Source organism: Aeromonas sp. S12(2024), from assembly GCF_041402305.1.
GTDB lineage: Bacteria > Pseudomonadota > Gammaproteobacteria > Enterobacterales > Aeromonadaceae > Aeromonas > Aeromonas veronii.
This window is the reverse complement of sequence record NZ_JBGLRB010000021.1, coordinates 57672-98816: the sequence shown is the minus strand read 5'-3', so window position 1 is coordinate 98816 and position 41145 is coordinate 57672. Positions and strand designations below refer to the sequence as shown.

The following is a 41145-nucleotide window of genomic DNA, read 5'->3' as shown; positions in this document are numbered from 1 at the left end:
TGCGATAAACAAACTGAACAGGCTTGGTCTGCCAGTCAGAAAGCCCCGAGTGTAACGGTCACCTGGGGCTGGGGAAGTCATGACTTTTTAGCTGATTTGGGAAACAACGCCGCTATGACCCACCAATTCCGTCACGATGTGCTCAGCCACATCGGCCTGTTGCAGCTCATCGATAAAGGTATGCCGCAGCCCGTAAATGGTGGGGCGGCCTTTGCCGATGATACCTGCCTCATTGAGATGACGCTGAAAGCGACACACGAGGTTATGTGACCAATCGTCATCCTTGCCTGACAGTTTGTCATCGAACAGGAACGTCTGCCCTTGGTGGCGACGATGGGACACATGGTCCAGGAATTGGTGCGCAATCAGCGCATGGTGCTGTGGAATTGTGCGATAGGCGTTGCTGATCTTGAGGGCTTGACCGACTTCACCGGCCTCCATCACCAGACACCAGATACCGTCTACCTGTTTGATGTTTTGGGTTTTGAGCTGACAAGCCTCGGAGGGCCGCAGTCCGCCATACAGACACAGCAGCGGCACCCACCAATCCTGGATTTTCAGTCTTTTGCCCTTTTGACCTGGTTTGCTGCGCAGGCTTGCAAACAGTTGGGCAGTTGAGGGCGCTGCCAGCGGATGCGCTCCTCATCGGCTCGTCGCGTGACGGGTTTCTTACCGGCGGTGAGTACGTCGAACGGGTTGCGCGCGCAATATTCCAAGGCCACACACCAGCGGAAGAACTGTTTGAGTGCGGCTAAGAATCCCCTTTGGTTTTGAAACTGAGCTCAGATTTGCGCAATAGGGCATTACGGTACGTCTGTGCCAATATCAGCAGGGTTAGCTGCGATAAGTGCGCGAGTGCGAGCTGCCACAGCCAGGTTTCGGTCTACAGCGAGCTGCCTATCTTTGGTGCAAAGGGAAGTACGGATAGCGAAGTGCAAGCCAGGGTCACGTAATGACTTAGGCAGCGGGAGACGAGTGTAGTAGGTGCCGGAGGCATTTTTACTCAGATACATGATTGTTCCACCCAGTTGATCCAGGAAAAAATCACGTAAGCTTAGAAGTGAAAAACCCGTTGAAATTCAACGGGTTATATTTGGCGGTGAGGGAGGGATTCGAACCCTCGATACGTTGCCGTATACACACTTTCCAGGCGTGCTCCTTCAGCCACTCGGACACCTCACCAAATTTCGGTCTGTGGTTTAACGTGTTCAGCCAACACGGTGTTCGCTGCGCTGTTGCGCTGGAACGGGGCGTAATTTAGGGGAAAGCCCCGCCCGCGTCAACGGCTTTTTTCACCTGGCGAACCGTTCGAACACTTAATGCACAGATTCCGGTGCAACCTGGATTTCCGGCAGGTTGAGGAAGCCGGAACGTTCGCATTCGGCAACCAGTTCGTGGGTGGCAGCGATGGTGCTTTGCACGAACAGCAGGAACTGCTCGACGCTGAGTCCGGCCTTGGTAAAGACGGTGTGGCCGACCACCAGCCGCGGCAGGTTGTCATCGATGATATCGAGGAACACCTTGAGGGAGGGGTACTGCATATTGAGTCGGCCCAGTTCGGCAACCAGCGGCAGCATTGCGGAGGGGCGCACTTCCAGCTCGGAGGAGAACAGCAGGCCTTCCTCTTCCACGAAGATCCGGCTCTCCTGAATACCATCGACCGACTGCAAAGAGACAATGTGGATACCGTGACACTGGTCGCAGACATAGTGCTCGATACGAGCCTGTTGCAACCAACGCATTATCATTTCGGAGCTGGGGATATTCATCATTTCCACGACAAGATTGGGATCAAGGGGCGCAGTCTAAACCAATTTGCTATCAACAAAAAGCACGCCAACCCGATAACCCTGCGGCTCGCTTCTTTTTGGCAAGCGCTATGCATATACTCAGCCAAATCCACGATGACGCTTGCCCCACAGGGGGCCCCATGACTATCCAAGAAAAGTATCGCCTTCATCTGAAATCACTCTCGGATGAGCTGCTCACCCTGCAAAAACCCATCCGCATTCTGGATGCCATCAAATGGCCACGCCATCTGCAGGATCGCTTTCTGGCAAGCGGTGGCAGGGAGCTGCCCGCTATCGACAGGCACTTCTATGATGCCCTCCCCCTCGGCTTCGATCCGCGCAACAAATATCTGGAGCTCAAGGAGCTGCGGGACAGGATCCGCAGAAAGTTGGGACCACAGGACGATCTTGGCCGGATCCTGCAAGAGACGGTCGATCAGTACATGGTGGTGATCGAGATGCTGCGCCAGCGCGGCCAACCCGATTTTCAGCGTTACAGCCAGCTGCTTTATGGCTCTGCCAGCGATCACCTGCGCGGGGATCGCAAGACTCTCAAGGAGCTGGGCGCCCGCCTGTGCGATATCTTCTCCCTGCCCGGCGCCCGCCATCTGGTGCGCCCCTACCCCAAGGAGTTCGAAGGAGAAGCCGCGGTCGCCAAACTGCAGGGCAAGCTGTCGAGCTACTTCAGTGACGGCACTGTGCAGGTGAAGCTGAGCGATGGGATTGTCTCTGACGCCGCGGCCGGTGGCGACTACATCAAGCTCAACTCCCACGCCCGTTTCTCCGAGCTGGACTTGCAGGTGCTGGAGGTACACGAGGGGTGGGTCCATGTCGGCACCACCCTCAACGGTCGCCAGCAGCCTTATGCCACCTGGCTGAGCGCCGGTTCACCGCGGATCACCGCCTGTCAGGAGGGGCTGGCTGTCCTGATAGAGACCCTCACCTTCAGCTCTTTTCCGGATCGGGCCAAGCGTATCTCCGATCGGGTGATGGCCATCGACATGGCCGAGCGCGGCGCCGATTTTATCGAGGTGTTTCAGCACTTCGTGCAGCAGGGCACCAGCGAGCACGACGCCTACAAGATCACCCAGCGGGTATTTCGTGGCGGCATGGTGGGCGGCGGCGCCTGCTTTACCAAGGATCTCTCCTACGTGCGTGGCTATGTGGAGACGGTCAATTTTATCCGCAGCGCCGTGCTGGAAGGGGTGCCCGAGATCCTGCCGATGCTGTTTGTCGGCAAGGTGACGCTGGATGACATTCCGGTGCTCTATCAGCACTATCTGGAGGGGCTGATCGCCGCTCCCCGCTATCTGCCGCCGATGTTTCGCGATCTCACCGGCCTCTATGTCTGGTTCGGTTTTGCCTCCGGCATGTCGCTGGTCGATATCGGCCGGGTACAGCACCATTTTCGCCAGCTATTTCAACGCCTGCCGGTGGCCGACCCCATCATTGCGCCGGTGGATATCGAGATAGACTGAACCACAGCGATACAAGTTGGGGAAAATAAAAAGGGCGCCAGATTGGCGCCCTGCTCGACGATTCAAATATCGCAGCCGAATTACTTGTAAGCCCGACCTTCGAGATAGTGTTTGCGACAGAGCGACACATAGCGATCGTTGCCACCGATCTCCACCTGTTCGCCATCACGCATCACCTGCCCCGCTTCGTTGACCCGGGAGTTCATGTGAGCCTTGTTGCCACACCAGCAGATGCTCTTCAGCTCTTCAAACTTGTCGGCCAGACAGAGCAGATGGTAGGAACCGGGGAACAGCTCACCGCGAAAATCGGTCTTGAGGCCATAGGCCATCACCGGAATATCCTGCTCATCGACGATGCGGGCCAGCTGGTAGACCTGCTCACGGGTCAGGAACTGGGCCTCGTCCACGATGAAAACATCGATATGTTTCTTCGCATGGCGCGCTTTCACCATTTCAAACAGATCGCAGCTGTCGCTGAACACGTCCACCTTCAGTTCAAGGCCAACCCGTGCACTGATCACCCCGACCCCGAAACGGTCATCGATGGCTGGCGTCATCGCCAGAGGATGCATGCCCCGCTCCAGATAGTTGAAGTGCGCCTGAATGAGCTGGGTGGATTTGCCTGAATTCATGGTGGCAAATTTGTAGTGCAGTGAAGCCATGATACTGTTCCGAAACTGAATTTATGGGGCGCATGCTAACCAAAGCCCCTGACAAAACCAAGGGGCCCGCGGGCCCCTTGCTCTATAAATGTTACGCGGTGGCCAACACTGGCCGCGCTTTGGCCTTTTTCAGGTGATAGCCGGTAAAGAGCACGAACCAGAGGGCACTGACACTGAAACCGGCCAGGCTGGAGTGCATCAAGCCCATCGCCAGGTAACCGATGGCCGCGCCGAAGGCGATGGCCAGTGCATAGGGCAGCTGGGTCATCACGTGATCGATGTGATGGCAACCGGCGCCGGTGGCAGAGAGGATGCTGGTGCTGGAGATGGGTGAGCTGTGATCCCCGAACACCGAGCCAGCCAGTACCGCAGCCAGCATCGGCAGCATCAGGCTAATGTCGCTGGCGGCGGCCATGTCACCGGCCAGCGGCAGCATGATGCCGAAGGTACCCCAGCTGGTACCAGTAGCAAACGCCATGGCACAGGAGAGGATAAAGACCACGGCAGGTAGCACTTCGATCGGCAGGTTGCCGTTAGCCAGCGAAGCCAGGTACTTGCCGGTCTCAACGTCGCGCACCACGGCACCGATGGTCCAGGCAAACAGCAGGATGTTGATGGCTGGCAGCATGGCCATGACGCCTTGCGGCGCGGCCTTGATCCAGTTCTTGGCACCCAGCTTCAAACGCATCGCCAGACCGATGGAGACCACCAGACTGCACAGGGCACCGTAAACCAGCGAGGAGCCGACGTTGGTGTTTTCGAACGAGCCGAGCACGCTGAACGGCAGCCCTTTCTCGCTCAGCACCGCAGCACCGGAATCAATCATGAAATAGATGGTGGCGGCGGTCAGGGTCAGGATCGGCAGTACCATGTCGATCATGCCGCCGTTGCTCTCTTCCGGGCTCTCCATATCCAGACCGATGGGGCGGCCCTTGGACTCATCCCACAGCTTGCCTTCCAGTGCCCACGCTTCGTGTTGACGCATCGGGCCGATATCCAGCTGACAGGCGATCACCACCAACACCATGATCAGGGTGAAGACGGCGTAGAGGTTCATCGGGATCATCTCGACAAATGCCGCGATGGGGCTCTGTTCAGTCAGACCGTGGGCCGCCATGATGCCGCCAACCAGGGCGATGATATAGGCGCCCCAGGAGGAGATGGGCATCAGCACGCAGACCGGCGCCGCGGTGGAGTCCAGCAGATAGGCCAGTTTGGCACGGGAGATCTGGAAGCGGTCGGTGACCGGACGGCAGATGGCCCCCACCGACAAGCTGTGGAAGAAATCATCGATAAAGAAGGCAAACACCATCATGCCGGTCAGCGCTTTGGCGCCCTTGCGGGTCTTGGCACGACGCTCGGCCCACTCGGCAAAGGCACGGGTCGCCCCGGAGACGCTCATCAGGCTGATGAGGCCACCCAGTAGCAGCATAAACAGGATCATGTTGACGTTGTCACGATTGAGCGCGCCATCGACCCAGAAGATCTTGAGCACTGTATTCAACATGTAATGCAGGGATTCGAGGGGTGAAAACTGATTGAGCAGCAAACTGCCGGTGACGATGCCCACGCCAAGGGACAGCAGTACGCGGCGGGTCAGGATCGCCAACGCGACAGCCAACAGGGGGGGAAGAACGGACCAACCGGAGTCGGCGAAATGACTAATGTCCATGATCTCTTTGCACCTAAAGATTACAGGTGGAGATCTACCGAGAGGATCTAAAGAAACAAAACCTATGGGGAGGTTATACTCCTCAGCCCCTTCAGGTAGCGCTCCATAGTGGATGACTATGGCAGTCCTGCACCTATTAGATGCAGAACCAGCAGCCCGGTATGATGGCCTGGCCACTTCGGCGCTGACTCCTTTCCTTGTGCATCACAGGCATCACCCTCCGCACAAATACTCATAGGCAGCGCGCCTCTACTTAAAGGTATTCGCCGCACATTTTATCGAGATGGCAGCTTATAGCAAGTTTTTTGATTAAATAGTCACGATAAACATATCAAGGTCGGAAAATGGTAGTCAAATGATGCAACAACGCCAGCTTTGACGCTATTTTCACCTACTGCGGTTTCATTGGCATCCAATCTCCAAGCCTATTGCAGGCCATATTAAATATCTGTATTGATGTTCCCCACGGATATTATATTTAACCCGACTTGACTTATTTAAATCACCAAGCAAGAATCAGCTGGAACATAATATTTTTCTCTGACTCGACGTGGTAACTCCTATGAATGAATTTTTAAAGGTACTGCTTAATATCCGCAGTCTGCGTGCGACCTGCCGCGAGCTTTCTCTGGAACAACTGGAAGAGGCACTGGAAAAACTCTCTACTATCGTTGCTGAACGTCAGCAGGATGAAGCTGCCGAGCGCCAGGCCCGTGAAGAGCATCTGCGGAAAATTAACGAATATAGCGAAATGCTGAAAGCCGCCGGTATTGACCCGGCAGAATTGGTAAGCGCTGTCGCTACCAACCCCGGCAAATCAGAAAAAGCAAAGCGGGCGCCACGTCCTGCCAAATATCGCTATCAGGATAATGGCGTAGAGAAAACCTGGACCGGCCAGGGCCGTATGCCTTCGGCTATTGCCAGCGCAGTGGCAGCAGGCAAATCACTGGAAGACTTTGCTATCTGATCTCAATCTCGTTGCTAATAAAAAACCTCGCCAAGGCGAGGTTTTTTATTGCCGCTTAAATGTGACATATCAGATAGCCGATTGCGGGCGATCTGCTGCCTTGACCCACAGCACTTCACGATCCCCTGCTACGCAGATGAGATAGCGGGCAACGGTAAAGAACCAGTCACTCATCCGGTTCAGATAGGGCAGCACCTCGGGATTGACCCGCTCTTCCCGGCTCAATGTCAGCAGCAAGCGCTCGCAATGACGCACCAGAGTACGCACCACATGCGCTTGCGCCGCGGCACGGGAACCACCGGGCAATATAAATTGGCGCAGCGGTAGCAATGGCTCACTATAACGATCTATCTGCTGTTCAAGGCGAGTGGTCCAAGCGGCATTAACCTGCCAAATCGATTCATTCTGGGCGTCACTGGAGAATGCCAACTCCCCCCCCAGATCAAACAACTCCTGTTGCAACAGCTGTAAATCAGCCAATAAACCGATCTCTTGCGACGGCACGTCACAAATCAGCAAGCCAATATGGGAGTTGAGCTCATCGATATAACCGTAGGTCTCGACCCGCAAATGATCCTTTGGCAACTGGATACCATCGGCCAGCCGGGTCATGCCCTTGTCGCCCTGCCTCGTATATATTCTCATACCGACATCCTGTTAATAATGGGAATAATCATGGATTCGAGTCCATTGAGTTTGATTTCGTAAGCCAACGCCAGCGTCTGGCCCAATTTACCCGCCGGAAAACCGCTGCGCGCCATCCACACCAGATAGGGCTCGGGAATATCGATGATACGCCGCCCCTGATATTTACCGTAAGGCATCTTGTTGGTCAGGGTCAGCAGCACCTGTTCGTCGGATAGCCAATCCATATTAATCGATATCCAGATATTTATGAGTCTGGATTGAGAGTCGCCAGTTACGCGCGATACAGGTATCCATCGCCAATTGGGTGGCCCTTGGCTTCTGGCTAATCGGCTGTAAGGCAATAACCACATCAGGGCGCAGGGTCGCGGTAGCGAGCAGCGCATCCAGCTCTTCAATATGGTGCTCGGTCGCCACCGGATGCTTGATCTCGTTGGCCCGCTCCAGCGCCGAGACCAGCACAGGCAGCCCCCCTTTCATACCAATTTTGGGGGAGACGGTTACCCAGGTCTGCTCATGGGTCTTGATCTCGCTGGTGCCACTGGTTTCAATCTGCACCTGATAACCCGCCGCCAGCAGGGCTGACGAGAGTTCGTGCAGATCGTAGAGGCAGGGCTCGCCACCGGTGATCACCACATGGCGCGCCTGATAACCCAGGTCGGTAAAGCTCTTGATAATCTGCGCGGTGCTGAGTTGGCTCCAGCAATCGGATTCGTTGGAGCGATCCAGCACCGCCGCCTTGCCCACTTCACGAGCCGGATCAACAACCCAGGTATGACGGGTATCGCACCAGGGGCAGCCCACCGGGCAACCCTGCAGGCGAACAAAGATGGCGGGCAGGCCGGTAAAGATACCCTCCCCCTGGATGGTCTGGAAAATCTCGTTGATTGGGTAGTGCATCTCGATCACGGCTTGTTGCAAAAGTCGCGGATTATACCCCAAGCCACGGCAAGACGCAGGCTCACTCTGCGCTTTTCTCACCCAGCCCGGTTTTCTCAAACAACCTGGCCATGATGCCCGCCTTGTCGGCCAGATAGTTGTTCAGGCCGCGACTGCGCAGTTCACACGCAGGACACGTGCCGCAACCGTCACCGGCAATGCCGTTGTAGCAGGTCAGGGTCTGCTGGCGCACCGTGTCGAGGTGACCATAGTGATCCGCCAGTGCCCAGGTCTCGGCCTTGTCGAGCCACATCAAGGGAGTTTCAAAACGGATGCCGCGATCCAGCCCCAGCGACACCGCCTGATTGAGGGCCTTGACGAACTCGTCACGGCAATCGGGATAGCCGGAGAAGTCGGTCTCGCAGACACCGGTGATCACCGCTTCGGCGCCCACCTGATAGGCATAGATGGAGGCCAGGGTCAGGAACAGGATATTGCGGCCCGGCACGAAGGTGTTGGGCAGCCCGTTATCCTGCAGCTCGCAGCTGACAGGAATGTCGTCACGGGTCAGGGCAGAGACCGCCAGCTCATTGAGCAGCGTCACATCCATCACCTTGTGGGCGGCAATCCCCAGTGCACTGCCCAGACGGCGCGCGGTGTCGATCTCTTCCCGATGGCGCTGGCCATAGTCAAAGGTGATGGCGTGCACTTCATCATACCGGGCCAATGCCTGCACCAGACAAGTAGTGCTGTCCTGACCGCCGCTGAAAACCACGACTGCTTTTTTCATCTTGATAACTCCTTCAAATGTCACGCGCGGCGGCCTCCGGCAAAGTCCTGCCACTGGGTATTCAACCGATTGAACAGGGTCAGCAAGGGCGCATAGCGCTCCGGCCTCCCCTCCCACCGGGACAAGAGGTGATAGCCCGCCTCTATGGTAGAGAGGGCATCGGGAAAGGGTTTCTTTCGAATGGCATATTGACCGGCAATGGCACCAATGCCGATGCGGGGCAAGCGGGCCAGTGCCGGGTTGCTCTGCAACATGCGATAGGCTTTGCGCCAGGTGCCGTCAAGCAAGATAAAGGCGACGGATGCGGAGCCAGAGGATTCACTCTCCCGCTGTTGGCGAAGATCGGTCAGCGAAATGGCATCCTCATCCGGCCAGAGTAGATAGCAGCGACGGGAAGGATCTGCAAGCAACCCATTAAGCCACTCATCGCGGGAAAAGTCCTCCCCCACATGGATCTCGCACTGTTGCAAAGAGGCCGCCAGCAGCGCCGCAGTCCCCTTGGGATGTGCCACCTCGTTGGGGTGCTGCAAGATGTAGAGGGGCGTGTGATTGTCAACCGGCACAATATAATCGCACAGGCAGGCTTTGAGGGCTCGGGTGCAACGTGTACAGTATCGACTGTTCTTGTCGTTGGACTGTTTCATGTTGTCAGACAAATCTGGATTGCTCTGGGTTATCACGCTCTCTCTCACCAGCTTGCTACTCTTCTTTACCGTTCCCAATCTTCAGCTCTCCTTCGATCGGCCCTTGATCGCCGGGGGCGAAGGGTGGCGGATCATAACAGGCAATCTGGCTCATACCAATCTGTGGCACCTGCTGCTCAATCTGGGCGGCCTCGCCATCCTCTATAACCTGTTTCGCGACTATCTGGGTGGGGCTCGCCTGCCGCTGCTGATGTTGCTGCTCTGGTTGGCAGTGGGCTTGGGGATCTGGTGGTGGTGCCCGCAGACCCAATGGTACATGGGGCTATCCGGCTCGCTGCATGGCCTGTTTGTCTGGGGGGCAATGCAGGATATTCGCCACGGACGCCGCACATCGGGCTGGCTACTGTTGGCAGGGATGGGGCTCAAGCTGGTGATGGACTTTTACAATGCAGGAGAGAGCCCGATCGCAACCCTGATCAATGCCAGGATACACATCGGCTCTCATCTTATCGGGGCCGGTGCAGGCCTGTTGCTCGGCCTGCACCGTGTATCACTGAGTGAGCCTGTTACGCACCAGCCAGCTCGGCATTGATGCTGGCCAGCATGGCGGCCGGATCGGCAGCCTGCGTAATGGGGCGACCGATAACCAGATAATCGGACCCCGCCTCGACCGCCGCTTTCGGTGTCATCACCCGGCGCTGATCCCCGGCCGCTGAACCGGTCGGGCGAATACCCGGGGTCACCAGCTTGAAATCTTCGCCCAGCAAGGCTTTAAGCTCATGGGCCTCGTTGGCAGAGCAGACAACCCCATCCAAGCCGGATGCCTTGGTCAAGGTAGCCAGCCGGATCACCTGCTCGGCAGGGCTCACATCCAGGCCAAGAGGGATCATGTCGGACTGCTCCATGCTGGTCAGCACGGTCACGCCGATAAGCAGGGGGGCCTTGTCGCCATAAGGCAGTAGCGCCTCTTTGGCGGCACGCATCATCCGCTCACCACCACTGGCATGCACGTTGACCATCCAGACACCGAGCTCGGCACTGGCTGCCACGGCTTTGGCAACAGTATTGGGAATATCGTGAAACTTCAGATCCAGAAAGACATCGAATCCCTTGGCCACCAGCTGGCGTACAAACTGCGGGCCAAACAGGGTAAACATCTCCTTGCCTACCTTGAGACGGCACTGGGCCGGAGAGATACGTTCAACGAACGCTAAGGCATCTGCCTCGTGCTGATAATCCAGCGCTACCAGTACTTTGGGATCTTGCATCTCACATCCTATTGCTTGTTATTCACCGTCCAGACCACGGATCGGCTTGATGGAACCCCACTGGCGACAAGACGGGCACTGCCAGAACAGCGAGTGAGTGGCAAAGCCGCACTGCCGACACTTGTGGGTTGACTTGATTTTGATCTGCTCGCCGACCAGCTGTTGCAGAAGCTCGAGGCTCTCCTTGGCAGGCCCCTCCTCCGCACTGGCCAGTTGAAAACCCACCAACTGGTAAAAACCTTTCATCGACGGATGACGACGCAGCTGACGCAGCACCAGCGAACGGGCCTGACTCAGGCCATCACGCTCTTCAACCAGCTTGGCAAGGGCCAGGGTCACGCTGACACCGGCGTGATCTTCCACTGCCTTCTCAAGCAGCGGGATCAACGCAGGCGTGCGCCCCAACTGCTGATAGCACTCGAGCAATTTGGGCATCGCCTCGGAGGCAAAGTCGATATCCTGCTCGAACACCCGCAGCAGCTCCTTGCTGGCCTGCTCATACTCCCCTTCCGCCATGGCAAGCTCAGCGAGGCGCAAACTGGCCCGGGCACATGCCGGATTGATACTGAGCGCCCGTTTGAGCTTGGCCAGCCCCTCCCCTTTATTGCCCTCACGCAGCGCGATCTCGGCTTGTTCGCAATAGAAATGGGAGATGGGGTCGGCCAGCTTCTTGCCCTGGAATTTTTGCAGACGAACCGCCACATCGATGGCCTTATCCCAATCCCGCAACTGCTGATGGATGATCAACAGCTGTGCCAGCGCCGTCTCTTCATAGTCGCTGTCGTCACACAGCTCATTCCAGAGCGCTTCCGCTCGGTCCAGCAGACCAGCAGCCAGAAAATCGCGAGCCAGCTCCTGCAGAGCAAGCTGTCGCTGTTCCCGGGTCAGCTGGCGGGTTACCAGGTTCTGGTGGATCTTGATGGCACGATCGACCTCCCCACGCTGGCGAAACAGGTTGCCGAGGGAGAGGTGTGTTTCGATGGTTTCACTGTCCACCTCAAGCAGCTGGATAAAGAGATCCACCGCCTTGTCGGATTCATCGGACAGCAAATAGTTGAGGCCCGCCACATACTGGCGGGAAAACTGGTTACTCTGTTTTTGGGTGTCCTGGCGAACACTCCTGCGACCCATGTACCAACCATAACCGGCGGCGATGGGCAACAGCAGGAAAAGCAGTTCAAGCATTGAGGAACATTATTCCTTACCCGGTGACCGGGCCAGCTCCAACTCGCGGGATTGACGACGCATGGTGCGGTTGAGGGTGCGGTTTTGCATTTTCAGGCGCAGGAACAGCAGGCCGAATACCAGCCAACCCAGCAAAAAACCGCCAGCGAAGAAGAAGCCCAACAGCATGGCAAGCGAAAACTCACCCTGAGCGATCAGGTAATTGAACTGAACCAGCTGGCCATTTTGTGAGCCCAGCGCCAGGGTCAGAACAAACACCAGCACCAGCGGAATGAGGGCCAAAATACGCTTCATAAGAGCTCCCTGTCAGTATCTAATGAGAGGCTGATTATCCTTAAAATCGCAGGCAGACTCTAGAGTGAATGGGAAAAGAGTTTAAGAAACAAAACGATTGGCACAGGAATCGGTGCCAAAAAGAAAAAAGGCATACCCGAGGTATGCCCATTTCTGCATTATTCAATGATGTTGACGCGCTCGCGCAACTCTTTGCCAGGTTTGAAGTGCGGGACATATTTCCCGGTCAGTTCAACCTTGTCCCCAGTCTTGGGGTTGCGGCCCACGCGGGGCGCACGATAGTGCAGTGAAAAACTGCCAAATCCGCGGATTTCAATCCGGTCGCCGTTTTGCAAGGTCGACGCCATCTGCTCAAGGATCTCCTTGATGGCGGCTTCGACATCCTTGGCCGGCATATGCATGCGGCTGGCTGCCAGTTGTTCGATGAGATCTGATTTGGTCATAACGTTAAATCTCCTTCCCCGATCACATGCAATATTCATTTTGCCAGGATAAAAAAGGGCGGCGCAATGCCGCCCTTTTCTTGCATCAAGGATTACTCACCCTTGGCGGCTTTGAACGCTTCCATCATAGCATTGCTGAACACAACTTCTTCTTGTTGGTTCAGGTTATCGATAGCAACACGCTCATCAGCCTCGTCCTTAGCACGGACAGACAGGCTTACGGTGCGGTTCTTACGATCAACACCCATGAATTTAGCTTCAACTTCGTCACCAACAGACAGCACCAGAGTGGCGTCTTCTACACGGTCACGAGCAGCGTCGGAGGCACGCAGGTAGCCTTCTACGCCATCAGCCAGTTCGATAACGGCACCTTTGGCATCAACCTCGGTAACCTTACCCTTCACGATAGCACCTTTCTTGTTGTCAGCCAGGTACTTGTTGAACGGGTCTTCTTCGATCTGCTTGACACCCAGGGAGATGCGCTCACGCTCCGGATCCACTTGCAGAACAACGGCTTCGATCTCGTCGCCTTTCTTGAATTCACGCACGGCTTCTTCGCCCTGGTTGTTCCAGGAGATGTCAGACAGGTGAACCAGGCCGTCGATGCCACCATCCAGACCGATGAAGATACCGAAGTCAGTGATGGACTTGATCTTGCCGGAAACACGGTCGCCTTTGGCGTGAGTTTCGGCAAACAGCTGCCACGGGTTGGATTTGCACTGCTTCAGACCCAGGGAGATACGACGACGCTCTTCGTCGATGTCCAGAACCATCACGTCAACCACGTCGCCAACGTTAACAACTTTGGACGGGTGGATGTTCTTGTTGGTCCAATCCATCTCGGATACGTGTACCAGGCCTTCAACGCCTTCTTCGATTTCAACGAAGCAGCCGTAGTCGGTCAGGTTGGTCACGCGGCCAGACAGACGGGTGGTCTCCGGGTAACGCTTGGCGATAGCAACCCAGGGATCTTCGCCCAGCTGCTTCAGACCCAGGGATACACGGGTACGCTCGCGGTCGAACTTCAGAACCTTGACAGCGATCTCGTCGCCAACGTTGACGATTTCGGAAGGATGCTTAACGCGCTTCCACGCCATGTCGGTGATGTGCAGCAGGCCGTCAACACCGCCCAGATCTACGAATGCACCGTAGTCGGTCAGGTTCTTGACGATACCCTTAACTTCTTGACCTTCTTGCAGGTTAGCCAGCAGGCTTTCGCGCTCGGAGGTGTTCTCGGTCTCGATCACGGCACGACGAGAAACAACAACGTTGTTGCGCTTCTGGTCCAGCTTGATGACTTTGAACTCGAGTTCTTTGTTTTCCAGGTGAGCGGTGTCACGGATCGGACGCACGTCAACCAGAGAACCCGGCAGGAAGGCACGGATGCCGTTCAGTTCAACGGTGAAACCACCCTTGACCTTGCCGTTGATGATACCGATAACGGTAGCTTGCTCTTCGTAAGCCTTCTCAAGCTGCAGCCAGGCTTCGTGGCGCTTGGCTTTTTCGCGGGACAGCTTGGTTTCGCCGAAACCATCTTCGATAGAGTCCAGAGCCACGTCAACGGTGTCGCCGACGTTGATTTCCAGCTCGCCCATGGCGTTCTTGAATTCTTCAGCCGGGATAGCGGACTCGGATTTCAGACCGGCGTCAACCAGTACGAAACCGTTCTCGATAGCAACGACAGTACCCTTGACGATGGAACCTTGACGGGTTTCAACGGCGTTCAGGGACTCTTCAAAGAGTTGAGCAAAAGATTCGATCATTGTTTATGTCACAAATGAAACATCCACTTGCAATCCGGCACAAGCGGGGCTGTTTTAAATAATCTGCGCCATCCTTGGTGCAGACGACCGGATGTCAGCTTGCGCTGGCATCACCAAGTTGTTGCTCTGCATAGGCGAGTACTGTTGCCAGCACTTCATCTATGGTCATGGCGGTAGAGTCTACCACCAGAGCATCTTCTGCCGGTTTCAGGGGTGCAGTAGCGCGATTTCTGTCGCGATCGTCACGTTCCCGAATCTCGGTTAAAAGACGCTCAAAGTTAACATCAAAGCCCTTATCTTGCAACTGCTTATAGCGACGCTGGGCCCGCTCTTCGGCACTGGCGTCGAGGAAAATCTTCACCTCGGCCTCGGGGAAAACAACTGTACCCATGTCACGACCATCGGCAATCAGGCCCGGGGCCTGACGAAATGCCCGCTGACGGCGCAGCAAGGCTTCACGCACACGGGGGAAGGCAGCGATTTTACTGGCAGCATTACCCACTTCTTCGGTGCGGATGGTGCGGGAGACATCTTCCCCTTCCAGGATAACCTTGACCAGATCGCCCTCAACCTGAAATTGCACATCCAGATTGGCAGCCAGCGGCACCAGTGAGGCTTCACTGTCCAGCTCTACATCGTGATGCAGGGCGGCCAGGGACAACACCCGATAGATGGCGCCCGAGTCCAGCAAGTGCCAACCCAGCTTCTCAGCAAGCAGCTGACACAAGGTGCCTTTACCTGCACCACTGGGGCCATCAATTGTCATTACGGGGGCCATCTGAGGCATAACTTCTCTCCTGCACTGTGTTGCTCCCATCCCGAAGGGGTGGGTTAATGGGCGCCGATTATACCCGAATGTGGTGAGCCTGGCAGTCATCAATCCGCACAAAGGGCCAAAACCCCGACGGACAGCTGTGCTTGTATCTCATTTGGAGATTTCATTAAGCAATGCAGGGACTTGTTCTTATGGTCGTTCCTGACAAGGCGCGCTAAACTGGCCCCCTTTTTTGAGCCGTTAGTAGTAAGGAGCAACCTATGAGCAGCGTTACCCTCGTGGCCAAATCCAAATTGCCAACCCCCTGGGGCACCTTCACGCTGGTAGGTTTTCAGGAAACCGGCACAGGCAAAGACCACGCAGCACTGGTGATGGGCGACATTACCGGTGACGAGCCCGTGCTGGGCCGGATCCACTCAGAGTGCCTGACCGGCGACGCCCTGTTCAGCCTGCGTTGTGACTGCGGTTTCCAGTTGCAGGCGGCCATGGAGAATATCGCCAAAGCCGGTCGTGGCGTGTTGCTGTATGTGCGTCAAGAGGGCCGTGGCATCGGCTTGCTCAACAAGATCCGCGCCTATCACCTGCAGGATCAGGGGGCCGATACCGTGGAAGCCAACGTGGCCCTTGGTTTCGCTGCCGACATGCGCGACTACACCATCTGCGCCGATATGCTCAAGCAGCTTGAAGTCAAGTCTCTCAAACTGATGACTAACAACCCGCGCAAGATGAAAGCCATGGAATCCTTCGGTATTCCGGTGGCCGAACGGGTTCCATTGCAGGAAGGACGCAATCCCCACAACGAGTTCTATCTGTCGACCAAGGCCAACAAGCTGGATCATATGCTGAAGAAGTGAGCCTGTATTGACGAATGTCAGATAGTCAAACGCCTCCCATTGGGAGGCGTTTTTCTTGGGATGACCACACATCAACCCAAGCTATCTAAGTGGTACGGTCAAATTGGCCAGCAGAGCTTCAAGCTCTTCGCCAGTGCGGGCAGCACAGTATTGTTCGACCCACTCGCGGGTCAATTGCGGCGCGAGACGTTCAATCAGATCGTAGAGATAGCCGCATAAAAATGCCCCTCTGCGCAACCCGATAGCGGCCACACCGCCTGGTAGCCAGGGCGCCGTTTTGAGCACCAGATCGCCATCGCGCTGGGGCTCCCAGGCAAAGGTTGCCATCACCCCTATACCCATCCCTTGACTGACATAGGTCTTGAGCACATCGCTGTCGCTCGCACAGCAGGCGATCCGGCTCTCGGCATGAGCGCAATCAGTGCTATGAGCTGTGGAGAGAGCCCTTCCATCGGTCACCAATGCAAACTCCACCAGCTCAGCCGGAGTCAGCGATGTTGCTTTGGCCAACGGATGATCCTTGGGTAGCACCAAGCCCCGTTGCCACTGAAAAGAGGGGAGCATGAGCAGATCGCTCCCCTCCTCCGGTTCATCCGCCAGCAGCAGATCGGCAGCGCCATCATGCACGGCTACGCGGCACTGCGCCGCACTCCCCTGCATCACAGTTACGGCAACTTTGGGAAAGCGGGCCATAAAACCCTTGAGGATGGCGGGCAGAATATAACGGGCTTGCAGATGAGTAGCCGCAATGGTGAGGGTTCCCTGCTCCGGATGCACATGCTGCCTGGCCATCACCTTGATAGTGGCCACCTTGTCCAGCACCTCCGCGGCCACTTTGATCACGTCCCGACCGATGGGAGTGATCTGGGTCAGGTGTTTGCCGCTGCGCTCGAAGATCTGGATCCCCAGCTCATCCTCCAGCATCCGCACCTGTTTGCTGATCCCGGGCTGGGAGGTAAAGAGGCTCTCGGCGGTGGCCGACAGATTCAGCCTGTGGTTCGCCACCTCGACGATATAGCGCAATTGCTGCAATTTCATGGTGTAGCCCTCAAGCGAACCCACCGTTAATAGTAACAAACTTTCAGCAATGGCCCGCCGCCATCAGGCCGGACGATCCTTGAGTAGGAAATCGCGCAAGGCACGATTGGCCATGGAGAGCGGATCACCACGCCGCCACGCCACGCAGAGATCGAGGTAGATGGGCGGGTCGAAGGGCACACCGCTCAGATCCGGCTCCTCTTCCAGCACCATCCGCAAGAAGGTGGTCACCGCAAAACCTTGCCGCACCACCGCCTTGAGCAGAGGGATAAGATTGCTCTCGAAGGCGATATCGGGTTCGACGCCCAGGCTCTGGGCCAGCGCCTCCATATGCTCTCGGTGGTAGAAACCACGGCGAAACAGCGCCAACTCCTGAGCGAAAAACTGCGAGAGGGTGACGGCCGGTTCGCCGCGCAAGGGGTGATCTTCGCCCACCACCATCAACATCTCTTCGCTCAGCAGATGTGCTCCCTCGATGGCGGGGGGGAGATCACTGGTGATGAGAATGGCCAGATCGAGGGAGCCATCCACCATCCGGCTGAGCAGCTCGCGGGTACCGGCCTCTTCGACCCGGATCTTGAGGCCGGGATAGCGATGCTTGAAGGCCATCAGACGAGGGGGGAAATAGTAGGAGCCCATCATATAGGGGATCCCGATCCGCACTTCCCCCCGCTCCAGCCCCTTGAGCTCGGCCATCTCGGCCTCGGCCTGATGCATCTGCAACAACAGACGCTCGGCGTGGCGACAGAGTACCTCCCCCTCCGGCGTCAGCCGTACCGCCCGGTCCTGACGGTCGAACAGCCGCAATTCGAGCTGCTGCTCCAGCTTGGCGATGGCCATGCTGATGGCCGGTTGTGCCACATGCAGACTGTTGGCTGCCTTGGTAAATGAGCCGGCATCCCTGACCGCCAGCAGATAGGTGAGCTGTTTCAGATCCATGTATCAATTCATCTTATGAGATGGATAACTTAAATATATTATATTTATAACCGCAAGGACTCTACCCTGACCAAAAGTAGTCTGGACAATACGCAATGATTGAAGTTGGAAGTCGCGAGTGGATACGTGCAACCCTGGCCCTCAGCCTAGGCTCTTTTCTGGTGTTTCTGAACCTCTACCAGACCCATCCCCTGCTACCCCTGATCGCCGAGGTCTTCTCGGTCAACTCCCTCTCGGCCAGCTGGACCCTGGCAGGATGCACTGCAGGCCTCGCCGCCTCCCTGCTGATCTGCGCCAGACTGGCGGATCGCCATGGCCGTCGGCAGGTCATGCTGGGTACCCTCACCCTGGCGATCCTGCTCTCACTGTTAATCCCGCTGGTTGAGCAGTTTGGCACCCTGCTGTTGCTGCGCATCCTGCAGGGCGCGCTGCTGGCAGGACTGCCCGCGACCGCGATTGCCTATATGGGGGAAGAGTTCAGCAAACGGGCGCTGCTCTCGGCGGTGGGGGTCTATATTGCCGCCAACTCCCTCGGTGGCATTGCCGGTCGGGTGGTCGGCGGTCTGTTGGCGGGCTGGTTTGGCGACTGGCAGCATACCTTTCTGGGGATTGGTGTGATCAGCCTGTCACTGCTGCCGCTGGTCTTCTGGCTGCTGCCCCATCAGACCCGCTTTGTGGCGAGCGGCCCCGTTCGCGGCCAATTTGCCCGCGCCTTGCAACAACACCTGACCAATCCCTTGCTGGTAGGGGCCTATCTGATTGGCGGCCTCAACTTTATGGTGTTTCTGAACCAGTTCAGCTATCTCACCTTCCTGCTGGCCAAGCCCCCTTTTTCCCTGCCCACCCAGTGGCTCGGCATGCTGTTTCTCACCTATCTCTCGGGGACGGTGGCTTCCTCTCTGAGCGGCCGCTTTGCCAACCGCTGGGGGGCACAACGCATGCTGCTGGTCGGGATCGCCCTGATGGCCCTCGGCAGTCTGTGGCTGCTACAGGGCAGTCTGCCCGGGATCCTGAGTGGCTTGCTGATCTCCAGCTTTGGCTTTTTCCTGTCACACGCCTGCGCCAGTGCCTGGGTCGGTCATCATGTCGAACACAACCGCGCCCTCGCCTCCTCCCTCTATCTGGTAGCCTACTATCTGGGAGCCAGTCTGGGTGGGCTTTACCTGCACCCCTTCTGGGTGCAAGGCGAGCTGGGCGGTCTGGTCATGGGAATTGAACTGGTCCTCATCCTGACGGCGGGCTTGAGCCTCTGGCTCGGCCGTCTCAAGCAGCGAAGCCAATCGCAACTGCCCGCCCAGCAACCCTACCGACACGGGTAACAGGCTCAGCGCAAACAGGGTCACCCACGAGCAGATGGCGATCTCGCAACCCTGCACCGCCAGATAACAAAAGGGGTCACACCGGTGACCCCTTTTGCTGCGTTATTCAAGAGCCTGTCAGGCTCGCACCGCATTTAGAGCAGGATCACTCCTGATCGAAATAATCCGCAGGCACAGCGACCACAGCACCGGTCGCCACCTCTTCGGCGATCACCTCAGCCAGCGGGCGCAGATGAAACTTGATCTGTCCGGAGGGCAACATCAGGCCAATATCGGGGTTGCGGGTATCCTGCATGTTGCCGGTTTTGAATGGCAGCTCGGGATAGCGCGCTACCAGATCTTGCAGTGAAGTGACCACCAGCTCGATATGTTCCAGCCCCGCCTGATGGACGCGACCCGGTTTCGGTGCAGCCAGCTCGATACAGGGTACCTGTACCTCATCAGCCAACAGCGGCTGATGCAACTGATAAGTGGCGATGGGACGTCCGCCAATCATCCCCTCCACCAGCAAGGTACCTGCCTCAGCCAGCACAGCACATAGCGCGCGGTACTCCTGCAGGGTAGCCGCCCGATAACAGAGGTGATCGACCGTTGGCCGGGAAATTGTGACGCCACTGGCGGCCAGTTCGGCCAACAGCTGAGAAACAAATGGGGCCATTGGCCCCAGTGTGGAATCGAGTGGGTGGGACATGCTTACCATTTCTTCTTGGGTTGAAACAGGACATCGAGCTCGTCAGCTTCCTTGTCCTTGATGTTTTGCAGATCCTGCGCGCTATTTTGCTGCTGCAGCTCTTCAAGCTCCTTGAGCCCCTGACGCATATCCTCTTCACGGGCCAGCAGATAGGGATCCTTGTCGCCCACGCTCGCCATGGCCGACAGACCCTTGGTATAGAGCTGGCGGCAAGTACCATATTGGCCCTGAATGCGGGCATCCATCGCCCGCTTGACCAGATTGGAGATGTTGATCTTGAGCTGCATCAGCTCAAGGCGGCGCTCTTCTTGGGCAAACCCCTGAGGGTCAATCTTGCCCTTGTTGTGCTCGACCCGCAGCACAGCCCGCATCTTCTTGACCAACTGCAGCATCTGGATCGCCTGACGATCGGACTCCGGGGTCTTGAACTGCCCCTCATCCTGCACGCTGTAGTTCTCCTGCACATTTTTGATCTGGGTCTGCACATCAACGATACGCTGCTTGATCTGATTGTTCGGCATCACCTGGGCGATGGCGCGATAGGCATCGAGGATCCGGTGCTGCAACAGCAACACCATGTTCTTGGAGAAAGGCACCAGATTGACGTTCAGCAACACCTCTTCGGTCTCGTCAGCCACCGTCTTGTGTCTGGCAACAGCGTGACGCTTGTCCGCCTCTGCCTTCTGCTTATATTGCTGCACCACGTTATAGGCGATAACCAAAAACAGGAGTGCGCCAATAGACAGCAATACCAAAGTTAAAATCATAGGATGTCCAAACCCCTGTTCCTATCCAATTGCGTGATCCTACAACAGCTTACCCACTTAAGGTAGCCTGCAGATCTCCCCTTGCCCACGATTTGTCACCAAGCTGTGCCCCCGGTCTCAGGGAGAGATTGCAGGATCAGGGGATGATGACCATGACGGTCACCTCCCCATAGTATCGCCCATCAGCGCCATTACTTGAGGTTAAAGCCCCGCGATTGCAGGAATCCCAGCATGAAAGGGCGGGACTCCTTGCCCAGAATGGCGCGGATCTGGCCACTCCAGGTCTGCTGCTTGTTGTTGCTGCTGCGGGCCTGATAGTAGTCCGCGATCTGCTGATCGTACCGGGCCAGCAGGTCGCGATCCAGCTCGTGCTGGTAGCGCTCCTGATGCACCACCAAGCCCCTGGGCAGACGGGGTTTCTGCTCCGGCTGCTGGGCAGGATGGCCAAGGCAGAGGCCAAACAGCGGGATCACCTGATGGGGCAAGCCGAGCAGTTCGCTCACCTCGGCCGGATGGTTGCGAATGCCGCCGATATAGACCCCGCCCAGCCCCAGCGACTGCGCCGCAAGCAAGGCGTTTTGCGCCATCAGGGCGCCGTCGATGGCTCCGATCAGCAACTGCTCCGCATAGCCGGTCTGGGCCTCGGGCACGATCTGGGTGTGGCGGTGGTAATCGGCGCAGAACACCAGAAACTCGGCCGCCTGCACCACATAGGGTTGATTGCCCGCCAGCATGGCCAGCTGCTGACGCGCCTCGGGTTCGCTGACTCGCACAATACTGGTCACCTGCAAAAAGCTAGAGGTCGAGGCGGACTGGGCGGCGGCGAGGATGGCATCCAGCTGCTGCGGGGCGATCGGCTCGGCAGTGAACTGACGAATGGAGCGATGGGAAAGGATAAGATCGATGGTCTGATTCATGGCACCTCCAAAATGAGGTAACACCATAGCGAAAAAAACGAGGGAGCCCAAGGCTCCCTCGCACACCCAGCTTAAGGGGCCGGATAGACGTAAGGGGCTTGCAACCCGAGCGGGAAGCCGAGCGCCCAGTAGAGCAGCAGGAAAATCGTCCAGCTCACCAGGAAGGCCAGCGAGTAGGGCAGCATCATGGAGACCAGGGTACCGATCCCGGTGCTCTTCACATACTGCTGGCAATAGACCACCACCAGCGGGAAGAAGACCATCAGCGGGGTGATGATGTTGGAAGCAGAATCCCCGACCCGATAGGCCGCCTGGGTCAGCTCGGGGGAGATCCCCACCGCCATCAGCATGGGTACCAGGATCGGGCTGATCAGCGCCCACTTGGCGGAGGCCGAGCCGACTACCAGATTGACGGTGGCGGTGAGCAGGATCATCCCGACGATGGTCACTTCACCGGGCAGCGCCAGCGCATGGAGCACTTCGGCACCGGAGAGGGCCAGCAGGGTGCCCAGGTTGGAGTCACCAAACGCCTTGATAAAGAGCGCGCAGAAGAAGGCCATCACCATGTAGGAGCCCATCTTGTTCATGGTGGCCGACATGGCATCGATCACATCCTTGCCACTCTTGAAGCTACCTGCGACAAAGCCGTAGACAATCCCGGGCAGGATAAAAAGCAGGAAGATGAGCGGCACTATGGACTTCATCACCGGCGCGGCGAAGGTGGTCAGGGAGCCATCGGCAGCACGCAGCGGTGAATCGCTCGGGGAGAGCGCCAGCGCCAGCAGCACGATAGCCGCCAGCATGGCAAACCCGGCCCAGTTGAAGGCCCGGCTCTCTTGCGCGCTGTAGCGCCCCATCTCGTCGGCACTCTCCAGATCCTCGTTGAGCGCCACATGCTTGAGGCGCGGCTCCACCACCTTTTCGGTGACGAACCAGCCGACGCAGATGATCAGCAACGAAGAGGCACCGGTAAAGATGATGTTGCACAGGGTGTTGACCATGTAGTCAGGATCGAGCAACTGAGCGGCGGACTGGGTAAAGCCCTGCAGCAGCGCATCCCCGCCGGAGGGCAGGAAGTTGGCGGCAAAACCGCCGGAGACACCGGCAAAGGCAGCGGCGATCCCCGCCAGCGGATGGCGTCCGGCAGCGTGGAAGATGATGCCACCGATGGGGATCACCAGCACATAACCCGCATCTGCGGCGGTGTGGCTGACGATCGCTACCAGGATCAGCATGGGAGTGAGAAAACGGGCAGGCGTCACTTTCAGCAACTTTTTCAGACCGGTATTGATAAAACCGGACTGCTCGGCCACCCCGACCCCGAGCATGGCCACCAGCACGATCCCCAGCGGGGCAAAGCCGGTGAAAGTGGTCACCATGGTGGAGAGAAACTCGGCCAGGCCGGCACCGGTCAGCAGGTTGTTGACCACTACCGCCTCCCCGGTACGGGGATTGACCAGATCAAACTGGAATTGTGACAACACCCAGGATCCGACCCAGACGATCAGCAAGGCATAGAGGAACAGCATGGCGGGGTCGGGTAATTTGTTCCCGGCTTTCTCGACGCCATTGAGGAAACGGTTCAGCCAACCTTTGGGAGGGCTGGCCGGACGGTCATTGACAGCAGCATGACTCATTATTGCGATACTCCTTTCCCTAGAAACGAGGTCGCATGCTAGCAATTCCAGCCAATCCGTCTCATGACCGATCGCAAAAGAATGATTAATTTTGATTAAATATTGCGGAATAAAATCCCAAGTTGCGGCCTAACGCACACTTGTTACTCTGCCATTACGGCATCTAGCAGTGGATAACGCCCAACCTGGCACTCAACCACAAAACCGCTCGCCTCGACTTGCGCCACAGTCAGCGGCTTGCTGAACAGATATCCTTGGAACACATGGCACCCCTGGGTCTGCAGTGCGGCCAGCTCGTGGGGCTCCTCCACTCCTTCCGCCATGATCCCCAACCCCAGATTGGTGGCCATGGCTGCAGTCGCCCGGATCACCGGCAAGTTGAGGCCGACCACGAAGGAGCGATCCAGCTTGATGTTGTTGATCGGCAACCGGTTGAGATAGGCCAGCGAGGAGTAGCCGGTACCGAAATCATCGATGGCAATCTTGATCCCCTGCTCGCTCAAATCATCGAGAATGCCGAGACACCCCTTCATATCGAGCATCAACACGGTTTCGGTCAGCTCCAGCGTCAACAGGGAGGCATCCACCCCGTGCAGCTCCAGCTGCTGGCGAACTTGCCCGGGCAGCGCCGACGAGAGCTGGAAACCGGAGAGGTTGACTGAGACCGGCACCCGCTGATGGAAGCGCTTCTGCCAGCTGGCGACTTGTGCCAGCGCAGTGGAAAGCACCCAGCTGCCGATCTCGCGGATCAGCCCCATCTCTTCGGCAAGCGGGATAAATTCCACCGGCGAGACATGGCCGAGCACCGGGTTGTACCAGCGCAGCAGTGCCTCGTAACCGATCAGACGTCGTTTGGCGGCATCGACCTGCGGCTGGTAACAGAGGCTCAGCTCCTGACGGCCGATGGCCTTGGCCAGAAACTGTTTGAGATTGAGCTTGCGCTGCAGGGTCTGTTGCATGCTGGGGGTGAAACGCTGCCAGCGCAGCCGTCCCATCTGCTTGGCCTGATACATGGCCATGTCGGCACGGGTGATAAGGTTGTCCCCGTCATCCGCATCATCGGGATAGATGGCGATACCGATACTGCCACCGATGGTCACCTCCGGCAGCCCGCTCAGTTGCAGCGGCTTGGTCATCTGGGAGAGCATCTGATCGGCCACCTCTTGTGCTCGATCCCCCTGATTGCCCAACGGCACCAGTGCTGTGAATTCATCACCACCGAGGCGAGCCAGCTCCACATCCCGCGGGCAAATCTGTTTGAGGCGACCGGCGACCCGCTCCAGCAGGCGATCTCCCGCCTTGTGGCCGTAGTTGTCGTTGACCAGCTTGAAGTTGTCCAAATCCATGAACACCAGCGCGAAACGCTCCCCCAGCCCGCAATAGGCCTCAAGGGATTTCATCAAGCCATACCGATTGAGCAGGCCGGTCAGGGAGTCGTGCCAGGCGAGGTGGCGATGCTCCAGCTCCTCGAGCTTGCGATCGGTAATATCCCGCATGGTGAGCAGAATGCGGGCCCCCTGCTGGATATAGCGGAACTGATACTGGAACCAGCGCATCCCCTTGAGGGTACGGCACTCCCCCTCGGTCACCACTTCATCGAGACGGGAGAGCTTCTGGTAGAAGCTGTCATCATTGCCGGAGAAAACCTGGGAGAGCTTGGCGATCTGGTGGCCGAAACACATTTCGAAGTGATAGTTGCCACTCTCGAACACACCATGGCTATCGAACAGGCAGGCAAGGGTATCGCCCGTTGCCAGCGAGGACTCCTGATAGAGGGTATCGGAGTCGAGCACCGCTTCGGTCATCATCATCAGCCGGCCAGCCAGTTGAATACCGGAGAGGCGCAGATAGATCTGCTTCTTGACCCCCTTTGGGGAGAGGGTCCACCACTCGTTGTAACTGCGCCCCTGCTGAAAATCACCCAGATAGCGCTGCAGCAGCAGATCGATGGCGGTTGCCATATCGGCAGAGAAGTCGCGGGAGCAGAGTTCGTCGAGAGACGTCGCCTCCCACACGGAGAGCGCGGCGCTGTTTGCCCAGAAAATATGGTGATGCTCGATGTCATAAACCCAGATCGGGGTATGCAGAACATCCATCGTCTTCAGTAACCGTTCGTCAAGCGTATTCATCTGGTCAAGGTCATTCATGCTGGATGGTCACTGGTTAACCGGAAAACAGATCTGGCAAACCGCTAGCTGCAGAATGCAAGGTGCAAATACCTCTCGGCCATTATCCCTTTTCACATAGCCAAGAGCGGACAAAACTATTTCAGATATCAACAACAGGGCAGCCTGTACGGCAATACTACAAAGGACTCAGCCAAGGACCCTGTTAATCCAGGCAAATCATATAGTCGATTTTTAACTTTTTTCCCCAGTAAAAACAAGCACTAAGAGCTATCCACTCGAGACCTTGAAAGAGCAATTGCATATTTGCTGCGATAAATTTGTTATTAACATTTAAATCAATGGTGGAAATAGTCATCACTCTCTGTCACAAAGCTTCCATTAATTAACCAAGCGGATGGATAAACAGCCAAAAAAACGCCAAATCGGACAAAAATAGTTCACTACGGCGGAATTGATATACCCCAAATTCATTTTTCAACAGGCAATGAGCAAAACCCGAATATATGATCTGCATCACATTGACTGGGGATGGAAAACTGCCCCGGCTGAGCACGCAGAGCAACCCTGCGTCCTTCCATCAGGTTGCAATATCGGCCTTCGCCTGCGGTTATAGCGGAACAAATCAGGGTATATGGCAAACATCACTGCCGCAGTACCATTTGGCATCGTGCCGGAATAATCACCAGCTCGGGGAAACTGAGATGACGGGCGGGTGGAGAACTGGTATCAACAGAAATCGAATCCAGATCAATTAAACGCTGAATTAACCTTGCCAACCCGGAACGCTCTTTTTATGGTTGCCCCCTTGTTACACCCAGAACAGCGTTTATGAAGCACATCGAAGAGTTCTACCTGTTCGTCAAGGTGGTGCAAGAGGGAGGATTCTCCCACGCTGCAGCCGCACTGGGCATGCCAACAGGCACCATCAGTCGACGCATTTCCCAGCTGGAAGAGCAACTGGGTTGCTCCCTGCTACATCGCTCTACCCGCAAGCTCCGCCTTACCGATGATGGCCTCAGATACTACGAACGTCTCTGCACGCCACTCGCGCAAATCGAGCAGGCCACCAGCGAGATCCAGGGTCAAGAGGCCGATATCACCGGGCTTATCCGGATAGCTGCGCCCATCGCACTCTCCAACACCATCCTCATCGATATGCTGGCCGAATTCGGGCTGCACTATCCCGAGGTACAGTTCGATATCACCCAGACCAATGATCACCAGCACCTGTTCGACAATGATCGGGATCTGGTGTTCTTCAACGGTGAGCTGCCCCAGTCGCTGCCCAATGCGATCTGTCTCGGCCATATCGAGTACGGCCTGTTTGCCTCACCACTCTATTTAACCAAGAAGGGCACTCCCTCCCATCCCAACCAGCTGGAAGAGCATGATCTCATCTACTGCTGGCCTCACCAGCACTGGCAGCTGACCGACAAGGATGGCCAGAGCGTCTGCATCAAACGCAGCGCCAAACTGACCGTCAACCAGACCCAGGCCGCGGTACGTGCAGCCCGGCGTCATCTGGGGATCGTCAATGCCCCGCTGCACTATCTGAGCAGCTTCCTCCATGACGAGCAGCTGGTGCCGGTACTGACCGACTGGCAAACCGGCAATCGACCCTTCTACATGTTGTGTTGCCAGCACCAGTTCGCTCCGTTGCGTGTTAAGATGTTCGTTGAATTTGTTGAAAAATACTCAGCACGCTATCGCAATCGGCAGTGGGACAACCAATTTTCACAAGGTGATAGCCTCACCCATTGCATCTGACCGTTAGCGGGCCACACTTATAGCATCCCTTGCCAACAGAGCCTGCCTGACGCCATGAATGTATTGATATGTGATGACTCCGGGTTCGCCCGCAAACAGCTGGCGCGGGCGCTCCCGGCCGACTGGAAAGTCAATTTGCACTACGCAGCCAATGGTCTCGAAGGGATCGAACAGGTGCTGATGGGTCATGGCGATCTCATCTTCCTCGATCTGACCATGCCGGAAATGGACGGTTACGGCGTGCTGGAGACCCTCCAACGGGAGGGTCTGCGCAACAAGGTGATCGTGGTCTCCGGGGATATCCAACCAGAGGCCTATCAACGGGTCATGGGGCTGGGGGCGCTCGATTTCATCAAGAAACCCGCCGCCCCCGAGACCCTGCTCGCCCTGCTCAAAAAGCATGATTTCTGGAGTGCCGCCCCGAGCGGTCAACCAAGCGCCCCCGAGCAGCTGACAAGCGGTGTAGTAGCCGATGCAGGCGTCAAGATCACCCCCGAAATCCGCGATGTCTATCAGGAGCTGGCCAACGTCTCCATGGGTCAGGCAGCCGACTTGCTGGCTCGTCTGCTCAACGCCTTCGTGGTACTGCCTATCCCCAACGTCAACGTGCTGGAGGTCTCCGAGCTGCACATGGCCCTCTCAGCGGCTGCGGATTCGGATACCCTCTCCGCCGTCTGTCAGGGGTTTATCGGAGCGGGGATCGCCGGTGAAGCGCTGATCCTGTTCCATGACTCCAGCTTCAAAGATTTGGCCAAGCTGATGAACCATCAGGGGACGCTGGATCGCACCGCCGAACTGGAGCTGTTGATGGATACCGCCAACGTGCTGATCGGCGCCTTCCTGCGCGGCTACGCCAACCAGCTCGACACCCCCTTCAGTCAGGGGCACCCGGTGGTGCTCGGCCAGCACAGACCCATCAACGAGCTGATCAACACCAACAAGAGTCGCTGGCGCCGCACGCTCGCCATCGAGATCAACTACCGGATCCAGGATTACGCGGTGCAGTGTGATCTGCTGCTGCTGTTTACCGAAGATTCCATCGCCACCATGAACAACAAAATCATGCACATGCTCTAGGAGTGACTATGGAAATCCGTGAATTTCATTGGTTGATGAACATAGTCCAGAACCTGGACGTAGGCTTGGTGGTGCTCGACAAGGAGTACAAGGTTCAGGTGTGGAACGGCTTTATGGAGAGCCACAGCGGCCGACTGGCCAGTGACGTGCGCGATGGCGTACTGTTCGAGCTCTTCCCCGATGTGGACAGAGCCTGGTTCGAGCGCAAGGCCAACATGGTCTTCAAGCTCAACAACCGCGCCTTCAGCACCTGGGAGCAGAAGCCCTATCTGCTACGTTTCTCCAACTATCGCCCCATTACCGGCTCGGCACCCCATATGTTCCAGAACCTGACCCTGGTGCCACTGGCCGATTTCGGCGGTCAGGTAACCCATATCGCGGTGATGATCTACGATGCCACCGATGAGGCCATGCTGATGAGCGGCCAGCGGCAGGCTTGAGCTTGCAGCAAATAACAGAGGGCGCCGCGGCGCCCTCTGTTATCTCGGTATGAACAGGTCTTGGTATAACCTCTACCTGACCAACCGTCTCAACGCGCACCGAGATACTCGGTGAAGGCGTCGATCACCTCTTCAATATCGTCATCGTTGATTTGCAGATGGGTCACCAGCCGCAGCTCGCCGTAACCGGAGAAGAGGATCCCCCGCTCCTTCATAAAAGCGAGCAGAGGGGCCGATTCCCCCTCATGCAGCCGCAGGAACACCATGTTGCTCTGCACCAGCGAGAGGTCGAGCTCGATGCCCGGCAGTGCAGCCAACCCTTCGGCCAGCCGTTTGGCACGGCGGTGATCATCGGCCAGGCGGGTCACATGCTGCTCGAGGGCAAACAGACCGGCTTGCGCCAGAATGCCCGCCTGGCGCATGCCGCCACCCAGCATCTTGCGCAGGCGGCGCGCACGGGCGATGAAGTCGTGACTGCCCACCAGCAGCGAGCCCACCGGTGCGCCCAACCCCTTGGAGAGACAAATCGAGATGCTATCAAACGGTGCGGCGATCACCTCGACCGGGGTCTCGCTGGCCACTGCGGCGTTAAAGAGCCGGGCGCCATCGAGATGAAGCTTCAAGCCGCGCTCAGCAACGAATGCGCTCATCTCTTGCAGATAGGAGAGCGGAAGCACCTTGCCGTTGTGGGTGTTCTCAAGGCAGATCAGGCGAGTCTGGACGAAGTGGGCATCATCAGGGGCCAGCGCAGCCTTGATATCATCGAATGCCAGCGTGCCATCGCGTTGCATCGGCAAGGGTTGCAGGGCTACGGAGCCCAGCACGGCACTCCCCTGCGCTTCATAGCGATAAATGTGAGCGGCGTTGCCGAGGATGGCCCCCTCACCGCGCTGACAGTGGCTCATCACCGCCAACAGATTGGACATGGTGCCAGACGGCACAAACAGCGCCGCCTGTTTACCCAGCAATCTGGCCCCAAAGGCCTCCAGCGCGTTGACGCCCGGATCTTCACCATAGACATCGTCACCGACTGCGGCGTGGAGCATGGCTTGACGCATGGCGTCAGTAGGCTGGGTGACGGTGTCACTTCGTAAATCGATATAGCGCATGAGATCCCTCCTGAAACAGGAGAGTGACGTTAGCCATGCGCCCCTCGCTTGGCAAGGGGCGCATGAGCAGAATGTGAAGCCAATAGACGTCCATAGAACCCGCAGGCAGGATTTACCAAGGCAGCGGCTGACCGTTAAGATCCAGTAGCTGGCCCGATTGGGTCAACGATAACCCCTTGATGAGATTGAGCAGTTTCACCGCCACCTCGGCAGGATCCTGTAATTGTTCCAAAGGCAACTCGCTCAGAAAGGGAGCGTTCATCGGGGAGTCCATCAAGCCGGGCGCCACCGCCACCACCCCTGCTTGCGGGAAACGCTGCGCCCACTCAAGGGCCAGAGTTTTCACCCCCATGTCGAGGGCCGCCTTGCTCATCCGGTAGCTGTAACGTCCCCCCTCCAGATTGGAGGTGATGGAGCCCGCCAGATCGGAGATGGCACAGAGCCACAGCGGGTGGTCATTGCCCATCAACCGACTGAAACGGGCAGCCAGCGCCAGTGTTGGCCAGGCATTGGCCAGCAGGCTGTCACACAGCCACTTGGGGTGCACCTCTTCGACCCGCCGCTCTGGCATAAAGCTGACATCGTGCAACAGGCCGATGGTGTTGATCACCACAGTGGGAAGCGGATCGGTGTCGTAGAGGGTAAACAGGGCGTCGAACGAGATGGCGTCCACCTCTTGCAGCGGGAAGAAAGCCCCCATCTCGATCCCTTTTGGATAGGTGCGCCCGGCCAGAAGGAAGGACTCCCCCCTTGCCATCAGCTCTCTTGCCAGCGCCGAGCCCAGCGCACCGCTTCCGAGGATCAAGTAGCTCATCGCCCATTCCATGGAGAGTTATCTTGCTTAGAGCGTATCAGAATAATCAACCGGCCGTGACACGACCAAAGGGTAATATGCCCCTCATCACGCTTCCCCCAGATGGCGACCAAACTCCCGCGCCAGCGCCAAATCGAGAAAACCGTCCGCTTTCTTGTGGGTGCGCAAAAACTGGTAATAGGCGAGCAGGGTGACCAGTGCCTCCTCATCGGGCAGCCCCACCCCGGGTTGCTGCTCGCCCAGCAGTAGCTGCGCCGCTGCCAGCGCCTCCCTGTCTACCACTTCCGCCTGACGGTAGAGATAACCGCAGCCGGTTGCCAGCCACTCCAGCGAGCAGTTGGCCCCCATGGCGATCTGGTTGGCCCGCGCCAGGCCAGGCTCGGCTCCCTTCAAATATTTGCGGATCAGCGCTTCACTGAGCCCCACCTTGCGGGCAAACGCGCTCACGCTCATCTCCCCGATCAGGCTCTGCAAGCGCTCGGCAAATCCTTCCATCCAACTCTCTCTCCTACTCTGCGGTCAGAACCAAAGTTCGAATCATGCCACTGCCCATTATTGCTTTGCCAGCCACATGAGGCCAAGATGCCCGCAGTCATCTATGTTGCACATCGTTTTCGTATCGTGTTTTTCAAGGAGTCAACCATGTCTGTATCCCGTGTCGCCCTGCATCCGCAAGGCCCCACCTTCTCTCGCCTCATCATGGGTTACTGGCGCCTGATGGAGTGGCAGCTCTCTCCGGCCGCTCTGCTCGATCTGATGAAATATCATCTGGATCTGGGGGTCACCACCATCGATCACGCCGATATCTATGGTGGCTACCAGTGCGAAGAGGCCTTTGGTCACGCCCTGCGCCTCGAGCCTTCCCTGCGCAGCCGGATGGAGATTGTCACCAAGTGCGGTATCGCCCTTACCGCCAAGCCGGAGCATGCTCTCAACCACTACAACACCGGCAAGGACCATATCATCGCCAGCGCCGAGGCCTCGCTGCGCAAGCTCGGCACCGACCATCTGGACCTGCTGCTGATCCACCGCCCGGATCCCCTGATGAACGCAGATGAAGTGGCCGATGCCTTTATCACCCTGAAACAGGCGGGCAAGATCAAGCACGCCGGGGTATCCAACTTCACCGCCCGTCAGTTCGAGCTACTGCAATCGCGCCTCCCCTTCCCGCTGGTCACCAACCAGCTGGAGATCTCGCCGCTTCATCAGGAAGGGACCCTCGATGGTACCCTGGATCAGTGCCAGCAGCTTGGCATCAAGCCGATGGCCTGGTCATGTCTCGGCGGCGGCCGACTGTTCAGCGATGACGCCTATGCCCCGCTGCGTGCCGAACTGGAGCAGATCCGTCAGGAAGTGGGCGCCCAGACTATCGAGCAGGTGGTCTACGCCTGGGTAATGATGCTGCCAAGCCAGCCGCTGCCATTGATTGGCTCCGGCAAGCGGGAGCGGATTGCTGCCGCCGTGGCCGCCGAATCCATCGCCCTCAATCGCCAGCAGTGGTTCCGCATCCGCAAGGCGGCGCTCGGTTACGACGTCCCCTGATAACAGCAAAACGTCCAGAAACAAAAACGGCATGGGGGAAACCCATGCCGTTTTTTATTGCCGAGGTACCTTAGCGGTGGCGCTGTTGCGGGCGACCACGGGGAGCATCTGTCTTCGGTTTGGCCTGGTTGACGGTGATGGTACGGCCACCGACTTCTGTGCCATGCAGACCAGCGATAGCCTTTTCGGCATCACCATTGACCGGCATTTCAATAAAACCAAACCCCTTTGACTGGCCGGTATCGCGGTCGATGATGATATCAACCTTGTCGACCTGTCCAAACTGGCTGAACAGGGTTTTCAGTTCGTCGGCCGTCATCCGGTACGACAGATTTCCTACGTAAATCTTCATGCCATCCACTCTCGATTCAAGGTGCCTTCTCTATGCAATTCCCAGCATAACGGTAAGGGCACAACCCCTATGCCGGACCTGCCATGGCTTCATGCCGTGGCCTTCTCCACACTGTCGTCAAGTGATTGATCTCTTGGGTTAACAGTGCAGACAAGATCAATTCGAGTCACTGGCAGTATCTGAGCTTTGCCGGGAATTGTCGAGAAAATAGTCGACTCAGGCCGATTGCAGATCTGACAACCGTTGCGCCAGCATCCGGCGACCGTGCCAGGCCCGTTTAAAGCCGAAGCGATAGACAGACGGGCTCACCAGATGCAGCTCCCCCGCCTTGAGATCCAGCAAGGCCATAGCCGCCGCCAGCTCCTCTTCACTCAGTTGCAGATCGAGGCTGAAGTCGAGCCACTGGCCGTCGTGGCCCACTCGCCGCTCCCGTTCAAGCGCCACCAGCGTGCTGCGGGGCAGCGCCAGCGCCTCATCCTTGTTGCCATTGAGCAAATAGATATGCTGTTCGTCCCACCCCAGCTCCGCCAGGCGCCAGGGCTGCCAGCTGCGGGGCAGCGACACCATGATCCCGGTGATGCCACCAAAGAGCACGCCCACCCAGTTGAGCAGCGCCATGGCGCCCCAGCCATCCCACAAGGAGGCCGCCACCACGCCCCAACTCACCAGCAACAGCAGAAAAATGACGCAGCGATAGCGAACCGCTGGCGGCATCAACAGCTGCACCTGGGAACCGGCAAGCAAGGATGTAATACGCATGAAAAGCTCCTGTCATCACGAAATGGCGCCATTGTGAATAGCCATCAGGATGCTGACAAGGGGGTTTTCTTTGTCATCCCCCTATAAAATCAATACCATGGCGTAAATGATTCTCAGTGGGACCCGCTTCTTGACCAGCTCGCAACCCTGTGTGCGCTTTTGTGGCGTCGACAAATTCTATGGCGACTTTCAGGCTCTTCATCACATCGATCTCACCATTGAACGGGGAGAGAAGTGGGTCATCTGTGGCCCGTCAGGCTCGGGAAAATCGACCCTGATCCGCACCATCAACGGGCTGGAGGGGATCGACGGCGGCCAGCTGTTCCTGTTTGGCGAGCCGGTAACCCCCGCCTACTTGCGTCGCCTGCAAGGTCGGGTTGGCATGGTGTTTCAGCAGTTCAACCTCTTCCCCCATATGACAGTGCTGGAAAACCTGATGGTGGCGCCGGTGCATACCCTGGGGTTGCGCCCTCAGGAGGCCAAAGCCTGGGCGCTCGGGCTGCTCGAGCGGGTGCGCATTCAGGCACAGGCCGACAAGTACCCCCACCAGCTCTCCGGCGGCCAGCAGCAGCGGGTCGCCATCGCCCGCTCCCTCTGCATGCAACCCGAGCTGATGCTGTTTGACGAGCCCACCTCCGCCCTCGACCCCGAGATGATCCGCGAAGTGCTCGATGTGATCCGCGAGCTGGCTGACGAGGGGATGACCCTGATCTGCGTCACCCACGAGATGGGCTTTGCCCGTCAGGTGGCGGATCGGGTGCTCTTTATGGATGAAGGGAAGATTATCGAGTCGGCCCCGCCCGCCCAACTGTTCAACGCCCCCCGGCACCCACGTACCCGGGCCTTCCTCGAACAGGTGCTCAGCTATCATGGCTAGGCTCAAACGCCCCCGCCTGCTCGGCTGGTTGTCAGGCACTGTGATGCTCTCTGCGCTACTGGGCTGGGCGCTCTATAGTGGCGCTCGCCAGATGGGCTATGAGTGGCAGTGGCCACGGGTGTTGCCCTTTCTCGGCGAATGGGATGAGGGAACTTTTTATGCCGGCCCCTTGCTAAACGGCCTGCTGGTCACTTTGCAGGTGGCGCTGCTCAGTCTGTTGGGCACGATGGCGGTCGGTCTGTGCGTGGTTAGCCTGCGGCTGCTCCCCTCCAGGCTCGGCCCCTGGCTCGCCATCGCCTATCTGGCGCTGGTGCGCACCACGCCCCAGTTGGTGCAGCTCTATATTCTCTATTTCTTGCTGGGCCCCATGCTGGGATTGGCCCCCCTTGCCTGCGCCGTGTTGAGCCTCTCCCTCTATCAGGGGGCCTTCACCGCCGAAGTGCTGCGTGCAGGTGTACAGGCCATTCCCAAAGGGCAGTGGGAGGCGGCCCAGTCGCTTGGCTTGTCACGGGCCATCACCCTGCGCAAGGTGATCCTGCCCCAGCTGGTGCGCATCACCTTGCCGCCACTGACCAACGAGCTGGTCTCCCTTATCAAACATTCGGCGCTGGTGAGTGTGATCGCCATCGTCGATCTGACCAACGAAGGGCGTACTCTGGTTGCCGATACGTTTCTGACCTTTGAGGTGTGGTTTACCGTGGCTGCCCTCTATTTGCTGTTAACCCTGACGCTGTCAGCCTGTTCGCGGGCGCTGGCCCGTCATCTGAATCCGGATCAACAAGGACGCTAACCATGAATCTGTCATTCAAGACCACCCTGTCGGGCGCTGCCCTGCTACTGACAAGCCTGCTCACTCCGGCACTGGCAGAAACCGCCCCCTCCGACACCCAGGCACAGATCGAGCAGAGCGGTACCCTGCGAGTCGGCATGTCTACCTTCGCCCCTTGGGCGATGCGCGACAAGCAAGGGGCGCTGATCGGTTTTGAGATTGACGTGGCCCGTCGCCTCGCCACAGATAACGGCTGGCAGGTAGAGTTCGTGCCTACCGCCTGGGATGGCATCATCCCCTCCCTGCTGGCGAAAAAATATGACGTCATCATCGGCGGCCTCACCATCACCCCCGAGCGGGAGAAGAGCGTGCGTTTCACCCAGGCCTACTCCCACTCGGGGGTGCAGCTGGCCGCCTCCAGCGCCATGGCCAAAGAGAAGAAAACCGTGGCGGACTTCAACCAGCGCGGGGTGATCCTGGCGGTACGCCGTGGCGCCTCGCCAGTACAGGTGGCAAAAGAACACTTCCCCAAGGCCACCCTGCGCCAGTTTGATGACGAGTCACAGGTATTTCAGGAGGTGCTGAACGGCCGCGCCCACGGCGCCCTCTCCTCTTCCCCGAAACCCGAGCAAGAGGCGCTGCGCCACCCGGATGCCCTCTTTATGCCGTTTGCCGAGCCGTTGGCACAAGGCGATGAAGGCTTTGCCCTGCGCAAGGGGGATGATGCCCTGGCTGAGCAGTTCAACGAGTGGATCGCCGCCCGTCAGGCCGATGGCTGGCTCAAGGCGCGCCATGACTACTGGTTCAAGTCGCTGGCGTGGGAAGCACAGGTCGCCAACCCCTGATGCTGATTGCTCTAAAAGAGACCATCCGGCGCATCGTCCGTGGGCCATGTCGGAACATCAACTGGCTGGATGGGGCGATCGCCCTGATGCTGCTGCTGGCTGGCCTCTGGCTGGCCAGCCGCCTGCACATAGGGGTGGCCTATCAGTGGCGCTGGCATGAAGCCTTCGACCTGCTGTTCACCCCCGGCCCTCACGGCGAGTTGCCCTACTTTTTCAGCGGTCTGCTCACCACCTTGCGCATCGCCCTGCTCGGCATGGTGCTGGCGCTGCTGCTCGGCACTGCGCTGGGGGTAGCCGCCTTCAGCCGCCGCCCCTGGCTGGTGATGCCCGCGACCCTGTTTATCCAGCTGATCCGCAATCTGCCGCCGCTGGTCTTTATCTTCATCTTCTACTTTTTTATCGCCAACCAGCTGCTGCCTGCGAGCGGCCTCTCCCGCTGGTTCGGCACCGTATCACTCTCCCCGTGGCAAGAGGCGCTGTTTGGCCCACCAGCCCGCTGGGAGAACCTCATCTCAGGCACCCTCTGCGTTGGCATGATCAGCGCAGCCTTCATCGCCGAGATCGTCCGCGCCGGGCTGGCTGCCATCCCCCGTGGCCAGTGGGAGGCGGCGCAGAGCCTCGGGCTCTCTCCCTGGGTGCGGCTGCGCCATGTGATCCTGCCGCAGGCCATACTGCTGATGTTACCCCCCCTCACCGGTCAGCTCATCGCGCTGGTGAAGGATACCGCCATCGTTTCCCTTATCTCGGTGCAGGAACTCACCTTCGTCGGCACCGAGATGGCCAACTCCAGCGGACTGGTCTACGAGATCTGGCTGCTGGTGGCCGCAGCCTATTTATTTATATGTTTGAGTCTGTTCGTACTGCTGAGCCGACTTGAAGCAAGACAAGGAGCACGCACATGCTGACGTCGCTGTTGCTGGCGACTGTATTGCAAGCGGAAGCCATCGGTGGTTATGCCGCCGGTTGCCTGAAAAACGGCGTATCCCTGCCCCTCGAAGGGCCGGGTTATCAGGTGATCCGCACCAAGCGGCTACGCTACTACGGCCACCCCGACCTTATCCACTACCTGCAAGCGCTGGCCAACCAGACCCGCATGGCCGGGCTGCCGGATCTCTATATCGCCGATCTGGCGATGGCCCGGGGCGGCCCCTTTACCTCTGGCCATCGCAGCCATCAGACCGGACTTGATGCCGATATCTGGTTTCGCATGGCCAACCGTCCCATCAGCAAATGGGAGCAGGATGCCCCCAAGGAGTGGGCGCTGATCGACGAACCCAGCTACAAGATGTTGCCGGGTCGCTTTGGCCCCCAGCAGCTCACCCTGCTGCGGCTGGCGGCCAGCAAACCCGAGGTGGCCCGCATCTTCGTCAATCCGGTGATCAAATCCGCGGTCTGCCAACAGGCTGGTAACGAACCTTGGGTCGCCAAGCTGCGCCCCTGGGTGGGCCACTTCAGCCACTTCCACGTGCGGCTGCGCTGCCCGGTGGGCAGCCCCGATTGTGAACCCCAGGCTCCCATTCCGCCCGGCAATGGCTGCGGGGAAGAGCTGGCATCCTGGCTAAAAGACAAGCCCCAGTTGCCCAAGGTCTCCGGCATCAACAAGCGACCTGAGCTACCTGCGCGTTGTGGCAACTGACCCCAAGCTGGTATGGTGGTGCACTCTTGGTCGTACACCATCCATGGCGCACTATCGACTCGAAATACCAAAGGAGAACAACAAGATGGCCACATCACTCTGGCGCAGAACCACGCAGAGCCTGTTGACCCTGACCCTGCTGCTCGGCCTGACCGGCTGCGGCATGAACAATATTCCGACCCTGGATGAGCAGGTCAAGGCGAGCTGGGGGCAGGTGGAGAACCAGTATCAGCGCCGCGCCGACCTCATTCCCAATCTGGTCGCCACCGTCAAGGGCTACGCCAGCCATGAGCAGGAGACCCTAAAGGCGGTCACCGATGCCCGTGCCCGGGTCGGCAGCGTGCAGGTGAGCGATCCTGCCCAGCTCAAGGAGTTTGAAGCGGCGCAGAACCAGCTCTCCAGCGCCCTATCTCGCCTGATGGTGGTGGTAGAACGCTACCCCGAGCTGAAAGCGGATCAGCAGTTCCTTGCCCTGCAGGCCCAACTGGAAGGAACCGAGAACCGCATCTCGGTGGCTCGCCGCGACTATATCGAGGCGGTGCGCCAGTTCAATACCGAGATCCGCACCTTCCCCGGCGTTATCTGGTCCAAGCTGCTCTACTCGGATCTGGAGGCCAAACCCAGTTTCAGTGCCAAACCCGGTGCCGATGAGGCGCCCAAGGTCAGCTTCCAATGAAGATGATGCTGCGCTGGTTTCTTCCCTGTCTGCTGCTCTGGGCCACTGCCCTGCAAGCGGCACCGGACTTCCCGACACTGAGCGGACGGGTGGTGGATGAAGCCAGTCTGATGTCCCGCAAACAGGCCCATCAACTGACCCAACAGCTGGCCGCCTTTGAAAAGCGCAGCGGCATCCAGCTGGTGGTGGTCTCCGTCGATAGCCTCGATGGGGAGACTATCGAGGAGTACGGCTACCAGCTCGGTCGCCACTGGGGGATCGGCCAGAAAGGCAAAAACAATGGCGTGCTGTTGCTGATCGCCCAGGATGAGCGCAAGGTGCGGATCGAGGTAGGCTATGGATTGGAAGGCGCCCTGCCCGACGCCATCGCAGCCAACATCATCCATGGTCGTATCCTGCCCGCCTTCAAGCGCGGCGATATGGTGGCCGGGATCATGGCGGGCAGCCAGAGCATCATGAAGGCACTCGCCGGAGAGTATCAGCCGGTCGAGCAGCCAAAGAGTGACAACGGTGGCGGCCCTTGGCTGTTTATTCTGGTGGTGATTGCGATGATCGTACTCCACAACCTGCGCGGGGGTGGTGGCGGTGGGCCGGGAGGACGACGTCGGTCGGCCTACATGGCCGGTGGATTGGGTGCCGGCTCCTTTGGAGGTCGCTCTGGCGGCGGATTCAGCGGTGGCGGCGGCAGTTTTGGCGGCGGCGGAGCCTCCGGTGGCTGGTAACAGGAGTAAAGAGACAAATCATGATTTCTAAACAGTTCTTCCACACGCTTCAGGCCAAGGTGCGCGAAGCGGAGCTAGAGACTGATGCTGAACTGGTCACCGTGCTGGCCCCGGCCAGCGATGGCTATCGCTACATTCCCACCCTCTGGGCGGCGCTGCTGGCGATGCTCACCCCCCTGCTGGTGTTCCAGCTCGGCTTCTGGCTCGGCTGGTACGAAATCCTGCTGGTACAGTGGTCAGTCTGGCTACTGCTGAGCCTGCTGTTCCACTGGACCCCCATCAAGATGCGGCTCATCCCGAAGAAGGTTCGCCAGCACCGGGCGGCCCTGATGGCACGCCTGCAATTTGTCGAGCAAGGGCTGCACCGCACCCGCGACCGACTCGGGGTGCTGATCTTCGTCTCGGCCGCTGAGCACTATGTAGAAATACTGGTGGATGATGGCATCGCCCAGCATATCGACAACGGCCAGTGGCAGGAGATCATCGACGACTTCGTGGCGCGAGTGCGCAACAGGGAGATCGAACAGGGTTTTCTGGAGTGCGTGGAGCGCGTTAGCGCCATTCTGACCGATGCCTTCCCAGCCACCCGGGATCAAAACGAGCTGCCGGACAGTCTGATCATCCTCGACAAGCCCTGATCCGGTTTAAAAAACCGGCATTCTGCACAAGGGTTAGGCATTCGGAAAAGATTATGAAAAATAAGGGGAAAAGAGGTTGACCCACACAGCCCTTTCCCCTAAATTACGCCCCGTTCCAGCGCAACAGCGCAGCGAACGAAAATTTGGTGAGGTGTCCGAGTGGCTGAAGGAGCACGCCTGGAAAGTGTGTATACGGCAACGTATCGAGGGTTCGAATCCCTCCCTCACCGCCAAATTTAAAAAAACCGACCTCAGGGTCGGTTTTTTGCTTTCCGGCAAATACCTATGCCGACAAGTGAGCCAGAGCCACGCAGTGGCAGATCATCCACGCACTCATCCCCGGTTTGCAAAGCACTGATGGAACATCACTGCTTTTCGTATTGCCAGCTCCCGCCCCCTACCTTGCTTTTGTGATTGCCCCACCCGACAAGCGTTCCTTCCTGTCACAACAGGAGCAACAAGATGATTGCAATGCCATCTTATGGCCGCAACACGCCTTCTTTTATGGACGTTACCCAGCGCCCATTAATTGCTCAGCGATTGGATTTCATTTTGAAAAACTGATACTTAAGTAGCTACACTAGCCATTATCAACATGCAGGGACGTGTAAAAGATGAGCTTGATTGGCTTGGTACTGGCGTTGATCGCCATCCTTGGCGGCAACATGATCGAGGGTGGTCATCCCAGTGCACTGCTCGATCTGCCCGCATTTCTTATTGTGATAGGCGGCACCATAGGTGCTGCGCTGACCCAGTTCCCTTTCTCCGTCGTCGGCAGCACCATGAGGCGTTTCAAATGGCTGCTCTCTCCCCTCAAACTCGACCTGCTGGAACAGGCCCAGTTGCTGGAGACCCTGGCAGGCAACGCCCGCCGCAGCGGTATGCTGGCGCTGGAAGGGATGATCGAGGAGATCAAGGATCCCTTCCTGAAGAAAGGGGTGCAGATGATGGTCGATGGCTACGAGAAGGCCAAAATCCACGAGGTGCTGGAGAACGAGATCGAGTTCGAGCAGGAAGATCTCGAACAGACGGTCAAATTCTATGAAGCCATGGGCGGCTACTGCCCGACCATGGGGATCGTCGGGGCGGTATTTGGCCTGATCCACGCCATGGGTCTGCTGGATGCCCCCGACAAACTGGGTGGCGCCATCGCGGTGGCCTTTATCGCCACCATCTACGGGGTATCCGCCGCCAACCTGATCTTCTTGCCGTTCGGCAACCGCTACAAAGGGTTTGCCCACCAGATCCGCCACTACAAGGAGATGACCCTGACCGGCATTCTCTGCATCGTGGATGGCGAGTCACAGGCACGCCTGCAAGTTACCCTCGAACCTTATCTGGGAGGTCACGGTGGCCAAAAAGAAAAAGGCTGAAGCACCGGAGAACCATGAACGCTGGCTGGTCTCCTATGCCGACTTCATGACCCTGCTGTTCGCCCTGTTTGTGGTGCTCTACTCCTTTGCCATGGCAAAGCAGTCCGAAACCCGGGTGCTTATCCAGGGCTTTATCGAGTCGCTGGGTAAAATCGGCCTCATCTCCCCGCCTGCCGGCTCACCTTTGATGCAGGGGGGCACAG

General features: G+C 58.0%; 46 protein-coding genes, 2 tRNA genes and 1 riboswitch (1 of these 49 cut by a window edge). Of the genes, 20 read left to right on the top strand and 28 right to left on the bottom strand.

Features of this window, described 5'->3' with window-relative positions:
- Nucleotides 1–87 precede the first annotated feature (87 nt).
- From ACB035_RS18200 to ACB035_RS18190, 3 genes are all read right to left on the bottom strand, one after another.
- Nucleotides 88–540 carry a tyrosine-type recombinase/integrase gene (locus ACB035_RS18200; protein WP_371167851.1) on the bottom strand — a complete coding sequence of 151 codons (453 nt, stop codon included), beginning with the start codon at nucleotides 538–540 and terminating at the stop codon, nucleotides 88–90.
- 554 nt (nucleotides 541–1094) lie between these two features.
- Nucleotides 1095–1182 (bottom strand) — tRNA-Ser (locus ACB035_RS18195).
- Between the two features lie 134 nt (nucleotides 1183–1316).
- Nucleotides 1317–1772: a YbjN domain-containing protein gene (locus ACB035_RS18190; protein WP_005337119.1), complete on the bottom strand. Its 456-nt coding sequence runs from the start codon at nucleotides 1770–1772 to the stop codon at nucleotides 1317–1319.
- A 158-nt stretch (nucleotides 1773–1930) separates the two neighbouring features.
- Between ACB035_RS18190 and ACB035_RS18185 the strand changes: the two genes are divergently transcribed.
- The gene (locus ACB035_RS18185) at nucleotides 1931–3268 is read left to right on the top strand and encodes a flavohemoglobin expression-modulating QEGLA motif protein (protein WP_005337120.1); all 1338 of its coding nucleotides are present in this window, start codon (nucleotides 1931–1933) and stop codon (nucleotides 3266–3268) included.
- Between the two features lie 80 nt (nucleotides 3269–3348).
- On the opposite strand, the gene ACB035_RS18180 is transcribed toward ACB035_RS18185, so the two are convergent.
- Both ACB035_RS18180 and ACB035_RS18175 read right to left on the bottom strand, forming a co-directional pair.
- A complete protein-coding gene (locus ACB035_RS18180; RefSeq protein WP_005351181.1) occupies nucleotides 3349–3930 on the bottom strand; it encodes a thymidine kinase in 582 nt (193 codons plus the stop codon).
- A 91-nt stretch (nucleotides 3931–4021) separates the two neighbouring features.
- A complete protein-coding gene (locus tag ACB035_RS18175) occupies nucleotides 4022–5602 on the bottom strand; it encodes a Na+/H+ antiporter NhaC family protein (RefSeq protein ID WP_069527952.1) in 1581 nt (526 codons plus the stop codon).
- Between the two features lie 88 nt (nucleotides 5603–5690).
- A riboswitch (Lysine riboswitch) is annotated at nucleotides 5691–5862 on the bottom strand.
- Nucleotides 5863–6164: 302 nt separating this feature from the next.
- Between ACB035_RS18175 and ACB035_RS18170 the strand changes: the two genes are divergently transcribed.
- On the top strand, nucleotides 6165–6569 hold the full coding sequence (locus ACB035_RS18170; RefSeq protein ID WP_005359895.1) for an H-NS family nucleoid-associated regulatory protein: 405 nt from the start codon (nucleotides 6165–6167) through the stop codon (nucleotides 6567–6569).
- A gap of 69 nt (nucleotides 6570–6638) precedes the next feature.
- Here the strand turns inward: ACB035_RS18170 and ACB035_RS18165 are convergent, their stop codons facing one another.
- The 5 genes from ACB035_RS18165 to ACB035_RS18145 form a co-directional block, all read right to left on the bottom strand.
- Nucleotides 6639–7214, bottom strand: coding sequence for a cob(I)yrinic acid a,c-diamide adenosyltransferase (locus ACB035_RS18165; RefSeq protein WP_181269421.1), 576 nt, complete (start codon nucleotides 7212–7214; stop codon nucleotides 6639–6641).
- Nucleotides 7211–7441, bottom strand: coding sequence for a DUF3820 family protein (locus ACB035_RS18160; RefSeq protein WP_005337126.1), 231 nt, complete (start codon nucleotides 7439–7441; stop codon nucleotides 7211–7213). The genes ACB035_RS18165 and ACB035_RS18160 overlap by 4 nt, the downstream gene beginning before the upstream one ends.
- A 1-nt stretch (nucleotide 7442) precedes the next feature.
- A complete protein-coding gene (gene queE / locus ACB035_RS18155; RefSeq protein WP_069527953.1) occupies nucleotides 7443–8114 on the bottom strand; it encodes a 7-carboxy-7-deazaguanine synthase QueE in 672 nt (223 codons plus the stop codon).
- A 61-nt stretch (nucleotides 8115–8175) separates the two neighbouring features.
- Entirely contained in the window at nucleotides 8176–8883 is a 708-nt protein-coding gene (gene queC / locus ACB035_RS18150) for a 7-cyano-7-deazaguanine synthase QueC (protein WP_005359893.1), read from the bottom strand.
- A gap of 20 nt (nucleotides 8884–8903) precedes the next feature.
- Nucleotides 8904–9527: a tRNA-uridine aminocarboxypropyltransferase gene (locus ACB035_RS18145; protein ID WP_371167850.1), complete on the bottom strand. Its 624-nt coding sequence runs from the start codon at nucleotides 9525–9527 to the stop codon at nucleotides 8904–8906.
- On the opposite strand from ACB035_RS18145, the gene rrtA reads away from it, so the two are divergent.
- Nucleotides 9526–10119: a rhombosortase gene (gene rrtA / locus ACB035_RS18140; protein ID WP_252656164.1), complete on the top strand. Its 594-nt coding sequence runs from the start codon at nucleotides 9526–9528 to the stop codon at nucleotides 10117–10119. The two genes, ACB035_RS18145 and rrtA, sit on opposite strands and share 2 nt — an antisense overlap.
- On the opposite strand, the gene pyrF is transcribed toward rrtA, so the two are convergent.
- From pyrF to cmk, 6 genes are all read right to left on the bottom strand, one after another.
- On the bottom strand, nucleotides 10094–10795 hold the full coding sequence (pyrF, locus tag ACB035_RS18135) for an orotidine-5'-phosphate decarboxylase (protein WP_047438340.1): 702 nt from the start codon (nucleotides 10793–10795) through the stop codon (nucleotides 10094–10096). The genes rrtA and pyrF overlap by 26 nt on opposite strands.
- Nucleotides 10796–10813: 18 nt before the next feature.
- On the bottom strand, nucleotides 10814–11980 hold the full coding sequence (gene lapB, locus ACB035_RS18130; RefSeq protein ID WP_005346478.1) for a lipopolysaccharide assembly protein LapB: 1167 nt from the start codon (nucleotides 11978–11980) through the stop codon (nucleotides 10814–10816).
- 9 nt (nucleotides 11981–11989) lie between these two features.
- Entirely contained in the window at nucleotides 11990–12274 is a 285-nt protein-coding gene (locus ACB035_RS18125) for a LapA family protein (RefSeq protein WP_005337143.1), read from the bottom strand.
- A gap of 158 nt (nucleotides 12275–12432) precedes the next feature.
- Nucleotides 12433–12717, bottom strand: a complete 285-nt coding sequence (gene ihfB, locus ACB035_RS18120; protein WP_005299934.1) for an integration host factor subunit beta — start codon at nucleotides 12715–12717, stop codon at nucleotides 12433–12435.
- A gap of 92 nt (nucleotides 12718–12809) precedes the next feature.
- The gene (rpsA, locus tag ACB035_RS18115) at nucleotides 12810–14480 is read right to left on the bottom strand and encodes a 30S ribosomal protein S1 (protein WP_005337148.1); all 1671 of its coding nucleotides are present in this window, start codon (nucleotides 14478–14480) and stop codon (nucleotides 12810–12812) included.
- A 94-nt stretch (nucleotides 14481–14574) separates the two neighbouring features.
- A complete protein-coding gene (gene cmk / locus ACB035_RS18110; protein WP_019444698.1) occupies nucleotides 14575–15267 on the bottom strand; it encodes a (d)CMP kinase in 693 nt (230 codons plus the stop codon).
- Nucleotides 15268–15515: 248 nt separating this feature from the next.
- On the opposite strand from cmk, the gene ribA reads away from it, so the two are divergent.
- A complete protein-coding gene (gene ribA / locus ACB035_RS18105) occupies nucleotides 15516–16109 on the top strand; it encodes a GTP cyclohydrolase II (protein WP_005351157.1) in 594 nt (197 codons plus the stop codon).
- An 81-nt stretch (nucleotides 16110–16190) separates the two neighbouring features.
- Here ribA and ACB035_RS18100 read toward each other — a convergent pair whose 3' ends face one another.
- Nucleotides 16191–17147: a LysR substrate-binding domain-containing protein gene (locus ACB035_RS18100; protein ID WP_371167849.1), complete on the bottom strand. Its 957-nt coding sequence runs from the start codon at nucleotides 17145–17147 to the stop codon at nucleotides 16191–16193.
- 63 nt (nucleotides 17148–17210) lie between these two features.
- A complete protein-coding gene (locus tag ACB035_RS18095; protein ID WP_371167848.1) occupies nucleotides 17211–18086 on the bottom strand; it encodes a LysR family transcriptional regulator in 876 nt (291 codons plus the stop codon).
- Between the two features lie 95 nt (nucleotides 18087–18181).
- On the opposite strand from ACB035_RS18095, the gene ACB035_RS18090 reads away from it, so the two are divergent.
- The gene (locus tag ACB035_RS18090) at nucleotides 18182–19405 is read left to right on the top strand and encodes an MFS transporter (protein ID WP_371167847.1); all 1224 of its coding nucleotides are present in this window, start codon (nucleotides 18182–18184) and stop codon (nucleotides 19403–19405) included.
- Nucleotides 19406–19550: 145 nt separating this feature from the next.
- On the opposite strand, the gene ACB035_RS18085 is transcribed toward ACB035_RS18090, so the two are convergent.
- The 5 genes from ACB035_RS18085 to ACB035_RS18065 form a co-directional block, all read right to left on the bottom strand.
- The gene (locus tag ACB035_RS18085) at nucleotides 19551–20105 is read right to left on the bottom strand and encodes a VOC family protein (protein ID WP_076495443.1); all 555 of its coding nucleotides are present in this window, start codon (nucleotides 20103–20105) and stop codon (nucleotides 19551–19553) included.
- Nucleotides 20099–20863: a hypothetical protein gene (locus ACB035_RS18080; RefSeq protein WP_005337161.1), complete on the bottom strand. Its 765-nt coding sequence runs from the start codon at nucleotides 20861–20863 to the stop codon at nucleotides 20099–20101. The genes ACB035_RS18085 and ACB035_RS18080 overlap by 7 nt, the downstream gene beginning before the upstream one ends.
- 191 nt (nucleotides 20864–21054) lie before the next feature.
- Nucleotides 21055–21780, bottom strand: coding sequence for an oxygen-insensitive NADPH nitroreductase (gene nfsA / locus ACB035_RS18075; protein ID WP_100653948.1), 726 nt, complete (start codon nucleotides 21778–21780; stop codon nucleotides 21055–21057).
- Between the two features lie 71 nt (nucleotides 21781–21851).
- Nucleotides 21852–23417: an AbgT family transporter gene (locus tag ACB035_RS18070; protein WP_040069319.1), complete on the bottom strand. Its 1566-nt coding sequence runs from the start codon at nucleotides 23415–23417 to the stop codon at nucleotides 21852–21854.
- A gap of 143 nt (nucleotides 23418–23560) precedes the next feature.
- Complete coding sequence (locus tag ACB035_RS18065) at nucleotides 23561–25513, bottom strand: bifunctional diguanylate cyclase/phosphodiesterase (RefSeq protein ID WP_013723827.1); 1953 nt, start codon at nucleotides 25511–25513, stop codon at nucleotides 23561–23563.
- An 861-nt stretch (nucleotides 25514–26374) separates the two neighbouring features.
- Here ACB035_RS18065 and ACB035_RS18060 point away from each other — a divergent pair.
- Genes ACB035_RS18060 through ACB035_RS18050 form a run of 3 tightly spaced genes read left to right on the top strand, consistent with a single transcriptional unit; the run spans nucleotide 26375 to nucleotide 28830 of the window.
- Complete coding sequence (locus ACB035_RS18060; RefSeq protein WP_005337171.1) at nucleotides 26375–27313, top strand: LysR family transcriptional regulator; 939 nt, start codon at nucleotides 26375–26377, stop codon at nucleotides 27311–27313.
- 54 nt (nucleotides 27314–27367) lie between these two features.
- Entirely contained in the window at nucleotides 27368–28390 is a 1023-nt protein-coding gene (locus tag ACB035_RS18055) for a response regulator (RefSeq protein ID WP_069527967.1), read from the top strand.
- An 8-nt stretch (nucleotides 28391–28398) separates the two neighbouring features.
- Nucleotides 28399–28830: a PAS domain-containing protein gene (locus ACB035_RS18050; protein ID WP_005337175.1), complete on the top strand. Its 432-nt coding sequence runs from the start codon at nucleotides 28399–28401 to the stop codon at nucleotides 28828–28830.
- An 89-nt stretch (nucleotides 28831–28919) separates the two neighbouring features.
- Here the strand turns inward: ACB035_RS18050 and ltaE are convergent, their stop codons facing one another.
- The 3 genes from ltaE to ACB035_RS18035 form a co-directional block, all read right to left on the bottom strand.
- On the bottom strand, nucleotides 28920–29939 hold the full coding sequence (ltaE, locus tag ACB035_RS18045; protein ID WP_371167846.1) for a low-specificity L-threonine aldolase: 1020 nt from the start codon (nucleotides 29937–29939) through the stop codon (nucleotides 28920–28922).
- Nucleotides 29940–30051: 112 nt separating this feature from the next.
- A complete protein-coding gene (locus ACB035_RS18040) occupies nucleotides 30052–30753 on the bottom strand; it encodes a short-chain dehydrogenase (RefSeq protein WP_201998302.1) in 702 nt (233 codons plus the stop codon).
- Nucleotides 30754–30840: 87 nt separating this feature from the next.
- Nucleotides 30841–31248, bottom strand: a complete 408-nt coding sequence (locus ACB035_RS18035; RefSeq protein WP_005351138.1) for a helix-turn-helix transcriptional regulator — start codon at nucleotides 31246–31248, stop codon at nucleotides 30841–30843.
- Between the two features lie 147 nt (nucleotides 31249–31395).
- Between ACB035_RS18035 and ACB035_RS18030 the strand changes: the two genes are divergently transcribed.
- Nucleotides 31396–32295, top strand: coding sequence for an aldo/keto reductase family oxidoreductase (locus ACB035_RS18030; protein WP_139411973.1), 900 nt, complete (start codon nucleotides 31396–31398; stop codon nucleotides 32293–32295).
- Nucleotides 32296–32365: 70 nt separating this feature from the next.
- Here ACB035_RS18030 and ACB035_RS18025 read toward each other — a convergent pair whose 3' ends face one another.
- Both ACB035_RS18025 and ACB035_RS18020 read right to left on the bottom strand, forming a co-directional pair.
- The gene (locus ACB035_RS18025) at nucleotides 32366–32647 is read right to left on the bottom strand and encodes an RNA-binding protein (protein ID WP_005337180.1); all 282 of its coding nucleotides are present in this window, start codon (nucleotides 32645–32647) and stop codon (nucleotides 32366–32368) included.
- A gap of 216 nt (nucleotides 32648–32863) precedes the next feature.
- Nucleotides 32864–33406 carry a hypothetical protein gene (locus tag ACB035_RS18020; protein ID WP_371167845.1) on the bottom strand — a complete coding sequence of 181 codons (543 nt, stop codon included), beginning with the start codon at nucleotides 33404–33406 and terminating at the stop codon, nucleotides 32864–32866.
- Nucleotides 33407–33512: 106 nt separating this feature from the next.
- On the opposite strand from ACB035_RS18020, the gene ACB035_RS18015 reads away from it, so the two are divergent.
- The 11 genes from ACB035_RS18015 to ACB035_RS17965 form a co-directional block, all read left to right on the top strand.
- Nucleotides 33513–34283: an amino acid ABC transporter ATP-binding protein gene (locus tag ACB035_RS18015; RefSeq protein ID WP_371167844.1), complete on the top strand. Its 771-nt coding sequence runs from the start codon at nucleotides 33513–33515 to the stop codon at nucleotides 34281–34283.
- On the top strand, nucleotides 34276–35073 hold the full coding sequence (locus ACB035_RS18010) for an amino acid ABC transporter permease (RefSeq protein WP_371167843.1): 798 nt from the start codon (nucleotides 34276–34278) through the stop codon (nucleotides 35071–35073). The genes ACB035_RS18015 and ACB035_RS18010 overlap by 8 nt, the downstream gene beginning before the upstream one ends.
- A 2-nt stretch (nucleotides 35074–35075) precedes the next feature.
- The gene (locus tag ACB035_RS18005) at nucleotides 35076–35897 is read left to right on the top strand and encodes a transporter substrate-binding domain-containing protein (RefSeq protein ID WP_371167842.1); all 822 of its coding nucleotides are present in this window, start codon (nucleotides 35076–35078) and stop codon (nucleotides 35895–35897) included.
- Nucleotides 35897–36802 carry an amino acid ABC transporter permease gene (locus ACB035_RS18000; RefSeq protein WP_371167841.1) on the top strand — a complete coding sequence of 302 codons (906 nt, stop codon included), beginning with the start codon at nucleotides 35897–35899 and terminating at the stop codon, nucleotides 36800–36802. The genes ACB035_RS18005 and ACB035_RS18000 overlap by 1 nt, the downstream gene beginning before the upstream one ends.
- A complete protein-coding gene (gene mepA / locus ACB035_RS17995; RefSeq protein WP_005359850.1) occupies nucleotides 36796–37533 on the top strand; it encodes a penicillin-insensitive murein endopeptidase in 738 nt (245 codons plus the stop codon). The genes ACB035_RS18000 and mepA overlap by 7 nt, the downstream gene beginning before the upstream one ends.
- Nucleotides 37534–37618: 85 nt before the next feature.
- The gene (locus ACB035_RS17990) at nucleotides 37619–38209 is read left to right on the top strand and encodes a LemA family protein (protein ID WP_005346564.1); all 591 of its coding nucleotides are present in this window, start codon (nucleotides 37619–37621) and stop codon (nucleotides 38207–38209) included.
- Nucleotides 38206–38931, top strand: a complete 726-nt coding sequence (locus ACB035_RS17985) for a YgcG family protein (RefSeq protein ID WP_005337195.1) — start codon at nucleotides 38206–38208, stop codon at nucleotides 38929–38931. Before ACB035_RS17990 ends, ACB035_RS17985 begins: the two co-directional genes overlap by 4 nt.
- Before the next feature lie 20 nt (nucleotides 38932–38951).
- Nucleotides 38952–39569, top strand: coding sequence for a TPM domain-containing protein (locus tag ACB035_RS17980; protein ID WP_058058422.1), 618 nt, complete (start codon nucleotides 38952–38954; stop codon nucleotides 39567–39569).
- A 145-nt stretch (nucleotides 39570–39714) separates the two neighbouring features.
- Nucleotides 39715–39802: transfer RNA gene (locus tag ACB035_RS17975), tRNA-Ser, on the top strand.
- A 381-nt stretch (nucleotides 39803–40183) separates the two neighbouring features.
- A complete protein-coding gene (locus ACB035_RS17970) occupies nucleotides 40184–40942 on the top strand; it encodes a flagellar motor protein (RefSeq protein ID WP_005351127.1) in 759 nt (252 codons plus the stop codon).
- A protein-coding gene (locus ACB035_RS17965) for a flagellar motor protein MotB (RefSeq protein ID WP_106844513.1) crosses the window boundary here: on the top strand, nucleotides 40920–41145 show its beginning. Its footprint extends 650 nt past the window's final position; the window shows 226 of its 876 coding nt (coding positions 1–226); it begins with the start codon at nucleotides 40920–40922; its stop codon lies beyond the right edge, outside the window. The genes ACB035_RS17970 and ACB035_RS17965 overlap by 23 nt, the downstream gene beginning before the upstream one ends.

What these genes read in the sequence shown, in the direction of transcription:
- ACB035_RS18190 (WP_005337119.1), bottom strand. Translation starts at nt 1,772, where the DNA reads ATGATGAATATCCCCAGCTCCGAAATGATAATGCGTTGGTTGCAACAG.
- ACB035_RS18185 (WP_005337120.1), top strand. Translation starts at nt 1,931, where the DNA reads ATGACTATCCAAGAAAAGTATCGCCTTCATCTGAAATCACTCTCGGAT.
- ACB035_RS18180 (WP_005351181.1), bottom strand. Translation starts at nt 3,930, where the DNA reads ATGGCTTCACTGCACTACAAATTTGCCACCATGAATTCAGGCAAATCC.
- ACB035_RS18175 (WP_069527952.1), bottom strand. Translation starts at nt 5,602, where the DNA reads ATGGACATTAGTCATTTCGCCGACTCCGGTTGGTCCGTTCTTCCCCCC.
- ACB035_RS18170 (WP_005359895.1), top strand. Translation starts at nt 6,165, where the DNA reads ATGAATGAATTTTTAAAGGTACTGCTTAATATCCGCAGTCTGCGTGCG.
- ACB035_RS18165 (WP_181269421.1), bottom strand. Translation starts at nt 7,214, where the DNA reads ATGAGAATATATACGAGGCAGGGCGACAAGGGCATGACCCGGCTGGCC.
- ACB035_RS18160 (WP_005337126.1), bottom strand. Translation starts at nt 7,441, where the DNA reads ATGGATTGGCTATCCGACGAACAGGTGCTGCTGACCCTGACCAACAAG.
- queE (WP_069527953.1), bottom strand. Translation starts at nt 8,114, where the DNA reads ATGCACTACCCAATCAACGAGATTTTCCAGACCATCCAGGGGGAGGGT.
- queC (WP_005359893.1), bottom strand. Translation starts at nt 8,883, where the DNA reads ATGAAAAAAGCAGTCGTGGTTTTCAGCGGCGGTCAGGACAGCACTACT.
- rrtA (WP_252656164.1), top strand. Translation starts at nt 9,526, where the DNA reads ATGTTGTCAGACAAATCTGGATTGCTCTGGGTTATCACGCTCTCTCTC.
- ACB035_RS18145 (WP_371167850.1), bottom strand. Translation starts at nt 9,527, where the DNA reads ATGAAACAGTCCAACGACAAGAACAGTCGATACTGTACACGTTGCACC.
- pyrF (WP_047438340.1), bottom strand. Translation starts at nt 10,795, where the DNA reads ATGCAAGATCCCAAAGTACTGGTAGCGCTGGATTATCAGCACGAGGCA.
- lapB (WP_005346478.1), bottom strand. Translation starts at nt 11,980, where the DNA reads ATGCTTGAACTGCTTTTCCTGCTGTTGCCCATCGCCGCCGGTTATGGT.
- ACB035_RS18125 (WP_005337143.1), bottom strand. Translation starts at nt 12,274, where the DNA reads ATGAAGCGTATTTTGGCCCTCATTCCGCTGGTGCTGGTGTTTGTTCTG.
- ihfB (WP_005299934.1), bottom strand. Translation starts at nt 12,717, where the DNA reads ATGACCAAATCAGATCTCATCGAACAACTGGCAGCCAGCCGCATGCAT.
- rpsA (WP_005337148.1), bottom strand. Translation starts at nt 14,480, where the DNA reads ATGATCGAATCTTTTGCTCAACTCTTTGAAGAGTCCCTGAACGCCGTT.
- cmk (WP_019444698.1), bottom strand. Translation starts at nt 15,267, where the DNA reads ATGCCTCAGATGGCCCCCGTAATGACAATTGATGGCCCCAGTGGTGCA.
- ribA (WP_005351157.1), top strand. Translation starts at nt 15,516, where the DNA reads ATGAGCAGCGTTACCCTCGTGGCCAAATCCAAATTGCCAACCCCCTGG.
- ACB035_RS18100 (WP_371167849.1), bottom strand. Translation starts at nt 17,147, where the DNA reads ATGAAATTGCAGCAATTGCGCTATATCGTCGAGGTGGCGAACCACAGG.
- ACB035_RS18095 (WP_371167848.1), bottom strand. Translation starts at nt 18,086, where the DNA reads ATGGATCTGAAACAGCTCACCTATCTGCTGGCGGTCAGGGATGCCGGC.
- ACB035_RS18090 (WP_371167847.1), top strand. Translation starts at nt 18,182, where the DNA reads ATGATTGAAGTTGGAAGTCGCGAGTGGATACGTGCAACCCTGGCCCTC.
- ACB035_RS18085 (WP_076495443.1), bottom strand. Translation starts at nt 20,105, where the DNA reads ATGGTAAGCATGTCCCACCCACTCGATTCCACACTGGGGCCAATGGCC.
- ACB035_RS18080 (WP_005337161.1), bottom strand. Translation starts at nt 20,863, where the DNA reads ATGATTTTAACTTTGGTATTGCTGTCTATTGGCGCACTCCTGTTTTTG.
- nfsA (WP_100653948.1), bottom strand. Translation starts at nt 21,780, where the DNA reads ATGAATCAGACCATCGATCTTATCCTTTCCCATCGCTCCATTCGTCAG.
- ACB035_RS18070 (WP_040069319.1), bottom strand. Translation starts at nt 23,417, where the DNA reads ATGAGTCATGCTGCTGTCAATGACCGTCCGGCCAGCCCTCCCAAAGGT.
- ACB035_RS18065 (WP_013723827.1), bottom strand. Translation starts at nt 25,513, where the DNA reads ATGGATGTTCTGCATACCCCGATCTGGGTTTATGACATCGAGCATCAC.
- ACB035_RS18060 (WP_005337171.1), top strand. Translation starts at nt 26,375, where the DNA reads ATGAAGCACATCGAAGAGTTCTACCTGTTCGTCAAGGTGGTGCAAGAG.
- ACB035_RS18055 (WP_069527967.1), top strand. Translation starts at nt 27,368, where the DNA reads ATGAATGTATTGATATGTGATGACTCCGGGTTCGCCCGCAAACAGCTG.
- ACB035_RS18050 (WP_005337175.1), top strand. Translation starts at nt 28,399, where the DNA reads ATGGAAATCCGTGAATTTCATTGGTTGATGAACATAGTCCAGAACCTG.
- ltaE (WP_371167846.1), bottom strand. Translation starts at nt 29,939, where the DNA reads ATGCGCTATATCGATTTACGAAGTGACACCGTCACCCAGCCTACTGAC.
- ACB035_RS18040 (WP_201998302.1), bottom strand. Translation starts at nt 30,753, where the DNA reads ATGAGCTACTTGATCCTCGGAAGCGGTGCGCTGGGCTCGGCGCTGGCA.
- ACB035_RS18035 (WP_005351138.1), bottom strand. Translation starts at nt 31,248, where the DNA reads ATGGAAGGATTTGCCGAGCGCTTGCAGAGCCTGATCGGGGAGATGAGC.
- ACB035_RS18030 (WP_139411973.1), top strand. Translation starts at nt 31,396, where the DNA reads ATGTCTGTATCCCGTGTCGCCCTGCATCCGCAAGGCCCCACCTTCTCT.
- ACB035_RS18025 (WP_005337180.1), bottom strand. Translation starts at nt 32,647, where the DNA reads ATGAAGATTTACGTAGGAAATCTGTCGTACCGGATGACGGCCGACGAA.
- ACB035_RS18020 (WP_371167845.1), bottom strand. Translation starts at nt 33,406, where the DNA reads ATGCGTATTACATCCTTGCTTGCCGGTTCCCAGGTGCAGCTGTTGATG.
- ACB035_RS18015 (WP_371167844.1), top strand. Translation starts at nt 33,513, where the DNA reads ATGATTCTCAGTGGGACCCGCTTCTTGACCAGCTCGCAACCCTGTGTG.
- ACB035_RS18010 (WP_371167843.1), top strand. Translation starts at nt 34,276, where the DNA reads ATGGCTAGGCTCAAACGCCCCCGCCTGCTCGGCTGGTTGTCAGGCACT.
- ACB035_RS18005 (WP_371167842.1), top strand. Translation starts at nt 35,076, where the DNA reads ATGAATCTGTCATTCAAGACCACCCTGTCGGGCGCTGCCCTGCTACTG.
- ACB035_RS18000 (WP_371167841.1), top strand. Translation starts at nt 35,897, where the DNA reads ATGCTGATTGCTCTAAAAGAGACCATCCGGCGCATCGTCCGTGGGCCA.
- mepA (WP_005359850.1), top strand. Translation starts at nt 36,796, where the DNA reads ATGCTGACGTCGCTGTTGCTGGCGACTGTATTGCAAGCGGAAGCCATC.
- ACB035_RS17990 (WP_005346564.1), top strand. Translation starts at nt 37,619, where the DNA reads ATGGCCACATCACTCTGGCGCAGAACCACGCAGAGCCTGTTGACCCTG.
- ACB035_RS17985 (WP_005337195.1), top strand. Translation starts at nt 38,206, where the DNA reads ATGAAGATGATGCTGCGCTGGTTTCTTCCCTGTCTGCTGCTCTGGGCC.
- ACB035_RS17980 (WP_058058422.1), top strand. Translation starts at nt 38,952, where the DNA reads ATGATTTCTAAACAGTTCTTCCACACGCTTCAGGCCAAGGTGCGCGAA.
- ACB035_RS17970 (WP_005351127.1), top strand. Translation starts at nt 40,184, where the DNA reads ATGAGCTTGATTGGCTTGGTACTGGCGTTGATCGCCATCCTTGGCGGC.